The sequence below is a fragment of the Peribacillus saganii genome, from assembly GCF_003429095.1.
Classification (GTDB): domain Bacteria; phylum Bacillota; class Bacilli; order Bacillales; family DSM-1321; genus Peribacillus; species Peribacillus saganii.
On the sequence record NZ_QVTE01000046.1, the window covers coordinates 1 to 57,671 of the forward strand.

Here is a 57,671-nt window from a genome sequence, read left to right on the forward strand (position 1 = left end):
TGTCGAGAAGTCGATAAATACTCTAAGTCGCCGATAAAAATCGAAACTCGCCGATATATTTTCGAAGGTGCTGATAAAATTCCGTACTCGCCGATAAAATGGGCAAAGTCGCCGATATAGTCGAGTGCCTAATTTTCAGGACACTATGAGTGTATTCAAGTTGATGATTTAACTCAAAAAGTTGATGATAAGGCTGCCCAAAGTTGTCTGTATTGTATTAAATGTTAATAACAAAGGCCACCAAAATGCCGATATTTTTACAGGCGACGAAGCTTTTCTCAAAGTAACGAATATTCGAGGAAAAATAGCTTGAAAAGCAGAAAAATCATATCTTTTTCGAAAATTCCTTCACCAACCAGAAGGAACATGGTTCACTTCGTCGAATCAATAACAACAAAAGACGATTGGAGTGATTGAATGATAGTAAAAGGCAGAGAAATCCCTCTATATACGAAAAAGCTGGAAGCCTTGCTTCGCCGGACACCTCAGAATCATCATAAATTACCTCTCATTAAAGAATCACTTGCTAAAAGTGTGGCTGGCAATAAAGGAGAGCATTCAATTGATTATCCTTTAACCTTCCTCCCTGAAGAAAAATTCATCATATTCCACGATCTTCGCCTTCTTCATAAAAAGTACTATTTCCAAATGGATACCTTGATATTGTGCAAGAATTTTATGCTGATTCTTGAAGTGAAAAACTATGCGGGAACCTTGTTTTTCGATCAAAACTTCCATCAATTAATAAGAACATATGATGGTCGAGAAGAAGCCTTTCCTAGTCCGCTTATTCAGATAGAACGCCATGAGCACCAATTAAAATATTGGATGTCTGTATACAAGCTGCCAGAGCTGCCCGTTCTATCACTTGTAGTCTTAAGCAGCCCCTACACCCGTATCACAAACTCTCCTGTAAACAAACAACTCTATGAAAAGCTGATTCATAGTGATTATCTCCCACAAAGAATTTCTCAATTTACAACAGACCACCCAAATGAAGTTCTCTCTGACAAGGATATAAAAAAGATCATCCGCCAACTGAATAAGGAGCATACACCCGCGGACAGGCCAATCCTAGAGCGGTTTAACATGTCAGGAGACGACCTCCTAAAAGGCGTTCACTGCCTCCAATGTGGACACTTACCGGTAACAAGGGTGTTCGGCAATTGGTTCTGTCCGCAATGCAGCAAAAAATGTAAAAATGCCCACCTTTCTTCATTAAGAGATTATTCACTGTTGATAAGTTCGACGATTACAAACAGACAGGCATGTGAATTTCTGCAAATTTCTTCCCCCTCCGTAACCAAACGAATCCTTAGTTCAATGGATGGAATACTGACAGGAAGCAAGAAAGGCAGATCTTACTTCTTACCATATTCAGAGTGAAAATTAATAAAATAACAGCACATCATCTTCCATTTCTTACTCATATTCTGTATAAAAGAGAGATTAATCCATCCTTTTTGAAGAGGCTTAGGTAAGTAAGGGAATGTGAGAAGGATGCTTTTTAGATCCGTATTTTCCTATTTCTCCTAACTTATGAGAGAAACTATCAGTCATAACTGCTCGTCCACCCTCATACATTTAAGTGTGGCAAAAAGCCAACTTGTATAGGGAGGACCCAGACATTGAAAACAATTAAGCCTATCTTCTCACTCATTTTAGTAATTGTGGTCGTGACGATTATAATTCCCACGCTTCTTGTGCTCCCATTTTCAACAGAGAAGGCTGTTGGTAAACTAGCAGAAAACACTGAAACAGCAAAGAAGAAAGCTGAGCCCGTTGTTGCATTGCCTGATTCGGCAGTTGAGGTAGCGGTTTACCGGGCTGCTGAGAAGCAAATTCAGAAATTGCCGCTTGAAACATATGTGGCAGGGGTAGTGGCTGCAGAAATGCCGGCCGATTTTGAGATTGAAGCATTAAAAGCCCAGGCTTTGACAGCCCGAACTTATATAGTAAATCAGCTGGCGCACAAAGATGGTGTTGCATTGCCGGAAGGTGCTGATGTGACAGATACAGAAATGCACCAGGTATTTAACAGTGAAAAAGAATTAAAGAAATTCTGGGGCTCTGATTATAGCTGGAAAATAAAAAAGATTCATCAGGCAGTGGCGGAGACAGCGGGGCAAATTATTACCTATGGCGGGAATCCGATTACTGCTACTTTTTTCTCAACAAGCAATGGCTACACGGAAAATTCAGAGGCATATTGGGAGCAGCCTTATCCATATTTAACTAGTGTGTCGAGTCCTTGGGATAAGAATTCCCCTAAGTTTTATGATAAAAAAATCATACCAATCCGAGAATTCGAAGCAAAGCTTGGTGTAAAGCTTTCAGATAGCAAGACAGTTGGCACCGTTACTGAACGGACGCCGGGAAAGCGGGTAGGGACTGTCAAGATAAACGGTAAGAAGTGGACAGGAAAAGAAATCAGGGAGGCACTGGATTTAAAATCCTCGGATTTCAATTGGGAACGTAAGGGAGACCAAATCGTCATCTCTACAAAAGGATTCGGCCATGGAGTTGGCATGAGCCAGTATGGAGCAAATGGCATGGCGAAGGAAGGAAAAACCTATCAGGAGATTGTGAAACACTATTATAAAGGCGTAGAGGTTGCTTCCTCGAATAGTTTACTAAGCAAACTGACTGCAGGAAAATAGAATGAGATGGGCGAATAAACAACGCCCATCTCTTTTTAATGAAAGTACGTTCTGATATATGTAAGGAATCCCCGATTCTTAGTGAAATAGTGATACCTTACATGAAAGTAGGCAGCTAGAACACCGGTCCAGTCCTTTGCCGCGTCGATCATCGTTGCAGAACGGTAAGGAACAAAAGATTGATGTATTTCATCTGCAATCCCGTAGAAACCGGCTGCCAGGGCGGCCAGCAAGCTCAACTTTGGCGACAAGACACCATTGGCGGCAAGTGCTATTACAAAAAATATATAAAGAATGGCAAACTCTACTAAGTGGAGTCCCTCTTTAATAAAGCGGTCAACCGAATCATCAGGCAGTTCCATTACAACATTGTCGGGCAGGCTGGACATAATCCAAATGGCACCCATATAAACAAAAGGCAAAATCGTCAAAATAACACGCAGCAAAAGTTTCATTAAAAAAAACATCCTTTAATCATTAAGATATGGTCATTGTAACAGGAAATGAAGAAAACATGAATATTTCCGGAATAATAGCAGAAAATAAGCAGAAAAAAATTTTTTATAGTAAATGTATATAAACCTCAGAATCTGTTCAGAATGATTGCTGAGGTGATTAATATGAGAGAGGAAGAAAACAAAACTTCTCAAAAATCAAAATCGAAATTCCAGCGTACTATGAAAAAGCGTTGGGCATTGCCGGCTATCTATATCGCAAGTGCGGCAATCATTTTATCAGGAACACTTTGGTACCAAAATGGAAGTAAGGATTCCACGGACTCTGGCAAAAATGGGTACGAAGAAGCTGGCAAAGAGAAGAATCAGCCTGCTGTTGAAGTAAATAGTAAAGTAGAAAACATCTCAATGCCTGTAGTTAATGGTGAGGAAGCAGTAATTAAGAAAGATTTCTACGATGTAAATGCTAAAAAAGAAGAACAGGAAGCAGCACTTCTATCCTACAACAATAGATTTGAACCCAATAAAGGTATCGATGTTGCAATGCCGGATGGAAAAACATTTGATGTAGTTGCATCTTTAAGCGGTACAGTCACTAATGTCAAAGAAGATTCATTGCTTGGTAACGTCATTGAAATAGAACATGAAGATGGTGTTGTTACCCGTTATCAATCTGTACAGGATTTTGCGGTTGAAATCGGCCAAAATGTTAAACAGGGTGATGTCCTTGCTAAAGCTGGACAAAGCTTGATCAATGAAGAAGCAGGCATTCATGTTCACTTTGAAATTCGAAAAGACAATGTTGCGGTAAATCCATTAAACATAATGGAAAAGCCAGTGACAGCACTTTTTGAGCTTGAAGCTCAACCAGCTTCAGAGGAAAAAGCCACTGAAGAACAAACTGGTGAAGAGCCGGCACAACAAGGAACTGTAACGGAAGAGGAATCAGCTGAACAAGGCACTGTCACTGAAGAAGAGCCTGCTGAGGAAGACGCAGCAACTGAAGAAGAAGCTGAACAAACAGAAGAAGGCAGCACTGAAGAAAAAGGTTCTGAAGAAAACAAAGATGCCAGCACTGATACAACTGACGATGCTGATAAAAATGCAGACTCTGCAGAAAAAGATGGATCTAAGGAAACAGAAAATAATCAAAACTAAGCATGTATATGTACCCATGCAAACAACTGAAAATTTGGTGTAAAAGTCCGCAGCAATGCGGGCTTTTATTTTGCTTAAGTGGAATATTGATAAAAAATGAAGGGGGCAATAGCTAATTGCCGGTTAAATAAAAAGCTGGCTGAAATGGAGATTTAGCTCTCCATGAAGAAGAGCTATGTATCATCAGGCGATACACGGTATGGAAGATATATATCATTAGTCAATACACAGTAAGGAGATATATATCATTGGGCAATACACGGCAAGGATATATATATCATTAGGCGATACATCATAAGGAAGAGGGTATACATCGAAAAGCGATACACACATTAACAGCTGCAATTGAAGGTGTTGATTACTATTTAATACTGCGGTGCAAGTTCAGCTTATGGGAGCACAAATCGACAAATTTCTCGGGAAATAATCGAGTTCCTTGAGGAAAAAACAAATCAAGGGAGAACCCCGCAGACGCAAGCGTCAGGGTGGGTCCCGAACCGCTGCGAGAGCGGGAAACCAACAGCTAGCTTTAACAAAATCGTTAGGAAAGTTCGAACGCTGTTTTTTTCATATGCATAAGTAACGAAACACCGCATACATATTACTTTTAGGGTGATGTTTTTAAGGTTGTTCGAATGAAGCATCGATATCTATATGGCAGTTGTCATTTACTGCTTTGCCGATAAACTTAGTTAATTTTCAGAAAAATTACGAAAAGGACTTGTCCCAGTTGAGTAAATCGTGCATATATCCTAATCCAAGCTAATACACTGTTAAAAACCAAGCAAAGAGAGTGTCTGAGGTGAGTCCTCGTTTATAACTATTTGTATACATAGTTGAGAATATATTACTTCAATGTGTTTGGGATAGCAGTATTTGATAAGGCGGAAGCGAATCTCATTTCACACTTCTCACACCAATTTGGGGAGGGCGAGTGTGTGCACGATTACATCAAAGAAAGAACTATCAAGATAGGGAAGTATATCGTGGAAACAAAGAAAACGGTTCGCGTAATTGCGAAAGAGTTTGGTGTCTCCAAAAGTACTGTCCATAAGGATTTGACAGAAAGGCTGCCAGAAATCAATCCAGATCTGGCAAATGAAGTGAAGGATATCCTTGATTACCATAAATCTATTCGTCACCTGCGCGGTGGAGAAGCTACGAAAATGAAATATAAACGTTCAGAAAGGGAGGAGGAAACAGTTAAATAGGCCATCAATAACGCTCTATTTAAAATAATTAACTATGCGGCTATTGCACATAACTCCTAAAACCTTGTCCATCTAAACTGATGACAGGGTTTTTGTTATAAAAAAGTAAGGATACATGCAAGTGACCATATCATGAAGAATGTGAACAAGATTTTACAAAATTCCCCTTAATTTTCAAATCCTCTTACTAACACTAATGGATTATGGTAAAATAAACTATTAGGACAGAAGTTCATTTCTAATTATTGTCAAGTGCATAGAAGCCGGGTCGAAGTTGCACAGGGAGCGGTGGAAGTTGCCATTTTTCCTAAGGCTGGGCATTGCACTTTTCTTAAAATTAAGAAAGCATAACTTCGTTAACTTATATTCAGTTCTAGCTCCAGCGCCTAGAAACTTTTCTTATGGTTAAGAAACAACTTTTTCATAGAAAAATTATGCTGCCCATCGATTGTTGTAACCAAACCAGTCACACCCCTTTGTTGCCTCCTCCATGGCAACCCTGTTATAAGCCGACCGCTTTTGAAGGAGAAAATACCTTCATTCAGCCCTTGTCTTATGCTGAATTGTGACCAAGTGAGTTACAACTTTTTGTTGCCAATTAAAGTTTGGCAACTCAAGCTGCGGCTGAACCAGGACGCTTGCGCTTTTCTAATTGCAAGGAGGATAAAGGGAAAATGTTAGCAAGAGATATTGGAATTGATCTCGGAACAGCGAATGTTCTGATTCATGTTAAAGGAAAAGGAATAGTGTTAAACGAGCCATCTGTGGTTGCGATTGATAAAAATACAAACCGTGTATTGGCAGTTGGTGAGGAAGCAAGGAAAATGGTTGGCCGTACACCGGGGAACATCGTAGCGATCCGGCCTTTAAAGGATGGTGTTATTGCCGACTTTGATATTACAGAGGCCATGCTTAAACATTTTATCAATAAATTGAATGTGAAAGGATTCCTTTCAAAACCGCGTATATTGATTTGCTGTCCGACAAATATAACAAGTGTTGAGCAAAAGGCAATCAAGGAAGCGGCGGAAAAAAGCGGAGGCAAAAAAATTTATCTGGAAGAAGAGCCGAAGGTAGCCGCAATTGGTGCAGGAATGGATATATTTCAGCCGAGCGGGAACATGGTAGTCGACATCGGCGGCGGTACGACCGATGTGGCGGTACTTTCAATGGGTGATATTGTTACTTCAACATCCATCAAGATGGCTGGGGATAAGTTTGATGCAGAAATCCTTAATTACATTAAGCGCAAATATAAACTGTTAATTGGCGAGCGTACTTCTGAAGATATTAAGATTAAAATTGCAACGGTTTTCCCAGGCTCCCGAGATGAGGAAATTGAAATTCGCGGCCGCGATATGGTATCAGGTTTACCGAGAACGATTACAGTAAGGTCGGAAGAAATCGGTGATGCGCTTAAGGAATCTGTAGCTGTCATTGTACAGGCGGCTAAGAGCGTGCTAGAACGTACTCCGCCAGAGCTTTCTGCCGATATTATCGATCGCGGAGTTATTTTGACAGGCGGCGGTGCGCTGCTTCATGGAATAGACATGCTGTTAGCGGAGGAATTAAAAGTACCAGTATTGGTAGCAGAAAATCCAATGGACTGTGTGGCCATCGGGACAGGCATTATGCTTGATAATATGGACAAACTGTCAAGACGTAAGCTTGTCTGATTACAGACAGGGCCTTCGAGTCAAAGTTATCGGGAATAACAGATAGACTCGAGGCCCTGATTTTTTTAAAAGATGGTGCAAGCGCCGAGGAGGCTTCACCGCCCGCAAAAAAGAGAGTACCTGGAACGGAAATCAACAGGGCAGCCTAAAAGATAAAGTAAAAAATATAATGAAAACTGTGTGGCAAGTGTTTATTTCAGCCGGCACCTTCCGATATAATAAGATGACAGTTTGAATAAGATATGAAACTGTCATAAATCAATTAGAAAACCATCTCCACTTGGGGTGAAAATATGTTAAGAGGATTTTATACGGCAGCCTCAGGTATGCTTTCGCAGCAGCGGCGTACTGAGATGCTTACAAATAATATGGCGAATGCTAATACTCCCGGCTTTAAGGCTGACCAGTCAAGCATGCGGGCATTTCCTGAAATGCTGATCCGGAAGTTGGGACAGACAGATATTCCGGTTGAAAACGGTTATAAGCTTCCGGGCAGTTCTTTAGTGGGCGCCCTTAATACGGGTGTTTATATGCAGGAGGCTATGCCTAAATTTTTACAGGGCGATATGCAGCAAACAGAGCGGAGCACTGACATCGCTTTATTGAACGGCAATATGCCTGTTAACCCGGAAACCGGTATAAGCGGAACAGTATTATTTTCAGTGGCAAACGGAAATGGTGAGCCGCGTTATACAAGAAACGGGAATTTTACCCTGGATGGACAGGGCTTTCTGACAACTCCAGCTGGCCATTATGTTCTGGATGATCAAAATACCCGGATTCAATTAAACAGCGAGGACTTCACGGTAAATGAAGATGGGACAATCCTGGAAAATAACCGGGTTGTAGCCAGGATCGGTATTGGATACACCGACAATCCATACCGGCTTACCAAGGAAGGGGATGGCCTGTTCCGGACTGAAGATGGTGCAGCATTGGCAAATGCTTATACTGCCGGAAATGCAGGTTTTACATTGAAACAGGAGAATATTGAAGCTTCAAATGTAGATACGTCCCGTACCATGACTGACATGATGACAGCATACCGTGCCTTTGAAGCTAATCAAAAGGTCTTGCAGGCTTATGACCGCAGCATGGAAAAAGCAGTAAACGAAATCGGGCGGCTCGGATAACAACAGCATCAAGCTCTTGTAGATAAATCTGCGAGACACCTGTAAAAGGGGGAAGACGATGAATCGGACAATGATTACGGCTACGAATACAATGAGCCAGATTCAGCATAAAATGGACATCATCGGCCACAATATCTCTAATGTCCAAACAAACGGCTTTAAGAGGAAAGAATCATACTTTAATGATTTGCTTGTTCAGCAGTTTGAAACCATGGGCCGGGCAGACAGGGAAAATGGTCGTTTAACTGCAAATGGAGTACGTCAGGGAACAGGAGCAAAAATCAGCCAAGCTAAAATCTTGCTGACCCAGGGCAGCTTGAAGACAACAGACAGGGATCTTGACGTTGCATTGAAAAAGAAAGATCTCTTCTTCAAGGTTCTTGTCCAGGGAGAACAGGAACAATCGGTTAATTTTACGAGAGACGGCGCGTTTTATTTAAGCCCGGATTCACAAAACCCTAATAACATGATGGTAGTGACGGGAAATGGATATCCGGTTCTTGATGAATTTGATGATCCTATCGTGGTTAACGGAAATATAAAGGAAATTGCATTTTCCGAGAATGGGCAGTTAAGGGTAACAAGCCATGATGGTGGGGCGGAAACCTTTAATTTAGGAATTGTTTCGGTCAAGAAACCTCAATTTCTGGAGCAAATCGGCGGAAACCTTTTAGGTTTCCCGGCAAACATGGATGAACTTGCTGTTGCTGAGGGGAATATCGTAACCGCTTTAACCGGTGCAGCCAGGGGAGAAATCTCACTTCAGCAGCGGTCTCTTGAAGCATCGAACGTTGACTTATCAAAAGAAATGACAGACCTTATGAATATGCAGCGACATTACCAATTCCAGGCGAGATCTATCACATTGGCAGATCAAATGCAGAGTTTAGTAAATGGAATCCGATAAGGAGCTTAGCAGACAAGCATGATTGAGAAGAATTTGACAAGAGATGAATATAAGCTAGCAAAACAAAATGAAGAAGAGCAGCCAGTGGCCAAACCGGCGGAAAAGCGCTGGGTCAGAGTCCGGCTAATTCCAATATGGCTTCGTCTGATTATCTTAGTATTTCTGATCGTTATTGCGCTAGCTGCGGGGGCGGTTGTCGGCTACAGTGTCTTTGGCGATGGCAAGCCGTCTGATGTATTTAAGAGGGGTACATGGGAACATATCGTAGACCTTGTTAATAAAGAAACATAATGTACACCCCTGCCTTTAAACTGGCAGGGGTTTTAACATTGCCAGTGTACGGCTATATACTTACGATCTATCTTGCGGATGAAAGAAGTCCTTTCGATTTTAATTGGAAAAGCATGGACAGTCCATGATATGATGGGGAAAAAGTGCTCTGCTAGAATGGGAAAAACACAGTAAGTAAGCAGCTTGTCCATAAGATACGGCACATAAAGGAGATTTGACATGGAACTTAATATTACTCAAATTAAAGAAATTATACCGCATCGCTACCCATTTTTACTAGTGGATAAAATTATTGAGATTGAAGAGGGAGTCAGGGCGGTTGGCATTAAGAATGTTACAGCCAATGAAGAGTTCTTTAACGGCCATTTTCCAGACTTTCCAGTAATGCCAGGTGTATTAATCCTTGAAGCGCTTGCTCAGGTTGGAGCAACAGCGGTGTTAGTGAAAGAAGAAAACCGCGGCAAGATTGGATTATTTGCCGGAGTGGACAAATGCAGATGGAAGAAGCAGGTTTTCCCGGGAGATCAGCTTCGCCTAGAGGTAGAATTGGTACGCTTTAAAGGACAGATAGGCAAGGGGAAAGCGGTTGCCACGGTCGATGGTGAGGTTGCCTGCGAAGCCGAAGTTATGTTTGCCCTGATGGATAAAGCCTAAAAAGTATTTCGGTTATAGGACCTACATAATATAGATTTTACCATTTGTAGGTAAATGTTAAGTCCAAAGTCTGTTTTTTCTGCAAGTCAGTTTCAAAGAGATAAAATGTGGGTAAAAACCTTAACCATAAGCAGAGATTTTACATGAATCCTGTGATTAATGGGTTGGTAAGCCATTAACGATTATAATTCCCTTTTGAAGACCAGGCTAAGGCGCTTGGTCTTTTTGGTTTTAAAAATAATTATCAAAAACCTACAAAGATTCGAGTCACTTGGGCACAATACAAACGACCGCTATCACGGTCAAATACATAGAGAAGGGAGGTTAAACTGTAATGAAGAGAAAACTTCTAGCTTTAATCGGAGGTTCTGTACTTTCAGTAATGCTTTTGGCTGGCTGTGGCAACGACAATGACCCGGCTCCAGAAGACGATAACAATATTGAAAACAATGAGATTGAAGATAATAATAACCAGGACAATGGTGTGCTGGACGATAACAACGGGAACGGCAATAACGGCAATAACGATGATATGCTTGATGACAATAACGGAAATAACGGAAATAACGGAAATAACGATAACATGCTTGATGGCAATAACGGAAACAACGGCAATAACAATGACGGACTAGACGGTGATAATCCAGGTGTAACAGATCCAATTGATGACGATATAGTACCTGGAGAAGGTATCCTTGAGGATGACGATAACGATAAAAATAACAATAAATGATAAGAATGGGCTATAACATGAATGGGGCTGAGTACATAATCAGTCCCATTTTCAAATATGGAATCATCTAAAAAAGGGAAGAGTATTATTTCAAGAAATTGTTTGATGCGCTAATATTATGCTTAAACCATGAATTACCACCGTTACCTTAAATAAGATAGTTATTATTATTCTATTTTTACATATGGATTTATGTTACTATTTTATAAGGAGTTTATAAGGAGCAAAGACCTATTTATTCAGGAGGTACAATCTAAACATGTTTAAGGATCTTTCATCAGGAGTTAAAATAAGTATCACTCGTTCCATTTCGACAGTTTTTGAACATTATATGGCTAAAATAGATTGGGAAGAAAGCCGTTTTAGCATGGAAGCTTTTGTTGTTGAATGGCAGGAATATATTACAAAACATGCTTCTTGGTATAATAAAGTAGATAATGATATCAAGGGCAATCCACTATTTCATGAAGAAATGGCATCAAAGATAAATGAAACAATAAATAAAATTCTAAGTGAAGAGCCAACACAAGAACAAATGGATGACATTAAGGCGCTTGAGGCAAAGCTGGGTAAGGAGATCCCGTTTTCATGCAGGGCAGAAGCCCGGTATGTCATAGAAAAAGCGAATCAATCATAATTTAATCTGCGATCATTTTTAAGAAACATGGCAACCTGAGTTAGCCAACCTATACTTTTCTTAAACCCTAATACCTTTGGTTTGATATAGATCCTGGAAAATTCAATCTACAATTATTCATTTTAATTAATATTTCATATAAAAAAACCTTGTCGACAAAATGACAAGGTTTTCGTTTACATTTCTCGCTATTTTTTTCCTTGCACGGAAATCCGGGGGCGTGTGCGGATTTTTTCTTTAAATTCGGTGACCAAATCGCTGCCGCTTTTCCCTTTATGAATAAGGTCCTGCAGTAATAGTTCGGCATAGTCCTGCTTGGTGCGTTTTAAATGCCCTTCAAAAAGGACGCTGTAGAGATCCTCAACGTTCTTTACGGAATGTAGAGCAGTCTGGAAGGCGGCTGGATCGTTTTCTTTTTTTGTAATGACCACACGAAGTTCTACATCTTGTTTGTCTGATATCGCGTTCTCGAGAATTTTGTAATCCTTTTCTTGCAAGAGCGCCTCCACCAGCCAGGTATTATCATCATCTTCTTTATTTATAATTAATCCGTCCGTTAATTCCACATCCACTGCTTCCTGTTTGTCATTAAACAGCTGAAGCGATACAAGTTTAAACGTTTTCACCAAATCCCTCCATTCCATTGCCGAATTATAGGCTGAGCCAAATCCCAGTATTCCGAACTTTACCATTCTTTTGCCATTATAACATACATGATATCTGACTAAAAATTTATGGTTCCTGCCGAATCAGATGTCGAAAAAAATCTGTTAATTTTTTTAAATATATACAAAATTTCGATACAGTAACTCGAGGCAGTCGAAATTTGAAGTTTTAGTGCATCAAACGTTAAATTTAAACCTGCGTTTACCCCTCAAAACCTGATTTTGTCGATTTTACTAACCCGCAGCTAAGTATGTATGATGATAACAAGAAAACGAAAAGGAGATGAAAGCTTGATAAACCAGGTTACATTAGTTGGCCGTCTGACGAAAGATCCCGAAATCCGATATACTCCGGAGGGCAAAGCAGTATCTAACGTTACACTCGCAGTAAACCGCAATTTCCGAAATGCAGGTGGAGATTTTGAGGCTGATTTCGTTCAATGCACTCTTTGGAAAAAAACAGCTGAGAATACGACACAGTATTGCCAAAAAGGCTCCATTGTTGGCATAACTGGCCGGATTCAAACAAGGAATTATGAAAATCAGGAGGGAAAAAGAGTATACGTTACAGAAGTTGTCGCAGAGAGTGTACGGTTTCTTGACAGCAAGCATAAGGAACGAAGCACTGCGATAGAAGTATAAGGATGTGGTGTCAGGATGTCAGAAACGATTGAAAAACATTGCTGTAAATGCTCTTGCTCGTGTAACCGGCAGTTTCAGGAGGAGCAAGTCGATTTTTCAAGAATTGAACTGATTGTTTCGGATATAATCCGTCTTTTAGCCAAAGCAATTATTAAATCCGAAAACAGCGAAAATTGCTTGTCAGAATTTGCTGCTTCTCTTTCAAGCCTGGAGGTACAGTTACACACGCTATATATGAAGCATCTTAACCTCGAAAGATATATCCAATCTCTATCAATCCAGCCAAAAACCGAAATTTCAAGAAAACAATTTATCGTCCACAAAAAAGCCCTGTCCAATTAACATCAGTAAAATTGGTATTAAATGGAATTTGAACCTATTGCGATATAGCATATTAAGTAAAAAAATTTGTCTTTTCAACCATCGCATTTAGTTAATTGATAACAAAGAATATTCATTCGCTCCTTAATCATTAAATCCCCGCAATACTTAAAGCCTCGTTTTATTCCCCTAAAGAGAATAGGTTTGTCCCCATACATTCCTCTAATTAGCTGCTTTTAAAGCGGCTTTTTTTATTTCTGGGAGAAATTCGCTATATAATCCATCCAAAAAACTACTATGTTTTCATTTTTTATGTAATACAAATTAGCTGCATTTTTCTTTAGTTCATTAACGCTTTAACTATTTAAATATAGTAAATAATTTAACAATTTTATTAATTTTGTATTGTAAAATTATTGCGCAAATGTCATAATTCAATAAGTTATACTAGAAATCACCATGAGAAAGGGGTGAGGATTGTGAGCCATCCGGTAATAGATGTTAAGGGACTGCGAACATCTTTCAAAACAGACGACGGTGAGATACCGGTTGTAAATTCAATTGATTTTCATATAAAACCCGGAGAAGTATTAGGAATTGTTGGTGAATCAGGCTGTGGAAAAAGTGTTACATCCCTATCACTGATGGGTCTTGTCCCTTCCCCAACCGGCAAGGTTGAAGGAGAAATTTTGTTTAATGGAGATAATCTCACAAGGGCCTCCGAATCCAAGATGAGAAAAATACGCGGCAATGAAATTGCTATGATTTTTCAAGAGCCGATGACAAGCCTAAATCCTGTTTTCACCATTGGAGAACAGCTGACGGAAGCTTTACGGATACATAGGAATTGGAATAAGAAGAAAGCACTTGCGCGAGCTGTTGAAATGCTGAAGCAGGTTGGGCTTCCAAGGGCAGAGGAGCTTGTAAGGGAATACCCGCATCAGCTTTCAGGAGGAATGCGTCAGCGGGTCATGATTGCCATGGCCATGATCTGTGAACCAAAGCTGCTGATAGCCGATGAACCGACAACTGCACTTGATGTAACGATACAGGCCCAAATTTTAGAGCTGATGAAGAAGCTTAATAAAGAGACAGATACCGCTATTATGCTGATCACTCACGATCTTGGAGTGGTGGCCGAAATGTGCCAGCGGGTTGTCGTCATGTATGCGGGAAGGATTGTCGAGGAAGGCGATGTGCACTCCATATTCCGGAATCCAAAGCATCCTTATACAGTGGGGCTGATCCAGTCAGTACCCGATATGAGAGTGAAAAAGGATCGTCTGTATTCCATACCGGGCAACGTGCCAAAGCCAGGCAGCATTCAGCTTGGCTGCCATTTTGCTCCTCGCTGCCCGCATGCCATGGACCGCTGTCTCACTGAAACTCCTTCGCTCAAACCTTTTGAAAATGGACAGCAGGTACGCTGCTGGCTGTATGAAGACGCGAAAGGAGCAGGGAAGCATGACTCAGCCATTAGTTAAAGTAGAAAACCTGAAAAAGCATTTTCCTATAAAAGGAGGAATGCTCGGGAAACAGGTTGGCGCAGTAAAAGCGGTCGACGGTATTTCTTTCCATATCAATAAAGGAGAAACATTGGGACTGGTTGGTGAGAGCGGCTGCGGCAAATCCACAACCGGCAGAATGCTTCTTCGTCTATTGGAGCCAAGTGAAGGAAAAGTCTATTTCGAAGGAAAAGACATTCTTGAGCTTCCATCCGGTGAGATGAGAAAGATGCGCCGCGAAATGCAAATGGTATTCCAGGATCCGTTCGCCTCGCTAAATCCAAGGCATACCGTTGAAAAAATCCTGGAGGAGCCTCTCATTGTCCACGGCATGAAGGATAAAGCAGAACGGAAAAAACGCGTCCAGGAACTGCTTGAAGTAGTTGGATTAAGCAGCTACCACGCGAAACGTTATCCGCACCAATTCAGCGGCGGCCAGAGACAGCGGGTTGGAATTGCCAGGGCACTCGCGGTGAATCCAAAGCTGATTATCGCGGATGAACCGGTTTCTGCACTGGATGTTTCCATTCAATCGCAGGTATTAAACCTGCTTCAGGATTTACAGAAGGAATTTAACTTAACTTATTTATTTATAGCCCATGACCTGGGTGTTGTCCGCCACATAAGCGACCGTGTAGGCGTCATGTATCTAGGCAATATAGTAGAACTCACAGACAGTGAAAAGCTTTACGACAGTCCAAAACACCCATACACCCAGGCCCTTTTATCAGCTGTGCCTGTTGCGGACGTTGAGCACAAAAAGGAAAGAATTGTCCTTCAGGGAGATGTACCGAGCCCGGCAAATCCGCCAAAGGGCTGCGCGTTCCATACCAGGTGTCCAAAAGCGATGGATGTTTGCAGCAGCACAAAGCCTGCATTGAAGGAAGTTGAACCTGGCCACTACGTTGCCTGTCATTTATATGAATAACAGGGCGTACATATAAAGGGGAGCTTGACCTAACGCATCGCGCGATTAGGAAGAAAGCTTTCCGGGATGAAGGCTGATTCCATAGGAATGCAGGAATGTTGGCAAATGGTGGCAAAATATTTAGAAAAATAGGGGGAATAAACATGAAGAAGAGTTTATGGTTAATTTTAGCCTGCGTTCTAGCTCTTTCTCTGGCTGTAAGCGGATGTTCAAATTCATCCTCATCAACAGGAAAAGAGAAAGATAGCGATGGCAGCAGTGCCGGTAAAGGTGAAGACTCAGATTATGTATTGATTTACGGACGCGGCGGAGATTCCGATTCGCTTGATCCGGCAATGACAACTGAAGGTGAATCCTATAATGTAACAGACTCAATCTATGAAACTCTCGTTCAGTTTGGAAAAGATAATACCGAAGTTGAAGCTGGATTAGCAGAAAAGTGGGATATTTCTCCAGATGCGACAAAGTTTACGTTTCATCTGAGAGAGGGAGTAAAGTTCCATGACGGCACAGATTTTAACGCTGAAGCTGTAGTAAAGAACTTCCAGCGCTGGTCACAAAGCAAGGATGAAGCAAAATTCGCTTATTATCCTTCCATGTTTGGCGGTTTTGAAGGTGATGAAAGCCATGTAATCAAGGAAGTAAAGGCTGTTGACGAGAAGACGGTTGAATTTACACTGAACCGCCCTCAAGCTCCATTCTTGAAGAACCTTGCCATGAGCCCATTCGCCATTGCAAGTCCAACTGCATTTGAAAAAGGTGAAGACAGTTTAGCAAAGAATCCTGTCGGAACAGGACCATTTAAATTCGTTTCCTGGAAGCCGAACGATATTATTGATTTAGAACGCAATGAAGATTACTGGCAAGAAGGCCTTCCAAAACTTGCCGGAGTAAAGTTTAAAGTAATCAAGGACAACTCAGCTCGCTTGAACGCTTTAATTAAAGGAGAGCTTGACATTATCGACGGCCTAAACCCTAGCGACATGGGTAAGGTAGAGGCTGACAAAAACCTAGCTTTATACGAGCGTCCTTCCCTAAACACAGGGTATCTTGGTTTTAACGTTGAAAAAGAACCATTTAACAAAAAAGAAGTCCGCCAGGCAATAAGCCATTTGGTTAATAAAGAAGAAATTATCAAGAATTTCTTTGAAGGCACAGCACAGCCTGCAACAAACCCAATTCCGCCATCTGTAAGCGGATATAACGATGCAATCCAGGACCGTGAATATGACGTTGAAAAAGCAAAGGAATTGCTAAAGAAAGCTGGACTGGAAAAAGGATTTAAAATGGATCTATGGGCAATGCCAATCGCACGTCCATATATGCCAAATGGACAGAAGGTTGCAGAAGCCCTGCAAGCCAGCTTCAAGGAAGCGAACATTGACGTGAATATTGTAACGTTTGAATGGGGTACTTATCTGGACAAACTCCGTGCAGGAGAAGCATCTGTGTTCATGGTTGGCTGGAACGGAGATAACGGGGATGCCGATAACTTCCTTTACACATTGCTTGATAAGGACACAATCGGATCAAACAACTATTCCCGCTACGCAAATGAAGAAGTCCATAAGCTGTTAATAGAAGCTCAATCGATTGCAGATGAAAATAAACGTAATGAGCTGTACAAAAAAGCACAGGAAATTATCTTTGATGACGCTCCATGGGTACCACTGGTGCACTCAACACCAATGCTTGCAGGTTCAAGCAAGGTTCAAGATTTCGTGCCGCACCCAACAGGATCTCAGTCATTCATCGACGTTTCTGTAAGCAAATAAACTTGCAAAAAGGGGAGTATGGAACTTTGCATGCTCCCTCTTTTTTTTCGAAATCATATTGTCTTATTTTAATGTTTACTAATACAATCATCCCTTGATCATAGAAAGAGGTGACAGACATGTTATCATACACCTTAAGGCGAATATCCTCATTGATTCCAGTGCTTCTTGGTATGGCATTTATCGTGTTCTTTATGATCCGGGCTATCCCAGGTGATCCGGCACAGCTTATTTTAGGCCAGCAGGCAACCAAAAGTTCGATAGAGGCATTGAATAAAGAGCTTGGGCTGGACAGGCCTTGGCATACTCAGTTTTTGGAGTACCTTGGAGGCATTTTTCAGGGCGATCTCGGCATGTCATTGAAAACCAAAACGCCAATTAGCGAAGAAATATGGCCGTACCTGGCCGCAACGATTGAATTATCTGTAGTAGCGATGATTATAGCTATCATAATTGGTGTGAATGCGGGTATCATTTCAGCGTGGTTCCAAAATTCCTGGTTTGATTATACGGCAATGGTACTGGCTCTGATTGGAGTATCCATGCCGATTTTTTGGCTTGGACTTATGGAACAGTACATCGTTTCACTTCAATGGGATCTGCTGCCAACAACTGGCCGCGACAATATCCGGGACCCAGTTGAGGCGATAACGCATCTTTATTTGATTGATACCCTCCTGAACGGAAGGGTTGACCAATTTATAGAAGTAATCCGTCATTTAATTCTGCCCGGCATCGCACTTGGTACGATTCCGATGGCAATCATTGCCCGAATGACCCGTTCATCCATGCTGGAAGTGATGCGCTCGGATTATATCCGGACTGCACGTGCAAAAGGAATGAAGATGTTCTGGGTGGTGTATAAGCACTCTTTAAAAAATGCAATGATTCCAGTGGTAACCGTCATCGGTCTCCAAACCGGCTTGCTTTTGGGAGGAGCCATTCTGACTGAAACTATTTTCGGGTGGCCAGGAATCGGAACTTATATTTATGAAGCCATCAGCTACCGTGATTATCCGGTTATCCAATCAGGCATCCTTGTGATTGCCACGATTTTTGTTCTTATTAACTTAGTGGTGGATTTACTGTACGCAGCAATCGACCCAAGAATTAAATATAAGTAGGAGGGAAAAGGCATGGCAGAACTAGCTAGTAAAACACCTCCAATGCTTCCTCCTCAAGCGGTGGAGGAAAAAGCAGTTTCTCCCTGGAAAGAAGCATGGAAAAGCTTCAAAAAAAATAAGCTCGCAATAGTGGGGCTTTCAATTGTTTCATTCTTTATTTTATTGGCCGTATTCGCAGATTTGGTTGCTCCATATGAATATGCTGACGTAAAGCTTGAAGATAAGCATCTCCCGCCATCAGGGGATCATTGGTTTGGAACCGATGAATTTGGCCGCGATATCTTTAGCCGGATCATCTATGGTTCACGCATCTCCCTGTGGGTTGGGTTTCTGTCTGTAGCGGGCTCTGTTGTGGTAGGATCCTTTTTGGGAATTGTTGCCGGCTACTATGGAAAATGGATTGATACAATCATATCGCGTATTTTTGACATTATCCTTGCGTTTCCAAGCATTCTTCTGGCCATCGCGGTTGTTTCCGTTCTTGGTCCATCCTTGCGTAATGCATTGATTGCTATCGCGATTATCAATGTGCCGACGTTTGGAAGACTGGTCCGTTCAAGAGTGCTCAGTGTTAAGGAAGAAGAGTATATAACCGCTGCCAAGGCAATCGGTATGACTGATTTCCGTATTTTGATCCATCATGTCTTGCCGAACAGTATGGCTCCGATCATCGTACAAGGTACATTGGCCATCGCCACAGCCATTATTGAATGTGCCGCACTTGGCTTCCTTGGACTTGGTGCCCAGCCGCCTACTCCAGAATGGGGTAAAATGCTTTCGGATTCCCGAATATTTATTTTAGAGGCCCCATGGACCGTTCTATTTCCTGGCCTCGCCATCATGCTTACTGTATTAGGTTTTAACCTGATGGGAGATGGGCTCCGGGATGCACTTGATCCGCGGATGAAGAATTAATAGGTTTTATGACAGGCTGCTGAGGCAGCCTTTTCTTTTTTAGGCGGACCCTATTTAAAATTTTGTGTAAAAAATGGGTGGGAGGCTTGTCAGTTTTTGTCGCGAAATCGATATTTTGCAAAAGTCGCCGATAAAATCCGAAAGTCGCCGATAAAATCCAAAAGTCGCCGATATATTCTCGAAGTCGCTGATAATATTTAAAAGATGACGATATATGGGGAGTGTAGCGTACGGGGTATAGGTATATTACCTCAAAAAGGGCGATATATGTGGAAAACCATTCTAGTATTTTTTGAAAACACCTTGTTTTTCCAAGTCAGATTTGCCAAATTGCGATATTTAGGGACAAATAAGTAATAAAAAAGGCCATTTTCACCTCAAAAACCATCATAATTTTAAGTGAGATTTAAATTCCGTCCTTATATACCCCCTGCAGGTGAAAAATTCTAAGCGAAGACTTAAAAACTTAATGAAAACAGTGCCGGATCCACATTCATTCCGGCACTGCTATGGATTATGAACCATCCCCACCTCCTGAAGAACCATCGGCTGCAGTGCTCGCCATAATTGCAACCATCGCAGCTTCTTGGGCCTGAATGATGGCTTCAATTATGGGATACATTCCGGTTTCAATAACAATAGTATCCGGCATTTTGCTGCTCATAAGGCAATTTACACTTATGATAAAATTCATATCCTTGTGCCATTTAAATAGCCGCTCCGAATTAAGCTGACCTGCCGCTATCTGGATTGTTTTTACTTCATTTTCCCCGTCTTCAAGCATTGCCAGCATCCCTATCTGAGGGTAATACATCGGTTTTGTTTTTATACCAATTTCTCTGAATGCATCTGCCAATCTAATACAGCGTTCTATTAAAACCTTTGGGTCTGTACCCTTTTCAAGAGAAAGGATATGGCTTAAAAATTGCAGATGGTTCCCTTTTCGAAACCCATTGGCACTTAGCTCTTGGTAGAACTCTTCAATACTTTGAATCAGCTGCTCTGACTGTTCACCCCTATTAGCCAAAAGGACAGCGAGGGGATAGTCACTGGCTGATGTAAGAAAGAAATGCTTTTCCTTCATTCCTTTGTAAATTCTTAAGCTTCTCTCGATATTGTTCCCGTAGTCAGCCCCCGGCTGACCGCCTGACAGCATTGCAAGTGCAGCAATATAAGTGAATGGACCTCTGCTGAAACCGCGGGCCACCATATTTTCATAGATGGATATTAATTCCTGGAATTTCTCATGCGGCTGTTCAAAACGAATATCGAGTGTAGCAGCAGTGGTGAAGCGCTGATACGACTTCAAAGTGGAGAAAAAGCCGACATTGTCTTTAATATAATCGCTTAAGTTCAGAAGTCTGTTGTAATCAAAGGAACGATTGTTTACTACATACATGGAAGCTATCATCATCAGAGTCCGAGGATCAGACACCTTCCATTTCAGTTTCTCCTTTAGATAAGCATAAATACTTTTATAGTCTGCTAGTTTCTGTTGCATAGTTTCCGATAACATACAATCACTTCCTTCATTATCGAGTTATTACATATACGGTATAGCTAAGGAAAAGGTTTCAAGCTCATATTAAAAAAGTGCCAGACGCAGAAGGCCTGGCACTTCCGAAAAGCACTCGTGATAAAGCCTTTAATTAATAATTACATAGCCCTTTGGCAAGTAAAACACTGATTTTGGCAGGTAAATTTGCTAATTAAACAGGGAGTATGGTCTTCATCATGCCTGTAAATTCCCCAATTCGATTAAAAAATAGCAACAAATTTAATAAAAAACTAAAAATACTTAAGTCAATTTCAAACCATAACTCAATCGATGACTTTTCCCCGCTTTTTCATATTCTTATTATCAAGTTACATCTATTGATTGAAACAGAGCTTATTGGCTTAATATTGAACAAATTACGACATTCCAAATAACAACCAAAAGACCGCTAAAGCTTGCCCTTTCAATTTCTTACCTTTTGCAATTTGGATATAGTACTTCATAATTCGCCAAATTTTTTAAAAATAAAGAAGGAATTTGTAAAAACAAGTAAAAATATACTGAGAAAGCAAATAATGTAACGAAACTTCAAGGAGGAATTTATGGGTTCAACTTATGCAACAGAAACACGTTTTATAATCGTACACGAGGCGGTTCCGGCAAACAGCGGTACAACATTTATGCCAACTACATTCTTTGACGCCCTTCAGCAAGTCAAACCTCAATGCGCCAAGAAGAATAATGTCGAACATTACCGCACTTACCCCATGAAAGATATTTCAACAATCAGCATTGATCATTCCGGAAACGATAACATGCGGATTAAATTTGAATCTGAAAAAGATAAGATCATGATTTCAGAAGAAAGAACGGAATATGGCCATAACAATCCAGCGAAATTGGTCCGAGCCCTGGAATATATCATGATTAAACATCATGGTACATTATCCTTTTTCACTAGTGCTCCTGCTGGGACTAGCGTAAAAGCCAAAGCCAAAAGACCGCTTCAGAAAAGCGGCCTCTAGTTTCGAAAACTGTAAAGGTAAAAAGGACTGTGTTTTTGCTAATGCAGTGCGACCAAATCCTTCAACTCTTCTGTAGACAATTCGGTAATCCAGTTTTCGCTGGAGATGATTTCGTCATTTAAGGATTGTTTTTTGTCGAGCATTGCATCGATTTTTTCTTCAAGAGTGCCGGTGCAGATCAGTTTATGCACGTGGACAAAGCGTTTTTGGCCGATGCGGTAGGCTCTGTCAGTAGCCTGATTTTCAACTGCCGGATTCCACCAGCGGTCATAATGGATTACATGGTTGGCAGCGGTCAGGTTTAATCCAGTGCCGCCGGCTTTAAGCGAAAGAATGAAGAATGGGAATTCTCCGTTTTGGAAGCGTTCGATCAGGTCATCACGCTGCTTTTTACCCATGCTGCCGTTTAGGAATGGTGCTTCAATTCCATATCGATTCTCGAGCAATTCCTTAATCATTTCACCCATTCCAATATACTGGGTGAAAATCAGGCAGCTTTCCTTCTGTTCATGAACAGCGTCCACAAGCTCGGTCAGCTTCTCAAGCTTTCCAGACCGTTTGGCTGCTGCGTTTTTTTGCTCTTCTTCTTTTAAATACAGGGCTGGATGATTGCACAGCTGCTTCAGTTTATTGAGCATGGTCAAAATCTGGCCCTTCCGTTCAAAGGCAGACAGCTGTTCCAATTCAGCAAAGGTATCGCGGATAAGCTGTTCATAAAGGGAGGCCTGCTCCGTTGTGAGCGGCACAAATTCCTTTTGTTCCTGCTTATCGGGCAGATTTAAAGCCACCTCTTTGTCTTTTTTCGTCCGGCGAAGCAGGAATGGCTGGATCAGGCGCTGCAGTTCTTTAATTTTCCCGGTCTGCTGTTCTCGTTCAATCGTTGCCACATACTTTTCCTGGAATTGTCCAAGTGTGCCAAGGTACCCTTTGTTTATAAAGTCGAAAATCGCCCATAATTCGTTTAGCCGGTTTTCCATAGGGGTACCTGTAAGAGCAATTTGATGCTTGCCTTCAAGCTTTCTTACTGCACGGGACTGTTTCGTTCCAGCATTTTTAATGTTCTGGGCCTCATCAAGGATAATGCTGTTCCACTTAATAGAAGAAAGCTCATCATTGTCCATATGAGACAGGCCATAGGAAGTAAGAATCACATCATAACCAGCCACACTTGCTGCAAACGCGTCTCCCTTTGGCCGGTTGGAGCCATAGTGCAGGACAACCTTTAAATTAGGAGCAAACCGCTCAAGCTCCTTCTGCCAGTTTCCAAGCACTGAAGTTGGACAGATAATAAGGGAGGCGTCAGTTTCAATTTTGATATCTTCTCCGGAAAGGATAGCCTCCTCCGAAATTTCCTCCGTATCCTCGAGATCATCACTGCTGTCATCCTCGATGATTGCGCGTGAGCCCGACAGCTTCTTGGATTCCGCACTGTTATCTGAGTCCATTTCCAAAGTTTCCTGATCCTTCAAATGAAGCAGATACGCAATCATTTGCACGGTTTTGCCAAGGCCCATATCATCAGCAAGGCAAGCACCAAAACCATGCTCCCGAAGGAACAGCAGCCAGCTCATGCCCAGCTTCTGATAGGGGCGCAGATCTCCCTGCAAATCAGCAGGAGGCTCCACAAGCGGAATGTTTCGGGTCTCGCGAAGGCTGTTCACCAGCTTTTTCAAATCCTGGTTCAGTTCAAATTGGATACGCAGCATATCCCCGTCGTCGTCCTCTTCCTCCATATCCTCCGGAAGATTGAGCAGCTCCTGCTGAAGGAGATCGTTTAGGTGGATTCCCTTCAGGTTCGCCGTTTTAACCATATCCTGAATTTGCCGGATAAAAGCGGGATCCAGTTTCACCCACTGGCCGCGGATATAGATCAATCGTCTTTTTTCATTTACGAGTGCCTGGAATTCCTGTTCAGTGAGATCCTTGCCATTTAATGAAAAACGCCAGTCAAAATCCATAATCGCCTGGAGTCCGACATAGGAAGGACCACGCGATGACTGGTTTTTCACTTTTGCCTTAACTTTCAGGGAGGATTCCTTCAATGTCATCCACCAGGAAGGCAGCAGAATATCAGCGCCAAGGAAAATCAGCTTTTCACTGGCATCGGTTAAAAACTCCCACGCCTCGAATTCGGTAAGCTCCTGCTTTAATGAACCTCTGTCGCCAAGCCACGGAATGACGCTGATCCATCGTTTTGTTTCTTCTTCAATATCAGGGATATACTTTTTCCACCCGCGCGGCCATTTGGCAGGGGGATAGGTTTCAAGAAGCAGCTCATCCTTTTTCGAGCGGAGAGTAACTTCCAGCTTCCAGGGACCTTCTCCGTCAAAGGGCTCAGTCAAACGCAGTCCAGCTGTAAACGGCTTTGTATCCTCCTCAAGGCCGAGCCAATGTTTCCAGCGTTCCTCATTAAAAAAGGATTGTAAATCGTTTGCAGACAGACGGGTTTCCTTCAAGGCTTGAACAGCCTGCTGCCAGCGTTCCTTGATCGGTGAGTGCTTTTCAAGATAAAGGGAGACAGCGTCGTTATACCATTCCTCAACAAATGATTTAATCGTTGCCGGCTGATCACCGTTTGCCGCGCTATCCGGATAGATGGTTTCTTGCCAGAACGTATCGTCGAATTCCTCTTCGACCTCTTGCGGCAGCCTCCAGCCGATTCGGTCCTGTTCAAGTGAATGGAAATCCGGTACCGGTATCCCTGTCTCGATTGCTTCAGCTAAAGCAGGGGCTGCTGAGAGACAAAGGGAAGAGAGCTCGCACCAATCCCATTCAATAAATGAATTAAACCCTTCCTTTGCAAACAGGTTTAGGAGCCCCCAGCCATCGACAACAATCATCTCATTATTTCCGAAAGTACCTATTTCCACCTTTGTACCGAAATGGCTTACGCTATCCCATGTAAAAAGAAGGCGCTGGATCTGGGAAGGATTCAAATATTGATTATCTTCATCAACCGCAGCAAGGGCATATTTCCCATTGCCAAGCGGTGCCGTTTGAATGTGTATTTTTCCTGTGTTAAGCATGAATCAGCTTACCCCTTTGCAATTCTTCTTGGAATGCGCGCAGTCTTTTCGTTGACTCGGCAATATGGCCAACATAATCAGTAAATACATCTTCCTGCTTGAGCTTTTTATATACCGTACGCATTTTTTTCAAATACCGGACAGCCTGCCTATAAGCGGAGCGGTTTTTTAAGCCAATTTGCTGCTCAACCGCATGGTAATACAGCGGAAGCACGAGTGACGGGTCCGCCGCCGTAATCACTTTTACAGCCTCTGTTCCTATGGAATCAAGGCTAATGCCGGCATACACATGCAGATCAACCCACTTTTTGTATTGCTCTTCTTCAAAAAGGTATGTGGCATAGCTCCAGTAGCTATAAGGAAGGGACTGCCGATAAAATTTCTCCAGCAGGTCGGTACGGTTATTTTTCACGCAAAAGGCATTTACCGGACCGGAAAAAGTCCGCACGAAATCGGTGCACTCATAATAATTGCCAAGCTGCTGCAAAAATGGCCGGATATTTTGGACCAAAAATTCGATAAATGGAGTGGCTCGCAGATCGGATTCTGCTTCCAGCTTGATCCAGTAAAAAAGGTATGGGCAAGCCTCGACATCCAGTTTCCGCAGCAATCCGGGCAATTCGCTGTTCCGATTATTTAATAAAAGTAAATGGATATAAGCGATCTGTTTTGGCAGTTCGTTTGGAGCTTCGAAATTCTCCAGGCGTCCGAGCTCTTCCTTGCGCCATTTAGGATTCTTTAATAGGAAACCCCAGATAGCCCGATACAGATCCGTACTTTCATATTCCAGGATAGAACTGACAGTCATTAAACGATGGGTATCTCCCTTAATGGCTTCAAAGAAATGATCAAAGGCAAAGGGGCGAGCCTGTCTGCTTAATTGCTGGATGATACTGTGCAGATCATCGGTGATATCAGAGATAAGAGAATGAAAATAGCGGAAGGCAGCCGGGCTTTTTCGAAATTGTTCTAATAAGTCAGCCAAAAGAAGAAAAGTACGAAAGCTGGTAATAAAGTCGTACAATACCTTCCATTCACGTTCAATCGGTGTTTCTGCCCGCAGCCGCTGTGTGTAATTGCGCCATTTTTCCGGCAAGACATAGGAGGGCACATCTTTATTGGCTATAATAAATTCTGCGAAGGCCTCGTCAACAAAGTGAATCCAAGCTTGGTAGCTTTTCACTAAAGGCTGTTTTTTTGTCCGGTTCAGCAGGTCGCGTGCCCGCTGAAGCTGCAATGGGTTCCGGTCGGATATTCCTTGAGACTGTTCTTTCCAGCTTTGAACCCATTCGCTCACGCTTCCGACCGCAGCATAGGCAGCAAAGAAAACAGCAAGCTGATGGCGGCAAAAACCAATGCGCTTACAGGTGCAGCTGCTGTTTAAAGGAAACGTTAAATCCAGCTCCACCTTTACTGGGGTCACATCCTGGACTGTAGCTCTAACAAAATCCGGAGTTACAGTCTGGTCAAATACAAGCTCCTGCCGATAAAGCATCACTCCGCGCTGGACAGCAGCTACCTGCTCCCCGGCCTTTGGATTCAGCTCTTTTGCAAGCTGCTCTCCAAAAAACGTCAATTCACTCACAATCATACCTCCCCGGTCAATTATGCTAAAAGTATTATTATATAATTCCAGGAAGAGATCTCCTGCCAAAGTGTCATTAAATATTTAGGCTATCTTATTATTATACCGCATTTTCTGGGTAATTTTGAATGGGAGGCTTGGTTTTGTTTTAAAGGAGAAAATAAATAGGCCACACTTATAAAAGAGCATGGCCTGTTAACTTGATATTTTATTTTCAGACTTCCATTGATTTAATTTTTTTTCAATAAAGGGAACAAACCGGTCATCACGCTGCAGCTCGAACACTTGAAGTGATTTCGTTAAATAGAAGCTTGCGGATTTGTAGTCGCCCTTTAACTCGTAATTATAGCCCGTATGATAATGAAGCTCACCAAGAGAGAACAAAAGATCATGTTCAATGCACCACTTAATCGCTTCATTACAGTAGGAGATTGATTCATCGTACTGGTGTAATCTTGTCAGCAGCCTGGCAAAATTATATATTAACCGCAGTTTTATTGTGTTATCTGTCAGGTATGGGAAGTTCTCCAGATACTTTAGGGCACCCTGATAAGTAGAATATGCTTCTTCGTAAAGCTTCTCTTCTACATAAAATACCGCTTTGCTGACCATTACATCGAGTTCCCTTTCAGAATATATCTTTTCAGATTGCCTTGTTAAGGAGAGGGCCTCTTCAATTAGTGTAAGGGCTGTTTGCAAGTCTTTATTTTTAAAATACTCGTAAATACCTTTATGCCAGAGCAATAATTGATAGTTTTTCTTGTTTTGCGTAAAGAGCGGATTCTTTTCCTCCGCCTTGATGATTTGCCGAATGGTATCAAAGTCCAACTTGTGTCTTGCTAATCTAAGCTGATTTTCCACCTCTTGAATGTAGTCCAGCCTTGGAGTCATACCTATATCAAAGAAGTAGTTCACGTCAACACCAAGCCGCTGTGAAATTAAATAAAGTGTCGTAGCGTAAGGGAAGACATCGCCTTTTTCAATTTTGCTGATCTGTGCCTGGGTACAGATTCCGTCAGCGAGCTCACCCTGTGAAAGACCCATTTGTTTACGGAGCTCTTTTATCTTTTGTCCGATTACGGAAAAATCCATTTATCTGTTCCCTTCATAATATTCCTAAAGTTATAATTTTTTTAAATTACGGAGAAATATGGAATAAACATGTGATTCTATATGTAAAAACGGTTAAAAACAGCAATATGATATTTTCTAATATGTGGTTAAATATAACTATAGTTTTTATTTCTATTATAGCAATGTTTCTTCAACCAAAAAAGGAGGAATTACCTATGAAAAAGAAGCTTGTAGGTGTATTGTTTGCTCTTGTGCTAGTAGCAGGAATGGTTGCAGTTGGATCAAATCCGGCAGATGCAGCAGCAGAATTACCGCCCATGTTGACAGAACTTCCGCCAATGCTGTAATAAATGACAATTTCTATACCCAATTCACACCTCTTACATAGGGGTGTTTTTTAGTTTTCGTTACACCGGATTAATGTTTCTGTTAAATTTTTAAAATAAATGTTTACCCGCCAATAAAGCGGGTAATAGTAAATAGTCATTATAATCAGTCGTTATGTTTTGGAGCAGATTCATCATCCATGAAGCACATAATGCACTGCAAAGGAGCGACAGCAGCTTTGAAATTAGAGACATTAAAACTAAATCGGGTTCACCAACAGAAACAGATAAAAAAACCAATCACTGAACACAAGAGTACAGAAGCCACCCAGAGGCAAATGTATAATGAGATTTTAAACAAACTTAAAAAAAATAGTATTCGGTAACATTACCTGCGGAAAAAAGTTGTATCCGTGGGTTTTTTGTTTTTAAATAAAGTGTAGTGTACAAACATCCCCAAACAGGTTGGCGAGACAAAGTGTATAGTGAAATTCATGTTGCACCACAGAGTTCTTGTCCAAAGTTACCATAGCTCATTAGGCAACAATCCAGTATGTATCCGACAATAATCATTCCTCTGAAGTAAAGTTTTCCAAAGAAAATATTCCTATAGTTATATTTTTATAGAAGCGCTTGCGGTTTTGCTGGTAAAATCACCTATTTTGCCTAATTTTCAGGAATAACGGGCGATTTTAGGGTTTTTATCAAAATAGGAAAAATGATTTAATATAGGTAACAACCTATTACCTTGCAGCAAGGGTTCAGATTTTTAAATCGAACGTTCTGCAAGTGTTAATATGTGTGTCCATTTTGTTATGTTACCTCAGATTATATTCTGCGAAAGAATATACATCTGAACTTCTGGAAACCCTCTGTTTCTAGTACCCGATTAGTGGGGGAACCGAAAAGGTATCCCGATTGCCCTCAGGCTGTATTTGCCTGGGGGATTTTTTTGTGCCTAAACACCACCCTTGTTTTACATTCCCGCCAGCTGGGTATATTAATATAATCGGATTTTCTACAAGGTGGGACAGCGTTATGGTAGATTTTACTGAAAAGGAATCAGAAAATGAGGATAATTTGAAAACAAACAGGGCAAATTTGCAGTTTGTGTTTCCGTTTATGCTGGATAAAGACAAGATTGATAATTTTATCCGGAAGCTGCAGGAAGAGAATTTTTCTTTTTTCTCATTAAAAGACTTAAGTCTGGAGAACAGGTTTTATGGAGGAAATAAGGTAAGCCACCGCTCGCTGGAACAGTTTTTCCTTCCCAATATCGAGCCGATATTATTTCCTGAAGATGTTAAAAAAATTGAGGGCTTTCGACGCTTTACAAAGAATCTGGATTTGCCTTGTACATTTGATTCCAACCATTTGCATACCGGGTTCGAAATTCTTTCTATAGACATATTTGTATGTCCATTTCATATAGGTATAATGAACATCCGTGTTGAGCTTCCGAAAGATCTGGGCTACTCGGATGTACTTCACTTTGGAGACGTTTTTCGTGTAATGGAGCCAATTGATGAGGATCAGGATGATTCCAAAATCATTCATGAAACGGGCGAGTACACCAAAATAAAAGATTTCATCTTTAAAGCGCTTTGCCCGTTTATGTCAGATTATATGGACCATCAGCCTAATTCTTCCTATTTCGGAAGCCTTCCGTTCTTTATTGATGAAAGGATGTATGTCATTGGATACATTGAAGTTCCGGAAAATAGTCAAATATCGGATACTGACCTTTATCGGGCTGGCCAGCTGAATGGATATAATGTAAATGGGAAACCAGCTGTTGGAGCGCTGAATCCGGATTACATCAAGCGTTATTATAAGAACAGAGTATATGATCGCTGGGCAGACCAAACCTACTATGCCACAAGTGATTATAGTTTCATGTGCGTGACAAAAGCAACGGGTAGCCTGGCAGCACACCTGGCCAGTGAAATGTATGGATATCATTACTATTCACTGCTGCTTTATTACTATTATAAAATAGTGCTGATGAAGCTTACCCACGATCACTCAGCCATTGATGTGGAAAAAGACCACTCAAAAACGGAACTGCTTATCTTAATGATTACCGAGTTTTCAGCGAAATACTTCTTTCCAGAGGTGAATAGCCGCGCTTCCGGAAAAGAACTGTTTCATATCATTAAAGAAGCCTTCCAAATCGATTACCTGTTTGATCACATCAAAAAGACTCTTGATAGCCTATACCAAAACCAGGAAAATATGTCTTCCAGACGGAATAATTACCTGCTGCAAATCCTGACAACATATACGGTCATATCGGGAATATACGGAATGAACTTGGTCATCCATGACTGGGAAGGGAAAATTAAGTGGGCCAAAATTCCCGGCTACACGGTGTTTGAATGGATCTCGTTATTCACGGCAGTCAGCGGCATTATTGTTGCAGCTTTCCTTGGAATCCATGCGCTGCGCCATTGGCTCCGGGAAAAAAACAGTTTTAAGAAGAAAATTTTCTAAGCGACTGGTTGTCCTAAGAAATTTTCACTGCAGGCAGAACTTTTAATTGGATATACAGTACAACCTTTAAATATGATATAACAAAACAATAATTTTCATATGGAGGACATATGTCACGTTATAATAACAGGAAAAAAAGCGGACGGAAGAAAGCAATGAAGATTTTGTTAGGCTTTGTGATTGTCATTGCAGGATTAGGCTATGGTGTTTATTATTATGGAACAAAAATTGCCTCCGATAAGTTGGTGGATTCCGTTTCACAAGAGCTGGAAAGCAGCGGGGAAATGGAAAATATCAAGCAATCGGTTGAAAACGATCCCGAATTGAAGCAATTCGTGGAAGAAGGGAAAAATGTCGACGAAAGCAAGCTGCCATTCACAACAAAGGAAGAAGCAACCCGCGTATTGGTCAAAAAGTTTGGCGTTAACGAACTGCAGGACATCCAGCAGGGTGTACAAAGCGGAACCATGACAAAAGACGAAGTGATGCAGAAAGCCCAAAGCAAGCTGACCGAGGAAGAGATGCTGGCGCTGAAGGTTATCGTGTATAAGGAATTGAATAAGTAAGGTGCCTGTCACCCAACACTTTAACGTGGAGGGTTTCAGGCTTTTTTTGTTACAATATAGTAAAATCCTCCCGGAGGTGCCCAGATGAAGAGACTAATCCTGCTGTTTATTGCAACATTCCTAATGTTTGCCCTATCGGCCTGTAAGGAAGAGGAGCCGCAGCCAGAAGAAAGATTTGCGGCCTATACAAAACTATGGAACAGTCAGAAATTCGATGAAATGTATGATTATCTTTCAACAGATGCCAAAAAAGGTATCAGCAAGAAAGACTTTATTGACCGGTATGAAAAAATATACGACGGCATTGAAATAGAAAATTTAAAAATCACCTACAAAAAGCCAAAGGAAATAAAGGAGGACAGCAAGCGGAAAAACGCTTCCCTTCCGTATGATGCCTCAATGGAGACAATCGCCGGTCCGGTAAATTTCTCGCAAAAGGCAAAGTTCGTCAAGGAAGAACGCGATAAGGCAGTCAACTGGTATATCGACTGGAATCCAAAGCATATTTTCCCCGAGTTAAAGGAAGGGGAGAAGGTCAGTGTCGACTCTTATCCCGCTGTGAGGGGAGAAATCGTTGACCGAAACGAGCGGGGCCTAGCCTTGAACGGGTCAGTATATGAGGCTGGAATCGTCCCGGAAAAAATGACAGGAAATGAACAAAACAGTATCTCACAAACAGCAAAGCTATTAAACATGAGCGAAGAGGAAATTCAAAAACAGCTGGATCAGACTTGGGTACAGCCTGGCAGCTTCGTTCCTTTGAAGAAATTTTCGATGGAACAGACGGCGCTGCTTGAGCAGCTAATCAAAGTGCCGGGCGTAATGGTCAACGAGACGGAAGACCGAATCTATCCATATAAAGAAGCAACCGCCCATCTGATAGGATATATTGGCCCAATTTCTGCCGAGGAGCTGGAAAAAAGAAAAGGTGAGGGCTATTCAGCAAACGATGTAATCGGGAAGCGGGGACTCGAACAGGTATTTGAGGAGCGGCTGAAAGGGGAAGGCGGTGCAAGCATTTACATTAAAGCGGAAAACGGACAGGAGAAGGTGATTGCCACAAAACCGGCAGAAGAAGGGGAAACCATCTACCTAACCATTGATGCTGAACTGCAAAAAACCATTCTGGCTCAATACAAAGGAGCAAAGGGAACGGCAGCTGCCATCCATCCTGTTACAGGGGAAACATTGGCATTGGTAAGCAGCCCATCCTTTGATCCAAACAAATTTGTGCTTGGAATATCCCAATCTGAACGAACCGCACTCGAGAAAAATCCGGATAAACCGCTGTTAAACAGGTTTACGTCCCTTTACTCCCCAGGTTCCACCATTAAGCCGCTGGTTGCGGCAGCTGCGCTGGAAAATGGAGTAGATCCCAATAAGGCCATGAACATTAAAGGCTTGCAATGGCAAAAATCGAAAAGCTGGGGCAACTACCGAATCACCCGTGTCCATGATTATGGAAAGCCTGTTAACATGAAGGATGCACTGGTATATTCCGATAACATCTACTTTGCCCAAAAAGCACTCGAGCTTGGACAGGAAAAATTCACGGCAGGTCTAAAAAAATTCGGATTTGAAGAAAAGATGATATATGAGTATCCAATGTCTGCAGCCAAAATCGGCGACATCAGTACCGAAATTAAACTGGCCGACAGCGGCTATGGCCAGGGGCAGCTGCAGGCCACCTCGCTGCACATGGCAGCGGCCTACACTGCTTTTGTAAACAACGGCAGTATAATTGCGCCCACCCTTGAACTGGACAAAGAACAGCAAACCTGGAAACCCAACACAATCTCAGCCAACAGCAACGCTGCTGTCATGGCTGGTTTAAAGGAAATCGTTACAAATCCTAAAGGGACGGCGCACTCAGCGGCCGACCTTGGCATTCCGATAGCCGGCAAAACCGGAACGGCTGAACTAAAGCAAAAACAAGGTGAAACAGGAACCGAGAACGGCTGGTTTGTCGCCTTTAATACCGAGAATCCACGACTGCTTATCGCCCTTATGCAGGAAAACGTCCCAAAAGGCGGCAGTAAGCATGCGGTGGATAAAGTGGAAGCCATCATGACTAATTATTTTAGAATTAAACACTAAAATAAGTGTATATACGTGCAGCAGGTGGAGAGCCCTGCTGCTTTATTAATTTAACTTCTTTAAGAAATTGTTCGACACGTACATGATAGATAGGCACAACTTGACCAATCTTTTTTCTAGCATCGTATCTTTTTCCTTCAAAATAAGAGGCTATTTTAAGCTGTATGCTTACCTCTTAATTTCCAAATTTGATATAACATAGCCAAGGATGTATAAACGGTTAAGTAAGTGAGGATCTTCCAGCCTGTTTGTAAATAAGGCTTTACTGCTGTCTGTACGGTTTCACTTGTTAAAAAGGCTCTCTGATCAATACAAATGTAAGTTGCTAGTGTTATTAAAAGGACAATAGCAATGATACCCTCAGTAAGTTTGCTTCTTGTGTTGCCCCTCTCTGCATTATACTGATTTGCCCAACCGTCTTTTTTGTTAGCGGATAATTTTCCTAACCAAGCATTTATAAAAGTAACTAAATTGACCCACAAGTAAATTTCCGGGCTAATCAGCAATGCAGCTAGAATAACATCTATTGTCCTGTGCATAGGAGTCTTAATAGCAAGTATGGTATTTAATACAGATGCTATAACAACAGGTGTAATCCATACCCAGGACCAATAAAACTGATCTGTAGCAATAGCTAAAACTAATAGTAAAATGAATAATAAACGTATTATTAAATCAATCAATGATTTAATTTGAGATCTCCATATTTTCCCTTTGTGTTTTGATTTAACTCCGATATCAGAATTGGTAAGTAACTCCACAGTTCCTGATTGCCATTTGTTTCGTTGCTGTCGGAACGTATGATATGATCTCATAGCGTCAACAAAACAACGAGCTGTAGGACTGATTAGTGTTTTCCATTTCTTCTGGATTTGCCATGTTAACAGCATATCCTCTACGTCACTTTCATCCTGCCAAGGGCCATCTAACTTGTTTTCATCTATAACATATTGTAATGCTTCTGGCCGAAACAAAGTGGCTTGGCCGCCAAGAACATAGGTACTTCCGCCACTATATTGGAGATCCAGCAGCCAGCTTGCCATATCTTGTTTTTGCTGATGTGTCCACCAGCGTTCGATTGGTCCCCCATAGTCACCGCTTGCCATTTTTTCTTCGTAATACACATCATCTCCTGAAATTAGGCTTTTCTTTTTGGGCATTCTCATGGTGTACTTCGCCATTACTCCACCAATATTTCGCGCACTCATTAGCCCCTCCCACAATTGAAACAATGCGCCCGGTGCAAGTCGGCTATCAGCATCCATACCAAGTATTGCCTTAACAGAAAGTCTATAATAATCTTCGAATATCGTTGATTTTTTTTCATATAAGTCTAGGGGATCTCCATAAATACTTTTCCAAGCTGCGTTTAAAGCCCCCACTTTTCGTTGTTTATTATTCTTCGTGGTTAGAACTTTCAATCTTAGATTGAATTCTTGTCCTGCTTCTAATGCTACTTCTTCTGTTCGGTCTGTACAGTTATCAGCAATTACAATAACATCAAGCTCAATGTCTTTAGGCAAGGATTGATCCCCTAAACCGGCTAAACAGTCACGGATTGATTTCTCTTCATTATGTACCGGAATAAAAGCAACAATTCGCGGCTTCATATACGTTTTGCTAACTCTGGCTACTGTTGAGTCACTAGAAATATCTATAATATTAGATACCTCCATATAATACTCATCCTCCAAATAAAAGCTTACGTTCTTTTTTGGAGGCTAGTTTCTCCTCGAAAGAAACTCTTTTTGTAAAAAATAAGATAATACACCATCTATGCTAAATGTATTAATTCATTCTGAATATAGAACTAAATTAAAGGTAATTAGAACTATTATTTTTGTTGTCTGGAATTTTTTTACAGAAAGGAGTAGTTTAGTAGCATCTCTTTTAAGATTATTGCGGTAAACCCTGACATCAGGCCGCTAAAGTGGAGGTCAATAATATTCGAAAAAAGGCGAGGATCGATAGAGGTACTTATTGAGTAGTAGTGGTAAAGGGAGAGGGTCAATGTAATTTCAATTGGATTTAAATAGAATAGCCCTCATTTATAGGGCTTGCAAATCCCCCTCCTTTTCCACAAATACCCTCACTAAACATCATCTCCCTTTATACACATCATCTACCTGTAGAAAAATTTGTATAGATTGGTAGAATAGATAACGAGTTTAATAATCCATTTTTACCTTATTGTTAGTAATCTTCCAACGAATTACATAGGGGGTAAAAATTTGTTAAACGATCAATCTATTGTTTTCGGTGATTTTCACCGAGTCATATCATACTTTTTTATAAAACGGGGGATATAGTACATGTCATACCAACCAAAGTCTTTTAATAAGTTTTTAGCAACAGCTGCTACAGCAACATTGGTTGCAGGTGCAGTAGCGCCGGCGGCATTGGCAGCAGGCTTCACGGACGTAGCTCCAAGATACGCTGAAGCAGTTGATTTCGTAGCATCAAAAGGAATCAATGGCTTCACTGAAACTCAATTTGGAACTAGCGAAAATATTAAGCGCGTTGATGCGGCAGTTATGATCGCAAAGGTGCTTGAACTTGATATCGAAGCAGCTCCAGCATCTGGCTTCACAGATGTTCCTGCACGTGCAGTAAAATATATTAACGCTATCAAAGCAGCTGGAATCACAAACGGAAAAACAGCTACAAGCTTTGATGCAAACAGCCAAATTACACGCGGCGAATTAGCTATCTGGATCCAAAAAGGCTTCGAGCTAAAAGGTGAAGGCGAGCTTACATTCACAGACGTAAACGATCGCTACGCAGAAGCTGTTAAAGCTTTAGTATCAAACGAAATTACAAACGGTACATCTGCAACACAATTCGGTGTAAGCCAGCCGGCTAAGCGCGGAGATTATGCAATCTTCTTATATAGAGCGGCAAACGTTGAAGCTGCTCCAGAAGTAGTGGAAATTTCAAGTGTTAACCCAGTGAACGCTAAAACAATCACTGTACAGTTCAGCCAGGCGTTGGACGCAAAAGCTTTTTCTCAAAGCGCAGTTAGCCTTGTTGCTGGTACTGGTGCACTAAATCCAGGCTCTGTAGCACAAGAACTAAGTGCAGATGGAAAAACTCTTACACTTAAAGCTGCTGATTTTTTCAAGGGTGAATACACTTTAAGAGTACCCTTTGAAGGCTTGAAAACTGTAAGCGGGAAATACATTAAACCTGTTAACCAAAAATTCACTGTAAATGATACAGCTGCTCCAGTGGTTTTATCAGCAGATACAACGGTTAAAGCTGCAACGGAAAAAATTACTTCTCTTACATTAACATTTGACGAAGAAGTTTCAGCAATTGAGAATGTAAAAATAGATGGCAATAACCACACAGCTGTTCATTCAGGCAACACTGCAACTATTTCAAATCTTGATCTGGATGCTTCCAAGTCATACGAAGTGACAGTTATTAACGCAAAGGATGCTGCAGGAAACGTTAAAGAAGTACAATCTGCTCCAGTAACTGTTTCTGTTGATAATGAAGCACCTTCTATTACAAAAGTGGAAGCTGCTGGCGAAAACACTGTGAAAGTAACAGTAGATGAAGAATTGGCATCTGAACTAGCTATCTCAGGTAAAATTGGAACATTTACTGCTAACGTTGTATCAGACGTTGAAGTAAATCCAGAAAACAGCAAAGAATACATCGTTACATTGAATAGTGCATACCTATTCAAAAACGGCAGCTCAGATACAGTTACGTTCACAGTTGCAAAAGACGCTCTTGCAGATGCAATTGGCAACACAAACGCTGCTGAAATCACAAAAACAGTAAGAGTTTCTAAAGATGCAGAAGCTCCAGCTGTAGAGAAGGTTGAAACGATTGCAACAGCTGGAAAAGTAACTGGCTTCACTGTAACTTATAATGAAGAAGTAGCTTCATTACAAACTTCTAAGATTGCGGTTGTAAGTTCTAAAGGTGAAATTCTTCCTTTCGCTAGCATCGCAACAGCTGAAGTTTCAGGTAATCAAGTGGTATTCAAGTTAATCCCAGGTGTAACTGCCGATCAATATGGCTTTGACTTTGCAGAAGGATTTGTAACAGACAAAGCTCTTACTCCTAACAAAGCTGCTGCGAATGCATTCACAGTAGATGTAACAGATGCTGAAGCACCAGTTGAAACAGCATTTACAATTACAGGAGCAACTGCTGAAAATAACGTAATCACAGTTGATTTTGGTGCAAAAGTAAAAGCAACAGGCACTGGATCAGCACTTAAAGCTTCTGCATATCAGGTTAATGGAGCAACTCTTCCAGCTGACACTGAAATCGCATTTGTAAAAGACGAAAATGGAAACACTGTTCAATCTCAAGTTTCCATTAAGCTTCCAGCAGGCTTCATTAAAGCTACTGACGAAAAAGCTGTCTTCCGTGTATCAGGAGTTCAAACTCTAGATCATAAAGAAAACAACTCATTCATCGAAGCGGTAGAAGTTACAGACAACACTGCTCCAGAAGCAGAAGCATTTGTCGCTACTGAACTTAACGAACTTACTGTGACTTACTCAGAAGCACTTGCTGCACTTGGACAAACTGCTGATGTGAAAGATGAAGTAAAGCTTTACGACAGCAAGAATGCTGCTGTTGCGATCAAGTCAGCAAAAGTTGAAAACAGCAAGCTCGTTCTTACACTTGAAGAAAACGCTGCTGCTGCAGTAAGCACATTAACAACTGCTGCTGCAACTGCAGAATTGGCTGATTTGAAAGACGCTGCAGGCAATGCTCAGAAAGCAGCTGTAACTGTTGCGAAATAATCTAATTAAATTAGAATCTATAAAATAGAGTTCTAACTTAAACACCCACTAAGAAATTTGATTTCTTGGTGGGTTTTTTTCTGTTTATCTTACTTGGTAAAGGTCCTGCCATTTATTTAAGTCGGGAATCTTCTATAAACTTCTTTTCATTACCGTCATTTTGACAGATGAGGATCACCTTTTAGTGATCAAACTGAACTGCTTTAAGTCCCTTCGATTTATGGGATTAGAATTATCATTAAGAAAAATTGACGAAAAATGCTGTCGTAACTTGTTGTTAAAATTTAACAGGTCTTATTATCTATTTCATAGAATAAATATCCTAATAACGATATTGTGATAGGAGAAAATACATATGAAAAAAATATTTGGCTTAATTTGCTTCTTTCGTCGCAATCATAAGATTAATATGTATACTCACTCTTGTGTTAGATGCGGGTATGTAAGACGGCAGGATAATAGTAACAAACAGATTATTGGATGATGGAGAAGAGGAATTCGAGTTAGAAGAATAACTTAGATGTGAATAACTGAAAGGCAAACATATAGAAATATTTAGAATTAGGATTAAAGTGAAAAAACGCAGGAGATGAAAAATTTTTAGAAGATAACGGAACTATTGTCGTTTATCCCCTGAAACTCTTAAAGTAACCCCCCATATGCAGTCTCTGTTATTAATTACCAACAAAAACAAGAAATAACAACTGCTGATACTATATAACTAGAAAAAAATGTATGATATAATAATTTTTGTTTTTGTAGAAAAATATAAACGTTTTGGGGGATTTTATGGAAGAGACAATTAGCTTGCGGGAATTGTTTGATACTTTGAAGAAACGATTGTCGTTAATTATAGCGATTACTGTTCTTGCTACTGCAATAAGCGGTGCTGTCAGCTACTTTGTGTTGAAGCCAGTATATAATGCTTCCTCACAAATTTTGGTCAGCCAGGCAGCGGCTGGGGCATTATCTTCATTGGCAGGAGCAGCGTTTGATACGGATGCAAAATATATAGAAACGTATAATGTCATTTTAAAAAGTCCGTACATATTGGACCAGGTAATTGAGGAGCTAGATCTGAACACGACTGCTGAAGCGTTAAATAGCAGTGTAAATGTCGTTCAGGAGGGCCAATCACAGGTAGTAACCATTAATGTTCAAAACCTTGATCCTGCCCAGGCAGTTCTGATTGCAAATGAGATAGCAAAGGTATTTCAAAGGGAAATATCAGCCTTAATGCGCATAGATAATATTACCATCCTGACTCCTGCAGAATTACCGTCGAATCCAGTGCCAGTAAAGCCTCAGCCTGCGCTTAATATGGCAATCGCTCTAGTTGTAGGCTTAATGCTAAGCGTGGGATTGGCGTTCTTATTAGAGTATCTTGACAATACGGTAAAATCGGAACAGGATCTGGAAAAACTTTTGGGGCTTCCGGTTCTAGGGGCAGTAACGGAATTCGATTATGCACAGGACGCAGCTGAAATAAATAAACGAAGAAAGCAAGCACGAGGTGAGACGGTTGGCATTTAGAAGCAAGCAGCAGAGTAAAAAATCCAATAATCGGACTCTTATTACACATATCAATTCGAAATCACCTATTTCTGAGCAATATAAAACAATCAGAACGAATATTCAATTTTCATCCTTAGATGAAGACATTCGTTCACTAGTCGTTACGTCCTCTGGACCAGGAGAAGGAAAGTCAACAACCGTTGGAAACTTAGCGGTCGTGTTTGCCCAGCAAGGCAAAAGAGTTTTATTGATTGATGCGGACATGCGAAAACCGACTGCGCATTACACTTTCCGCAAAGATAATATCACTGGGCTGACAAATGTGCTGACAAGACAAGCTGCTTTAGATAAAGCTGTATCGGAAACAGATATTGAGAACTTGTATATATTAACGAGCGGCCCTATCCCTCCAAATCCAGCGGAGCTATTAAGCTCTCATGCCATGGATGAGTTATTAGAATCAGCTATGCACCATTTCGATATGGTGCTGTTTGATACCCCTCCGGTTCTGGCGGTAACAGATGCCCAAATCCTAGCAAGTAAATGCAATGGTACTATTTTGGTAGTAAAAAGCAACTACACCGCTACCGACGCTGCGGTGAAAGCGAAAGAGCTATTGTCTGCCGCACAAGCAAAACTGCTCGGTGTTGTGTTAAATGCAAAAAAGCTAAAAGAAAGCAATTATTACTATTATTATGGTAAATAATATAAATACTGGAAATTAAATTGAAATAGGACTATAATCATAGATATTGTAATATAGTGGTTTATAAGCAGAAGAGGTGCAAGCAATGATAGATATACACAATCATATTATTCCTGGTCTGGATGATGGCGCATCAGATATAACAGAAAGCATTGCAATGGCAAAACATGCGGTTTCCGAAGGAATCCATACAATCATTGCTACACCTCATCATAAAAATGGACGCTATGAGAATGATAAACAAACCATTCTCCAGCAGTGTGACCTGTTAAATAAAACGTTCGCAGAAGAGTCGATTTCGCTCACGATCCTTCCAGGGCAAGAAATCCGACTAAATGGGGATGTTTTGTCCGACTATGAAAAAGGTGAAATCCTCACCTTAAACCAAACCCAATATATCTTTATTGAATTGCCATCGAACCATGTACCACGGTACACGGAAAAAATGCTATTTGATATGCAAATGAATGGTCTTAGCCCAATTATTGTCCATCCAGAACGGAATCAAGAAATCATCGAAAACCCTGATATTCTATATAACTTTGTGAAAAACGGAACACTTTCACAAATCACCGCATCAAGCATAACAGGCCATTTTGGGAAAAAGATTAAGAAATTCACTTCACAATTAATAGACGCAAATTTAACCCATTTCGTTGCATCAGATGCACATAATCTATCAAGCCGTACTTTTAGAATGATGGAAGCGCTGGATGAAATTGAAAAGAACTATGGAGTAGACATGTTTTACCAATTCACAGAAAACGCTGAACTGCTTGTTAGAGGCGAGGCTATTTATAAAGAAGTCCCTGAAAAGGTTAAAACTAAGAAATTTTTAGGCATCTTTTAATAACATGCATTATATGCTGTTTCTATCAACTTGGACAATCAAATTATATTGGAAATGTCTCCTGTCCGTTATCAGTGGAGGCACTCGGTCATGCTGTGGGTAATAAGTTCTATTGCCTTAGACGCAAGTCGTCAAAAGTATGGTGTGAGGGCGGGTTGAATGCCCATTTTTTATACCCCATTTTTAATAAGAAGAAACCAATTGATAAATATCTAACGAAAAAACATGTGTAAAATGTGTTTTGCCGTTAGGTATTTATTTTTGTGTGTAACAAAACAAAAACAAAGGAGGGCTGTTCTTCATGAGTTATCGGAGACGTTTGACGGTATTAGCCATCTTAGATTCTTTCATCGTTTTATCGGCTATATATGCAGGTTATCTGACGCTTCATCCCTATTTGGCAATCTTTAAGCTTGAAACATTAATGCTTACGTCAGTGACATTATTAGTAAGTCACCATTTGTTCTCTTTTATCTATAAGCTATACAACAAGGTTTGGGAATATGCGAGCATTGGAGAGCTAGTGACAATTGTAAAAGCAGTGACCTTCTCGATCATGACAACGGCAGTTGTCCAGCAGATTGTGATTCATGACATTTATTTTCGTGCTTTAATGCTTGCATGGATGCTTCATGTTCTATTAATTGGAGGCTCTCGCTTTTCCTGGAGAATATATCGGGACCGGTATATTAAACCGAAAACGGCAGAAAAGCGTGCGTTGATTATTGGGGCAGGTGCAGCCGGTACGATGCTGGTACGTCAGCTGATGAATAAAAGAGATACAGGTATTAAGCCAGTTGCCTTCATTGATGATGATCGAAAAAAATATAAGCTGCAAATACTTGGTCTTCCGGTAGTTGGAAATTCCAGCCATATTGCGAAAACTGTAGAAACACTTCGAATAGATAAGATTATTATTGCGATTCCATCGCTAAATAAAAACGAGATGAAACGTATTTTTGAGGAGTGCGCAAAAACAACAGCCTCTACAAAGATTATGCCAATGATTGAAGACGTCATGCTGGGAAGAGTATCAGTCAATCAATTCCGTGATGTAGAAGTGGAGGATTTATTGGGGCGTGAGCCGGTAGAACTGGATATTGATAGTATTTCAGAATTCCTGACTGGTAAAACCGTTTTAGTAACGGGCGCTGGCGGTTCCATCGGCTCGGAAATTTGCCGACAGATAGGCAAGTTTAACCCAAGCAAACTTGTTTTGCTGGGACATGGAGAAAATTCCATTTACCAGATTGATATGGAGCTGCGCAGCAAATATAAAAGTGAATTTGAAATCATTCCGGTCATTGCGGATATACAGGATCGCTATCGAATGTTCGAAGTTATGGAACAGCATAAGCCAGATGTAGTCTATCACGCAGCCGCCCATAAGCATGTTCCGTTAATGGAGTACAATCCAAAAGAAGCGGTTAAAAATAATATCTTTGGAACAAAAAATGTGGCCGAAGCGGCAGATGCCTTTGGTGTGAAGAACTTTGTTCTGGTTTCATCGGATAAAGCAGTGAACCCAACGAATATCATGGGTGCGACCAAACGGGTAGCTGAAATGGTTATTCAGCAATTGGATAAGGAGAGCTCCACAAGCTTTGTTGCAGTCCGGTTCGGGAATGTATTGGGCAGCCGGGGATCGGTTATTCCTTTATTTAAAAAACAAATCCAGGCAGGCGGGCCGGTTACCGTCACCCATCCAGATATGACACGCTACTTTATGACAATTCCTGAAGCTTCGAGATTGGTCATTCAAGCGGGAGCATTGGCAAGAGGCGGGGAAATCTTCGTACTTGATATGGGAGAGCCAGTTAAAATCGTTGACCTTGCCAAAAACCTCATTACTTTGTCAGGCTATTCAATAGATGAAATCGGCATTAACTTCTCAGGTATCCGGCCAGGAGAGAAAATGTATGAAGAATTGCTTAACGAAAATGAAGTTCACTCCAAGCAGGTATTTCCCAAAATACGTATTGGAAAAGCAGCACTTGTCGACGGACCGATTCTTTATGAGTTTATTGCAAGCCTGCATGATAAGGACAGTGAAACTTTGAAAAAGCAGTTAGTGGAAATCGCTAATACAAAGGTTGGATTGAGAGAAGTTATGAAGGAAGCTGCTAGCTTTTAATTTATATTTTCTTATTAATTGTAAAAAGGGTGAGTAATTTTGCAGAAAGTTAGAAAAGCGATTATCCCAGCGGCCGGATTAGGGACAAGGTTCTTGCCGGCCACAAAAGCACAGCCGAAGGAAATGCTGCCGATCGTGGATAAACCAACGATTCAATATATCATCGAAGAAGCCGTCGCTTCCGGAATTGAAGATATTATTATCGTAACAGGCCGGGGAAAAAGGGCAATTGAAGACCACTTCGATAAGTCTTATGAATTGGAAGAAACATTGGCAAAGAAAGACAAATTTGACCTTTTAAAAGAAATCCAGGATATCTCAAAACTCGCCAATATCCATTATATTCGCCAAAAAGAACCGTTAGGACTGGGTCATGCAATTGCCTGCGCAAGCCGGTTTATTGGGAATGAACCATTCGCAGTGCTGTTGGGTGACGATATTGTAAAAACAACAGAAAAGCCATGTTTAAAACAATTAATGGATGTTTATGAGCGCTATAATTCATCTGTGATTGGTGTTCAACAGGTGCCGAACGAAGAGGTATCTAAGTACGGAATTATTTCGACTTCCAATGGAGAGATTGAAAAAGATGTTTTCCATATTGATAATCTAGTTGAAAAACCTGCGGTAAGTGAAGCTCCTTCCAATTATGCGATTATGGGGCGTTATATTTTAAGGCCAGAAATATTCGAAATATTGGAGAAACAAAATCCGGGAGCTGGAGGAGAAATCCAGCTTACAGATGCAATAAAACACCTGAACGAGAAACAGATGGTTGTGGCTTATCAATTTGAGGGTAAGAGGTATGATGTTGGAGATAAGCTTGGTTTTATAAAGGCTACGATTGAAATGGCGATGGATCGGGATGAATTGAGAGAGGATTTGGTAAATTATCTTTCTGAGGTTTTGGAGGGGGAGTTGGTTAAGTAGTTTTCAGTCTGTCTAGGATGGAAAATAAGTTCGGGTGGAAAATCAGAATTTTGTTTCTTATTATTGTTGGAGGTTCTTCCGAACCTCTTTATACTTGAATGGATTATTTTTTCTACTGTTGAATAAGAGTTGACGTCCTAAAATCGTTGATCAACATTTTCCGCACAACTTCTTTAAAATCTTTCAATTTAATTTTTCATAAAATAAATATGCCGATAATTTTAAGGGTCAGATTCTGCAAGCTGATTGCAAGATCTGACCCTTTGTTTTGGTATGGATGAAAAGATAGAGGGATGCTAAATGGATACCACTAATGGGAATTGCAAGGAATTTCGTAATGCAGGTTTTTCCATGATTGAGGTTTTATTAGTCATAACCATACTAGCTATAATTTCTTCCATAGCGGTTCTGTCTTTAATAAGTTCTATTGAGAAGGCTAAAACGGATGTATGCAACTTGAATACGAAGCAGGTTGAAAAGATGTATAACACATATTTACTGTTTGAAAATGATAGTAAGCATTCCGAAGCGTTGTTTGCCCAATATTTACAGGAATACGGAGAAGAGATTTGTCCAATTGACGGTGAGATTCTTTATATCGATGGGAAGGTACAATGTAGCCTACATTCGGGAAATGGGGATAATGGTGAAGATGATGATGATGAAGACAAGGGAGAAGGGGAATCGGTTCCTTACCTTTGAACGCTTATTATAGTTCTTTCATTATGCCTGAAATCAGGTATCTTGATTTTTAGAAAGGTTGATTTACCAAGCCCTTCGGCCTTGAGAGAAACGGGAAATGATTAAATGGTAAAGCGGAACTGAGTATCGTAGTTAGATTGAACGCTAGAAACCTTGCGGGATAAGGGTTTGAAGCGTTTTTAGTGAGATTTATAGATTGATTGAATGGTCTATATAATAGGAAGAAACTCGGTTTAGAGTGGATAAACAGTAAATATCTATTTCGTATTTGTTTGGTAGATTGAATAGATATAACGAGGTGGCTATCAGTAGTAGATAACAATTTTAGTGGTTTAGTAGTTGGTTGGAAGGAAAATCTTCTAAATAAGTCCTAATCTACTAAAATATTAACTTAACTAGGGAAGGAAGTCTAGAAAATGGAATCGACAAAAATGAAAGAAAGAATATTCCTCTCTTCACCACATATGAGTGATGAAGGTTATGAAATGCAATATGTTAAGGAAGCTTTTGATACAAACTGGATCGCTCCCCTTGGTGAAAACGTAAACGGATTTGAAAGAGAGCTTGCTGAGAAGGTTGGTTCTAAAGCTGCAGCAGCATTGTCTTCAGGAACAGCGGCTATTCATTTAGCTCTTAAAGCAGCAGGAGTCGGAGAAGGGGATATTGTATTTTGTCCAACACTTACTTTCTCTGCTACTGCAAATCCAATCATCTATCAAAATGCAGTTCCTGTATTCATAGATAGTGATTATGAAACTTGGAATATGAGTCTGAAAGCATTGGAAGAAGCATTTGAAAAATATCCTGAAGTTAAGGCGGTCCTTGTTGTTCATTTATATGGCTTATCTGCGGATATGGATAGGATTATGGATATTTGTAAAAAACATAATGTTGCGGTTATAGAAGATGCTGCAGAGTCATTAGGTACTTACTATAAAGGTAAGCATACTGGGTCTTTTGGTGATTACGGCATCTTCTCTTTTAATGGAAATAAGATTATCACTACTTCTGGTGGTGGGATGCTTGTTTCTAATAATGAAGAGAGAATTGCTAAAGTAAGATTTTGGGCAACTCAATCAAGGGATCAAGCAAGACACTATCAACATAGCGAATTGGGATTTAATTACCGAATGAGCAATGTTGTTGCAGGTATTGGAAGAGGCCAGCTTAAGGTGTTGGATCAGAGAGTTGAGAAGAAGAGTTATATTTTTGAGTTCTATAAAAGAGAGCTTGGTGGACTTGAAGGCATTGACTTCATGCCAAGTAATGAGTGGAATGAACCAAACTACTGGTTAAGTTCGATGATTTTGACAGGCAAAGTAAGGCCAATCGACTTAATGGAGGCTCTTGAAAAAGAAAATATTGAATCAAGGCCTGTTTGGAAACCGATGCATTTGCAGCCGTTCTTTGAGAAGTATGATTTTGTTGGCGAAAGTGTATCGGAGAAGTTGTTTGAGAATGGGGTTTGTTTGCCGTCTGATACGAAGATGACGGATGAGGATTTGGAGAGAGTTTGTAGGATTATTAAGGGGTTGTGGAGTTAAGCAATGAGAGTTTTAAACTTAACTATAAAGCGAATAATAGATTTATTAGGCAGTTTAATAGGAATGATAATCATCTCTCCAATCCTTATTTTAATTGCGATCTCTATAAAATTAACGTCTAAAGGACCAGTATTTTTTAAGCAAGAGCGGCTTGGTGAAAACGGAAAAGTGTTTAAGATATTAAAGTATAGAACTATGGTGGTAAATGCAGAAAAGATAGGCGACGGACTGAAAGTTAAGAGTGATAATGATTCTCGTATTACAAAAGTTGGGAAATTCCTTCGTGCAACTAGCCTTGATGAACTACCACAACTTTGTAATGTTATAATTGGTCAGATGAGTTTGGTAGGGCCTAGGCCACCTGTACCTTATCACCCCTATAAAGGGTTTCAAAATTATCCTGATTGGTCTAAAAAGAGATTTAATATGAAACCTGGGATTACAGGATTATCACAGGTTACAGTAAGGGCTTCTGTTAGTTGGGATGAAAGAATGGTCTATGATGTAAAGTATATTGATGATTTTAATATTTGGCTAGATATTAAGGTTTTGCTTAAGACTGTTTTGAAAGTATTTATGAGGGATAGTATATACCTTCAATCCCCTAATGAAACAGCCACTGCAAAACAGCAAGAGAACAATGAGGGGAAGAGATGATAAAATGAAGCGTATAAATGTTTTAGTGACTGCTGTTGGAGGACCGACAGCGTTAGGGATTTTAAAGTGCCTTCAGAATATAGACTATATTCGTTTGGTAGGGACAGATAGTCAACGTGATAATGCAGGTAATAAATTTTGTGATAAATTGTATTGTGTTCCCAGAATTACGAATGTTGAAGACTATAAGAAAGAAATCTCACAAATTGTAGAATCTGAGAAAATAGATGTCATTTTCCCTACTTTACAAGATGAAATTGTTATTTATCAAGAATTTAAAGAGCAAGTGCAAGCGGAAGTCGCCTTACCAAAAAGTGAGTATTTTGACATATTAGTTGATAAAGAGAAGTTATATATGTATTTAGAAAATACTAGTTTGAAGAAATTTATACCAGCATATCAGGTCTTTGAAAATAACCATGAACTCGAGGAGATTGTTAATAAACATTTTTCTAAAGATGAGTACGTTTGTGTCAAGGGGGTTCAAGGTCATGGTGGCCTAGGAGTTGCGATTTTAACTAACAGAGAGAATTATTTACAGGCAATGAAATCTGGTGAAAGTAAGATTTATAATATTACAGATTATTATGATCTAAATTCTAATGATAGAAGAATGGTAATGGAGTATCTGAATGGGCTTGAATACAGTGTAGATGTTTTATTACATCGTGGAGAAGTTTTAGTTGCGGTGCCCCGAAAGAGAAATCGAGTTTCTAATGGTGTAGTTATAGATGGAACTGTTGAATATAATCAAGAAATAATAGAAGCTGCAACCGCTGTTGCAAAAACTATTGCTAGTAATGGTTTTATTAATTTACAGTTTATTGAATCCGAAAAAGGATATAAGTTGACTGATGTAAATGCAAGATTCTGTGGTAGTCAAGTTATGAGCTTTGGTGCAGGGGTAAACTTTCCCCATTTATTTATACAATATAATATATTAAAGGAATATGTATCTGTTTCACCAAAGTGGAATACTAGAATGATAAGGTACTGGGAGAGTTGTTTTTTCAATGATTAAATGTATCTGTTTCGACATGGATAATACTCTCTATGCAGAATCGTCTTATTATATGGCTTGTTATAAAGAGATTGCAAGGATGATCTCCCGGGATGAGGAAGAAACTGTATTTGAAAGTATGCTTAATATTCGACGGGAGGAAGGAGACAAAAAGGTATTTCAAAAGATAATTGAAATATACAATCTGGATAAAGAGTACCTTAATAAATTTGTGAATATTTATAGGACGTATGATGCTAAGATTTTATTGTATCCTGATGTTGAGATATTTATAAAAAGTAAAAATCATGATACGAAATATGGAATATTAACTAATGGTGGAGAGTTTACACAAAAAAACAAAATAAAGTGCTTAGGTATTGAAAAGGAATTTGATTTTATTTATATAACAGGTGAATTCTTGGGCAGTAAAGAGTGGAAACCAAATAAGAGAGCATTTGAACTAATTAGGAATACTGGATTGAAATATAGCGAATGTATATATGTAGGCGATTCGTTTGAAAAGGACATTGTAGGCGCATTGAATGTTGGAATGAACGCTGTTTTGATAAATAGAGACGCAGTATATGAAAAGTGTAATTATAACAACACACCATACTGGATAATTAATTCTTTTGAGCAAATAAATAATGTTTTAAACGAGATAGAAGGTCTAACATATGAAAAAAAATTACGCTACACCTATTCAAAAGTTAAGTGAAAACTTAAATAACAACACTTTTTTTATAAAACGTGACGATCTTCTTCCTATTTCATTTGGAGGAAACAAGGCAAGAAAAGCAGCTCTATTCTTTGAAGATATTGAGAGAGTTTCTGCAGATTGCATAGTAACTTACGGTAGCAGCAGTTCCAATCATTGCCGAATTATAGCAAATATTGCAGCTGCTAAAGGTCTTCAATGTTATATTATCTCACCAACTGAATCTAGTCATCCCACCTCAAATAGTAAGATGGTCGATTTGTTTGGTGCAATAGTTGATTATTGCCCTGTTTCTGACGTAAGAACGACAATCGATCACAAGTTACGAGTATTAAAAGAACAAGGTTACAATCCGTATTTTATTCAAGGTGGAGGTCACGGTGATCTTGGAACGCAGGCGTATGTTAATGCCTATGAAGAAATATTGGATTATGAACGAACAACTGGAGTATTCTTTGATTACATTTTTCATACGAGCGGTACAGGTACAACGCAAGCAGGACTTATATGTGGAAAACTATTAAATGGTGATGTGAGAGAGATTGTTGGAATCAGCAATGCAAGAAAGAACCCTTATGGAGGTCAAGTAGTTCTTGATAGTGCGAATAGTTATTTAAAGAGTCTAAATAGGGAACCAGTATCATTCGGTGCAATAACTTTTGTTGATGATTATATACTCGAGGGGTATGGTTCATGCAATAGCCCAATATTGATGACCATTAAAGATGTCTTAAAGTTCGAAGGCATTCCGTTGGACACGACATATACCGGTAAAGCTTACTGGGGAATGAAAGAATTTATTAAAACAAATGGTATTACTGGTAAAAGGATATTGTTTATTCATACAGGTGGAACGCCACTTTTCTTTGATAAATTGGAGGAACTAGCGAATGAGTGAGGGTTTGAACATACTGTTATTGAGCTGTGGAACAAGAAATAAAATCGTGCAGTACTTTAAAAAAGAATTGTCTGGAATAGGGCAGGTAATTGCAACAGATTGTAGTGAATTGGCACCAGCATTATATGAGGCCGATAATCATTTCATCGTTCCAAGGATGGATGAAGAAGGGTACTTAGATGTAATTCTTTCTATATGTAAAGAAAATAATGTTAAAGCAATCTTATCTTTAATAGATCCGGAACTTAGCTTTCTTGCAGAACATAAGCAATCTTTCTTGAATATTGGAACTATACCAATTGTTTCTGACTATGATGTTGTTGAAATGTGTTTTGATAAATATAAGATGTACCAATTCTTAACTCGGAATGGATTTAAAACTGTAAAAAGTTATATAGATAAAGAACGTTTTTACAATGATATAGAAGTAGGTGTGATTAACTATCCTGTATTTGTAAAACCTGTTAAGGGCAGTGCAAGTATCAATATAAGCAAGGTTACATCAAAAGAAGAAATTGAACTTCTGTTTAGTAGGTTTGATAATCTAATGATTCAAGAGTTTATGGATGGAATTGAATATGGTGCTGATGTTTATATTGATTTGCTTTCTAATGAACCAGTTTCAATATTTATTAAGGAAAAAATTAAGATGAGAGCTGGTGAAACTGACAAGTCGGTATCGATTAAAGATAAAGAACTTTTTGAATTAATTTACAACTTCGTAAAAAAGGCTAAATTTAAAGGTATTATTGATATTGATATTTTTAAGGTTGATGGAGGATATTACATTTCAGAGGTAAACCCTAGATTTGGTGGTGGGTATCCGCATGCGTTTGAAAGTGGTGTAAATGTACCAGAGATGATTATTAATAATATAACTAAGAATGTAAATGAAGATATAATTGGCCGGTATGATGAGGGTGTTTATATGATGAAATATAATGAGTTAAAGATAACTAGAGGGTCCTGAAGTAAAAATGACATATAGGTTAAATTATGAAGCTAGAATACTCGTTGCTGATTGTGCGTCAATGGTTTCACAAAATGTCGAGGGATTGTTCCGTCGGGCAGTTGGAAAACGACCACTTGTAAGTATTGGAACAGTTGGAAAATTACTTGTGCAGTAGGCTTTGTAAATTTACGTCCGCCAGCGCCTTTAATCGGTTTTTCTGCTGTGATAAATTGACGGATCCGACGTTGAATCACACTATAAATGGCTAGGGATAACAGGAATAAATAGCTAATAACTGGGATACGCTCAGGATTTTTCAAGTAGATTTCATCCGTATAGAACGGGTCTTTTAAAAAGGTAAAGTACATTTCGACATGGATTTGTCCATTGTACATCGCTAACAACTTAAAACCATCCATCGTTTGTTCTTGCCATTCTACTGGGAGCGTGGAAGCTAAAACAAAACGGGAGGCACGGCATTTTTCTTGTTTCACTACTTGCTCGTTCACTTCATAATCAGGTCGGAAGACATAATGGGTTTCCATTTCAACGACTGTTTCATTTTTGGGACGTCCCCGTCCCTTTTACAGTTGTTCGACTGGCGTCACTTCTACCTTGAGCGTATGAAAGGTCGGGTCAAGAGCTTTCATGTAGGCTTCCATCGCTTGCCTAGCATCTTCCTCACAGCGAAAAGGCAATTTCGTAAAGTGTTTCTGTTCTTGTTCGATGGCTGCACGTTCTCTTTCTACTCTTTTGGCGAATGTGTTTTCTTTTCGTTTGTCTAATGCACTCGATTCTACAACAATCAAACGAATGTCATGTCCATAATAGGTCGCGCTCATTTCAAAACAGCGATACGCAGCTCCTGTTTTTTCACCCGTTTGAAAGGGTTCTGTCCACAGGGTTTCAGGTGCTTTGGCTAAGGATAACGCTAACGCTCCTTTCACGATCGTGAGGTGATTCGGCGCATGTCAATAAATAGGCATTCGCGTGGGTCACCTGTTGGAGCGTTTTTTACGTCATGGCAGCGGAATCCCCTCTTCATTGCCAATGAGACCGAATTGAAATTGTTTCGCTCCTGCTCGATCTCGACTGTAACCTTATGTAATGTTCAAAGCATCCGTGGGGCGATCGTAAGTGCCATTCAGTGACATGCCCGATGTGTCACCATGAAATACACCTAACGAAATCTTTTCGTAGGTATGAAGTAAAAAGGTCGAGACGAGTTCATGTATACCTGCCTCATACAGTCGATCTAAATGGCGATCAATGGCATCATCACTGAGTTGTTTGGGGGATAAACCTTCCCGAATGACCTTTCCTAAATCGGTTTGGGCTGCCCATTATTCTAAGTGAATAAGAGCTTGGCGTCCGCTTGGATATCAAGCGGGATGAGTTGACCACAACGCTGGGACGTGTTTGACATTGGGCATTCGTTGACACAAACCGGTGGACGAACCCATGAAGATTGAGTTCTTTCATAATTTTGCTTAGCAAATTTAAATATGTAGCCGGATAGATTGCTTGGATGTTTATTTGCATAAAAGTAGACTTCTCTATGCTACGGAAAACAATTCGAGAAGGAGCCTAAATTATCCTTTCATTTTTTATTCAAAGGGTGTGGAATGTAAGTTATAAACTTAATTATGAAAAACTTTACTCATTTCTAGGGCTTAATAAAATTAATGTATATAAGAAAATAGAACTCAACACAAAGTCAAAGTAAATGTAAAAAATTTATTTTAAAGAGGGCAGGACTCAGGACTTTGCTATTAAAGCTTCTTTGCTCGGAAGCATATATAAAAACATAAATAGTCGATGAAATTCGCATGATTATTTCTGAAAAAAGGGATAGCGTTATATAAATAGAACAAATTAAATTTTATAACTTGCATTGTTTAGTTGAACTGTACTTGCAAGTTAAAATGAGGTATTTTGATGAAGATTTTATACGTAACAACTATATCGGGGACTATTAATGCATTCTTAGTTCCTCATATTAAAATGTTGTTAAAACAAGGTCACAGTGTCGATATAGCTTGTAATATTATTAGTCCAATAAAAGAACAATTATTGGAGCCGGGGTGTAGAATATTTAATATTGAATTTCAGAGATCTCCTCTATCAAAGAAAAATTATCTAGCTTATAAAAGTATAAAAAAGCTAATACAAGAGGAGAAATATGATTTAATCCATACACATACTCCGGTAGCATCCTTTTTAACTAGACTATCTTGTAGAAATATGTCCAATATAAAAGTGTTATATACTGCTCATGGATTTCACTTTTATAAAGGTGCTCCGTTAAAGAATTTGTTAATTTACTATAATATTGAGAAAAATCTTGCGAAACATACAGATGCAATAATTACAATAAACCAAGAAGATTATATTTCAGCTAAAAAGTTCAAATTAAAAAAAGTAAATTCTGTTTATAAATCTCATGGTATTGGGATTGATTTGAATAAATTTTCACCAAGTAATATTAATGAAAAACTAAATTTACGAAAAGAGTATGGGTATAAAAGTGATGATTTTATACTATTTTTTGCTGCTGAATTAAATCATAATAAACACCAAGATTTACTTATAAATGCAGTTAGTATTCTTAAAGATAAAATACCTAATATTAATCTATTGCTTGCTGGAGAAGGTCCCCTTATGAACCAGTACGAAGAACTGGTTGAAATGTTGGAACTAAAGAATAATATTAGTTTTTTAGGTCGTAGAAACGATGTGCATAATCTTTTAAAGCTCTCAGATATAGGTGTTGCTTCATCGAGAAGAGAAGGTTTACCTGTCAATGTTATGGAGGCAATGGCAACTGGGTTACCTCTAGTGGTTACGGATTGTAGAGGTAATAGGGATTTAGTACGTGATGGAGAGAATGGTTATGTTGTTGAGATTGAAGATGAAGAGGGTTTTGCTAGGGCAGTAAAAAGCCTTTATGATTCATGGAATTTAAGGGAAGATTTTAGTAAAAGGAGTTTAGAATTTATTAAACAATTTGCACTTGAGAATGTTTTAGAGGAAATTAAAAGTATCTATACCTTAACTTGTCCTAACTTTTGCAAAGTAGAGAGTGAAAATGACAATAAGTAATTACTCAACTTTCGCAGAGTGAAATTGGCAAATAAGCAAGCCTTGATATTGCTAGGAAGGCCAGAGGTCCACTCTTTTTGAAGCTTTAAAAGAGATTTGGTCGTCTTTAAAGAACACCTCAATATCCCAACCCATCCCATAGATACGAACAATTTCTTGTTCTGAAAGGGTGCAATCGGTACTGAGGATTGCAAGCCATCCGCTTTTCTTGTTTCTATTTTGAACGAAGACAACTTTAATAGGTGTCCCATTAGCTATTACGGTATGAATGGAACGAAGAATTCCTTTCTTCGATTGTACAGGTTGTGCTAGACGATAAAGCTGTTATAAGGATAACTTTTGATCTTTCAATAGATAACGTTGTTTCGTTTCTTTAACCATGCAGATTACGTCTACTCTAATTCTTGAGGTATTGAGAAGTGACAATAAATTGGACTGACTCTTTAATAATTATAAAAAACTAAAGAGAAACTCTATAAAAAAGAGGAGAATAGATGATTAAGAGGAAAAAAGTAACACATATTATCACTGGATTAAATGGTGGCGGAGCTGAATCGATGCTTTTTAAAATATTGGAGAATACCAATAGAGAAAAATTTGATGTACAGGTAATTTCAATGTTACACAAAGGAGTCTATGGAGATAAAATCGAGAAGGATTTATCTATTCCAGTATATACTCTAAATATAAAAAAACAAAAAAATATATTATCGAAAATTTATCAGTGTATGAAAATGTGCTCAGATACTGATATTATTCAGGGATGGATGTATCATGCGAACTTACTTTCATTCTTGATTGGTAAACTATTAAAGAAGAAAATTATTTGGGGGTTGCACCATAGTAATTTATCTAGGGATAAAAATAAATTAACTACTATATTTATAGCAAAACAATGTGGAAATCTTTCTAAATTTGTGGATAGAGTAATTTCTTGTGGTGATATTGTAAAGGAGGTACATTTAAAAATTGGATACGCGAAATTTAATAATATAGTAATTCCAAATGGCTTTAATACAAGCCAGTTCTCGCCCGCTAATAAATCAGAAAAAGTAAAACGGGAATTTAGGATAGCAAATAATAAGAAGGTTATACTCCATGTTGCAAGATGGGATCCGCTAAAGGATTACGAGAATTTAATTAAATCAATTGGCATGTTAAAGGGAATGAGAAATGATTTTGAAGTTTTATTAGTAGGAATGGATATAAATTATAGGAATACTGAATTGGTTAATTTAATAAAGCAAAATGATGTAGAGGATATAGTTCATTTACTTGGAAGAAGAGATGACATTCCTATACTTATGGCCTCTGCTGACTTTTTTGTATTGTCGTCAGCGGGAGAAGGATTTCCAAATGTTATTGGTGAAGCAATGGCTAGTGGCACCTTTTGCTTAGTTACAGATACAGGTGATTGTGCAAGCATGGTAGGAAAGTATGGGAGAGTTGTTCCAACTCAAGACTCTGAAGCTTTTGCAAATGCTTTAAATCAATTACTTAGTATGGATGTTTATCAATACAATGTAGAGGTATTAGGAGCAAGGGATAGAGTAATAAAAAATTATGATATTCTAAATGTAGTGAAGAAATATGAGGAATTATATAATAATCTGGTAGACTAAAAATGTTTTTAGATTTTTTATCGTTATAAGATAATAATATCTTTAATTAATATATTAGATGCAGATATTAAATCGGTTGTTAAATAAAATAAGAAACTTTATATCCTAAAAGATGCATGATAATCTATTTGCTAAATTAATAGGTATTGAGGAGATAAAATGTTTAAAGAGCTTTTTGCAAAAAAACAGCATGACACTAATTTAAGGACCAAAAGAAATATATATTTACTGTTTTCTATTCTTATAGGATTATTGTTAATATTTCCAGAGGATATTACTTGGGCACGTGATAGACTGAGTTATTTAGAATATGCTAGCTCAAGTTGGACTATTATGCAAAGATATATAAATAGCGGGATATTTTCATTTTTTTCAAATGAACCACTATTTTTAACGATTAATATCATTTTGTCTTCTTTTTTAGTACCTGAAAATGTTGTTAAATGTATTATTTTCACTTCTACCATAGGTGTTTTATATTCATTAGGGAAAATTACTAAATATAACTTTTTAATATTACTTTTCTTTCTACTGGTACCTCAAGTAGTAAAAAACCATGTTATTCATTTAAGACAAGGATTAGCACTAAGTATTTATCTTCTAGGATTAGTAAGTAATAAAAAATATGGTGGATTGTTAAGGTGCTTATCAATTTTTATACACACTAGCTTTGTATTTCTAATTTTATTTGAGTTTCTAGAAATTATACTAAAAAGGGTAAAGTTTACTTTTACAGTAAGAATTCTTTTATCTTCTATTTTTCTAACAATATTTATTCAGGCTATCCCAGTTTTGGCATCGTTATTTGAGGATAGAAGGGCTCAAGCTTATGATTTTACCATGGCTGAAGGCTCAAGCGGGCTAGGGTTTTTGGCATGGTTATTTGTAGGAAGTTTATTTATACTTGTCACAAAAAAAGATTATATAAATACAATCACATGCTATGGGATATTATTTTACTTAATGTCGTACTTTCTACTAGATTTTAGTGCAAGAATATTTGAAAATATCATACCTTTAATTTTAATAGGGGTATTATCTATTCAAAGTAAATATACAAGGACATTGTTTATAATGTTTTTTATTTTATATAGTTCGTTAATCTGGTATTTAAGTGGGTTCAGTTTTCTAATTTAATATATATGATAAAAAATATTGTTAACACACATATAAGGAGTTATGGGACGTTGCAGAAACTAAAAGTACTACAAATCATACCAAGTTTTGGGGTCGGTGGAGCAGAAAAATTAGTATTGGATTATTTAACATACTTCGATAAAAATGAAGTTGAAATAAAGGCAATTTCAATGTACGGAAATGAAAATACAATATATGATAGTTTCATTAAAGAGAATAAGCTAGATGTAGTTTATTTGGACAAGAAACCAGGACTAGATTTATCCATGGTAATGAAAATAGGAAGAATTATTAAGGAATTTAAACCAAATATCATCCATACCCATTTATATACCGTTAAGTATACATTATTTCCTTTCATAATTAATAAAAGAGCAAGGAAATTTCATACAATTCATAATGAACCAGAAAAGGATGCAAGGGGAATAGATAAGTTCTTTAATAAAATTGCATTTAGGTATTTAAATTGTACTCCAATTGCTTTAAGTAATGAACTAGCTGAAAAGGTAAAAGGGTATTACGATATAAAAAATGCAGAAGTGGTAAATAACGGAATAAATCTAGATGAATTTAAAAATATAGAGGCTAGTAAGGAAGAGATACGAGATAAGTTTAATTTACCTCATGATTCCTTTGTTATAGGTCATGTAGGACGCTTTTCTCAGCAAAAAAATCATGAATTTATTATCGATATATATAAGCGATTCTTTGAACTTGAAAAAAACTCCTATTTAATTTTAGTGGGAGATGGGGAATTAATTGCGCATATTAAACAAAAAGTTGAAAAATTTGGGTTAAAAGAAAGAGTTAAGTTTTTAGGAGTAAGAAAGGATATTCCTGAAATAGTAAAATGTATTGACGTTTTTTTATTTCCGTCACTTCATGAAGGGTTTCCAATAACTCTAATAGAAGCACAGGCGACCGGTGTAAGATGTGTTATATCAAATAAAATTGATAAGAAGGCAATTTTGAGTGAAGATACAGTAAGTTTAGGTTTAGACTATCCTATTGAGAATTGGTGTACAGTAATAAAAGATGCTAATAAAAAAGGTTATCCTGTTGACTCACTTAATAGTTATGACATAAAAATAATAGTTAAAAAATTAGAGCGTTTATATAGAAAATCAAAATTTAACGCATATGAAATTCAAAAATAATTTTAAAAGAAGTTCTAAAAATAAAGTTATTTAATTCTAGCGGGTGAGACAAGAACTGAGTTGTATGTAATTACTAAAAGCGTATTAAAACTCCCTCCCCCTAATTATGCGATAGGTTAATAATTTTTAACCCATATTTATGTGTTTTGATGTTAGTAGGGATGCAAAGAGTCTCTCATTGTAGCTGATACA

The 57,671-nt window shown here is 39.3% G+C and carries 47 protein-coding genes and 2 pseudogenes; 40 read left to right on the forward strand and 9 right to left on the reverse strand.

Going from position 1 to position 57,671, the window contains the following annotated elements; all coding sequences use genetic code 11:
* The first annotated feature begins 417 nt into the window (after positions 1 to 417).
* Entirely contained in the window at positions 418 to 1,386 is a 969-nt protein-coding gene (locus D0469_RS15805; RefSeq protein WP_117327693.1) for an NERD domain-containing protein, read from the forward strand.
* Positions 1,387 to 1,628: 242 nt separating this feature from the next.
* On the forward strand, positions 1,629 to 2,660 hold the full coding sequence (gene spoIID / locus D0469_RS15810; RefSeq protein WP_117327694.1) for a stage II sporulation protein D: 1,032 nt from the start codon (positions 1,629 to 1,631) through the stop codon (positions 2,658 to 2,660).
* Positions 2,661 to 2,695: 35 nt separating this feature from the next.
* Here the strand turns inward: spoIID and D0469_RS15815 are convergent, their stop codons facing one another.
* On the reverse strand, positions 2,696 to 3,115 hold the full coding sequence (locus D0469_RS15815) for a VanZ family protein (protein WP_117327695.1): 420 nt from the start codon (positions 3,113 to 3,115) through the stop codon (positions 2,696 to 2,698).
* Positions 3,116 to 3,280: 165 nt separating this feature from the next.
* Here D0469_RS15815 and D0469_RS15820 point away from each other — a divergent pair, with 165 nt between their 5' ends.
* The 9 genes from D0469_RS15820 to D0469_RS15860 all read left to right on the forward strand — a co-directional run bounded on the left by D0469_RS15820 (position 3,281) and on the right by D0469_RS15860 (position 11,515).
* Complete coding sequence (locus D0469_RS15820) at positions 3,281 to 4,273, forward strand: M23 family metallopeptidase (protein WP_117327696.1); 993 nt, start codon at positions 3,281 to 3,283, stop codon at positions 4,271 to 4,273.
* A 938-nt stretch (positions 4,274 to 5,211) separates the two neighbouring features.
* Complete coding sequence (spoIIID, locus tag D0469_RS15825; protein WP_117327697.1) at positions 5,212 to 5,484, forward strand: sporulation transcriptional regulator SpoIIID; 273 nt, start codon at positions 5,212 to 5,214, stop codon at positions 5,482 to 5,484.
* Between the two features lie 674 nt (positions 5,485 to 6,158).
* A complete protein-coding gene (mreB, locus tag D0469_RS15830; protein ID WP_117327698.1) occupies positions 6,159 to 7,160 on the forward strand; it encodes a rod shape-determining protein in 1,002 nt (333 codons plus the stop codon).
* A 293-nt stretch (positions 7,161 to 7,453) separates the two neighbouring features.
* Complete coding sequence (locus D0469_RS15835; protein ID WP_117327699.1) at positions 7,454 to 8,293, forward strand: flagellar hook-basal body protein; 840 nt, start codon at positions 7,454 to 7,456, stop codon at positions 8,291 to 8,293.
* Positions 8,294 to 8,351: 58 nt separating this feature from the next.
* Complete coding sequence (locus D0469_RS15840) at positions 8,352 to 9,200, forward strand: flagellar hook-basal body protein (protein WP_117327700.1); 849 nt, start codon at positions 8,352 to 8,354, stop codon at positions 9,198 to 9,200.
* 18 nt (positions 9,201 to 9,218) lie between these two features.
* A complete protein-coding gene (locus D0469_RS15845) occupies positions 9,219 to 9,491 on the forward strand; it encodes a DNA-directed RNA polymerase subunit beta (protein ID WP_117327701.1) in 273 nt (90 codons plus the stop codon).
* Positions 9,492 to 9,710: 219 nt separating this feature from the next.
* Positions 9,711 to 10,145 (forward strand): 3-hydroxyacyl-ACP dehydratase FabZ, encoded by a 435-nt coding sequence (gene fabZ / locus D0469_RS15850; protein WP_117327702.1) that lies wholly within the window; start codon positions 9,711 to 9,713, stop codon positions 10,143 to 10,145.
* 334 nt (positions 10,146 to 10,479) lie between these two features.
* Positions 10,480 to 10,878, forward strand: a complete 399-nt coding sequence (locus D0469_RS21410) for a hypothetical protein (RefSeq protein WP_199478549.1) — start codon at positions 10,480 to 10,482, stop codon at positions 10,876 to 10,878.
* Between the two features lie 259 nt (positions 10,879 to 11,137).
* Complete coding sequence (locus tag D0469_RS15860; protein WP_117327703.1) at positions 11,138 to 11,515, forward strand: hypothetical protein; 378 nt, start codon at positions 11,138 to 11,140, stop codon at positions 11,513 to 11,515.
* Between the two features lie 188 nt (positions 11,516 to 11,703).
* Here D0469_RS15860 and D0469_RS15865 read toward each other — a convergent pair whose 3' ends face one another.
* Positions 11,704 to 12,141 carry a YwpF family protein gene (locus tag D0469_RS15865; protein ID WP_117327704.1) on the reverse strand — a complete coding sequence of 146 codons (438 nt, stop codon included), beginning with the start codon at positions 12,139 to 12,141 and terminating at the stop codon, positions 11,704 to 11,706.
* Between the two features lie 330 nt (positions 12,142 to 12,471).
* Between D0469_RS15865 and ssb the strand changes: the two genes are divergently transcribed.
* From ssb to nikC, 7 genes are all read left to right on the forward strand, one after another.
* Complete coding sequence (gene ssb, locus D0469_RS15870) at positions 12,472 to 12,822, forward strand: single-stranded DNA-binding protein (RefSeq protein ID WP_117327705.1); 351 nt, start codon at positions 12,472 to 12,474, stop codon at positions 12,820 to 12,822.
* A 15-nt stretch (positions 12,823 to 12,837) separates the two neighbouring features.
* Positions 12,838 to 13,164 carry a hypothetical protein gene (locus tag D0469_RS15875; RefSeq protein ID WP_117327706.1) on the forward strand — a complete coding sequence of 109 codons (327 nt, stop codon included), beginning with the start codon at positions 12,838 to 12,840 and terminating at the stop codon, positions 13,162 to 13,164.
* Positions 13,165 to 13,622: 458 nt separating this feature from the next.
* The gene (locus D0469_RS15880) at positions 13,623 to 14,627 is read left to right on the forward strand and encodes an ABC transporter ATP-binding protein (RefSeq protein ID WP_117327707.1); all 1,005 of its coding nucleotides are present in this window, start codon (positions 13,623 to 13,625) and stop codon (positions 14,625 to 14,627) included.
* Positions 14,608 to 15,576 (forward strand): ABC transporter ATP-binding protein, encoded by a 969-nt coding sequence (locus D0469_RS15885; RefSeq protein ID WP_117327708.1) that lies wholly within the window; start codon positions 14,608 to 14,610, stop codon positions 15,574 to 15,576. The genes D0469_RS15880 and D0469_RS15885 overlap by 20 nt, the downstream gene beginning before the upstream one ends.
* A gap of 143 nt (positions 15,577 to 15,719) precedes the next feature.
* Entirely contained in the window at positions 15,720 to 17,351 is a 1,632-nt protein-coding gene (locus D0469_RS15890; protein WP_117327709.1) for an ABC transporter substrate-binding protein, read from the forward strand.
* Positions 17,352 to 17,470: 119 nt separating this feature from the next.
* Positions 17,471 to 18,475, forward strand: coding sequence for an ABC transporter permease (locus D0469_RS15895; RefSeq protein ID WP_117327710.1), 1,005 nt, complete (start codon positions 17,471 to 17,473; stop codon positions 18,473 to 18,475).
* Between the two features lie 12 nt (positions 18,476 to 18,487).
* Positions 18,488 to 19,390, forward strand: a complete 903-nt coding sequence (gene nikC, locus D0469_RS15900) for a nickel transporter permease (RefSeq protein WP_117327711.1) — start codon at positions 18,488 to 18,490, stop codon at positions 19,388 to 19,390.
* Between the two features lie 514 nt (positions 19,391 to 19,904).
* On the opposite strand, the gene D0469_RS15905 is transcribed toward nikC, so the two are convergent.
* Positions 19,905 to 20,906 (reverse strand): DUF4003 family protein, encoded by a 1,002-nt coding sequence (locus D0469_RS15905; protein WP_117327712.1) that lies wholly within the window; start codon positions 20,904 to 20,906, stop codon positions 19,905 to 19,907.
* A 584-nt stretch (positions 20,907 to 21,490) separates the two neighbouring features.
* Here D0469_RS15905 and D0469_RS15915 point away from each other — a divergent pair.
* Complete coding sequence (locus D0469_RS15915) at positions 21,491 to 21,913, forward strand: hypothetical protein (RefSeq protein ID WP_117327714.1); 423 nt, start codon at positions 21,491 to 21,493, stop codon at positions 21,911 to 21,913.
* Positions 21,914 to 21,951: 38 nt separating this feature from the next.
* Here the strand turns inward: D0469_RS15915 and D0469_RS15920 are convergent, their stop codons facing one another.
* From D0469_RS15920 to D0469_RS15930, 3 genes are all read right to left on the reverse strand, one after another.
* Positions 21,952 to 24,939 carry a DEAD/DEAH box helicase gene (locus D0469_RS15920; RefSeq protein WP_199478551.1) on the reverse strand — a complete coding sequence of 996 codons (2,988 nt, stop codon included), beginning with the start codon at positions 24,937 to 24,939 and terminating at the stop codon, positions 21,952 to 21,954.
* Positions 24,932 to 26,524: an SWIM zinc finger family protein gene (locus tag D0469_RS15925; protein ID WP_117327715.1), complete on the reverse strand. Its 1,593-nt coding sequence runs from the start codon at positions 26,522 to 26,524 to the stop codon at positions 24,932 to 24,934. Before D0469_RS15925 ends, D0469_RS15920 begins: the two co-directional genes overlap by 8 nt.
* A gap of 195 nt (positions 26,525 to 26,719) precedes the next feature.
* The gene (locus tag D0469_RS15930) at positions 26,720 to 27,616 is read right to left on the reverse strand and encodes a helix-turn-helix domain-containing protein (protein WP_117327716.1); all 897 of its coding nucleotides are present in this window, start codon (positions 27,614 to 27,616) and stop codon (positions 26,720 to 26,722) included.
* 197 nt (positions 27,617 to 27,813) lie between these two features.
* Between D0469_RS15930 and D0469_RS21920 the strand changes: the two genes are divergently transcribed.
* The 4 genes from D0469_RS21920 to D0469_RS15950 all read left to right on the forward strand — a co-directional run bounded on the left by D0469_RS21920 (position 27,814) and on the right by D0469_RS15950 (position 33,080).
* A complete protein-coding gene (locus D0469_RS21920) occupies positions 27,814 to 27,945 on the forward strand; it encodes a hypothetical protein (RefSeq protein WP_267897318.1) in 132 nt (43 codons plus the stop codon).
* A gap of 1,017 nt (positions 27,946 to 28,962) precedes the next feature.
* Positions 28,963 to 30,417: a magnesium transporter CorA family protein gene (locus tag D0469_RS15940; protein WP_117327718.1), complete on the forward strand. Its 1,455-nt coding sequence runs from the start codon at positions 28,963 to 28,965 to the stop codon at positions 30,415 to 30,417.
* A 110-nt stretch (positions 30,418 to 30,527) separates the two neighbouring features.
* Positions 30,528 to 30,983 (forward strand): hypothetical protein, encoded by a 456-nt coding sequence (locus D0469_RS15945; RefSeq protein ID WP_233523089.1) that lies wholly within the window; start codon positions 30,528 to 30,530, stop codon positions 30,981 to 30,983.
* Positions 30,984 to 31,067: 84 nt separating this feature from the next.
* Positions 31,068 to 33,080 (forward strand): penicillin-binding transpeptidase domain-containing protein, encoded by a 2,013-nt coding sequence (locus D0469_RS15950; RefSeq protein WP_117327719.1) that lies wholly within the window; start codon positions 31,068 to 31,070, stop codon positions 33,078 to 33,080.
* Between the two features lie 155 nt (positions 33,081 to 33,235).
* On the opposite strand, the gene D0469_RS15955 is transcribed toward D0469_RS15950, so the two are convergent.
* Positions 33,236 to 34,756 (reverse strand): glycosyltransferase family 2 protein, encoded by a 1,521-nt coding sequence (locus D0469_RS15955; protein WP_233523090.1) that lies wholly within the window; start codon positions 34,754 to 34,756, stop codon positions 33,236 to 33,238.
* Between the two features lie 636 nt (positions 34,757 to 35,392).
* Here D0469_RS15955 and D0469_RS15960 point away from each other — a divergent pair.
* The 13 genes from D0469_RS15960 (at position 35,393) to D0469_RS16020 (ending at position 50,479) form a co-directional block, all read left to right on the forward strand.
* Positions 35,393 to 37,852: an S-layer homology domain-containing protein gene (locus D0469_RS15960; RefSeq protein WP_117327720.1), complete on the forward strand. Its 2,460-nt coding sequence runs from the start codon at positions 35,393 to 35,395 to the stop codon at positions 37,850 to 37,852.
* A 789-nt stretch (positions 37,853 to 38,641) separates the two neighbouring features.
* Positions 38,642 to 39,385 (forward strand): YveK family protein, encoded by a 744-nt coding sequence (locus D0469_RS15965; RefSeq protein WP_117327721.1) that lies wholly within the window; start codon positions 38,642 to 38,644, stop codon positions 39,383 to 39,385.
* Positions 39,375 to 40,073, forward strand: a complete 699-nt coding sequence (locus tag D0469_RS15970) for a CpsD/CapB family tyrosine-protein kinase (RefSeq protein ID WP_117327722.1) — start codon at positions 39,375 to 39,377, stop codon at positions 40,071 to 40,073. The genes D0469_RS15965 and D0469_RS15970 overlap by 11 nt, the downstream gene beginning before the upstream one ends.
* Positions 40,074 to 40,158: 85 nt before the next feature.
* Positions 40,159 to 40,923, forward strand: a complete 765-nt coding sequence (locus D0469_RS15975) for a tyrosine-protein phosphatase (RefSeq protein ID WP_117327723.1) — start codon at positions 40,159 to 40,161, stop codon at positions 40,921 to 40,923.
* Positions 40,924 to 41,224: 301 nt separating this feature from the next.
* Positions 41,225 to 43,057 (forward strand): polysaccharide biosynthesis protein, encoded by a 1,833-nt coding sequence (locus D0469_RS15980; RefSeq protein ID WP_117327724.1) that lies wholly within the window; start codon positions 41,225 to 41,227, stop codon positions 43,055 to 43,057.
* 39 nt (positions 43,058 to 43,096) lie between these two features.
* Positions 43,097 to 43,987: a UTP--glucose-1-phosphate uridylyltransferase GalU gene (galU, locus tag D0469_RS15985; RefSeq protein WP_117327725.1), complete on the forward strand. Its 891-nt coding sequence runs from the start codon at positions 43,097 to 43,099 to the stop codon at positions 43,985 to 43,987.
* Positions 43,988 to 44,287: 300 nt separating this feature from the next.
* Positions 44,288 to 44,689 (forward strand): type II secretion system protein, encoded by a 402-nt coding sequence (locus D0469_RS15990; protein ID WP_117327726.1) that lies wholly within the window; start codon positions 44,288 to 44,290, stop codon positions 44,687 to 44,689.
* Positions 44,690 to 45,120: 431 nt separating this feature from the next.
* Entirely contained in the window at positions 45,121 to 46,233 is a 1,113-nt protein-coding gene (locus D0469_RS15995) for a DegT/DnrJ/EryC1/StrS family aminotransferase (protein ID WP_117327750.1), read from the forward strand.
* Positions 46,234 to 46,236: 3 nt separating this feature from the next.
* Complete coding sequence (locus D0469_RS16000) at positions 46,237 to 46,890, forward strand: sugar transferase (protein WP_117327727.1); 654 nt, start codon at positions 46,237 to 46,239, stop codon at positions 46,888 to 46,890.
* Positions 46,891 to 46,894: 4 nt separating this feature from the next.
* Positions 46,895 to 47,911: an ATP-grasp domain-containing protein gene (locus D0469_RS16005; protein ID WP_117327728.1), complete on the forward strand. Its 1,017-nt coding sequence runs from the start codon at positions 46,895 to 46,897 to the stop codon at positions 47,909 to 47,911.
* A complete protein-coding gene (locus D0469_RS16010; protein ID WP_117327729.1) occupies positions 47,904 to 48,611 on the forward strand; it encodes an HAD family hydrolase in 708 nt (235 codons plus the stop codon). The genes D0469_RS16005 and D0469_RS16010 overlap by 8 nt, the downstream gene beginning before the upstream one ends.
* A complete protein-coding gene (locus D0469_RS16015) occupies positions 48,571 to 49,509 on the forward strand; it encodes a 1-aminocyclopropane-1-carboxylate deaminase/D-cysteine desulfhydrase (RefSeq protein WP_117327730.1) in 939 nt (312 codons plus the stop codon). Before D0469_RS16010 ends, D0469_RS16015 begins: the two co-directional genes overlap by 41 nt.
* Complete coding sequence (locus tag D0469_RS16020; RefSeq protein ID WP_117327731.1) at positions 49,502 to 50,479, forward strand: ATP-grasp domain-containing protein; 978 nt, start codon at positions 49,502 to 49,504, stop codon at positions 50,477 to 50,479. Before D0469_RS16015 ends, D0469_RS16020 begins: the two co-directional genes overlap by 8 nt.
* 32 nt (positions 50,480 to 50,511) lie before the next feature.
* Here the strand turns inward: D0469_RS16020 and D0469_RS22220 are convergent.
* A pseudogene (locus D0469_RS22220) lies at positions 50,512 to 52,003 on the reverse strand (IS1634 family transposase).
* Between the two features lie 396 nt (positions 52,004 to 52,399).
* Between D0469_RS22220 and D0469_RS16030 the strand changes: the two are divergent.
* The gene (locus tag D0469_RS16030) at positions 52,400 to 53,563 is read left to right on the forward strand and encodes a glycosyltransferase family 4 protein (RefSeq protein ID WP_117327732.1); all 1,164 of its coding nucleotides are present in this window, start codon (positions 52,400 to 52,402) and stop codon (positions 53,561 to 53,563) included.
* 62 nt (positions 53,564 to 53,625) lie between these two features.
* On the opposite strand, the pseudogene D0469_RS21745 reads toward D0469_RS16030, so the two are convergent.
* Positions 53,626 to 53,959 (reverse strand): annotated as a pseudogene (locus tag D0469_RS21745) (IS4 family transposase); the annotation flags it as partial.
* A gap of 98 nt (positions 53,960 to 54,057) precedes the next feature.
* Between D0469_RS21745 and D0469_RS16040 the strand changes: the two are divergent.
* From D0469_RS16040 to D0469_RS16050, 3 genes are all read left to right on the forward strand, one after another.
* Positions 54,058 to 55,185, forward strand: a complete 1,128-nt coding sequence (locus D0469_RS16040) for a glycosyltransferase (RefSeq protein ID WP_233523093.1) — start codon at positions 54,058 to 54,060, stop codon at positions 55,183 to 55,185.
* Between the two features lie 159 nt (positions 55,186 to 55,344).
* A complete protein-coding gene (locus D0469_RS16045) occupies positions 55,345 to 56,322 on the forward strand; it encodes an EpsG family protein (RefSeq protein WP_117327733.1) in 978 nt (325 codons plus the stop codon).
* 50 nt (positions 56,323 to 56,372) lie between these two features.
* Positions 56,373 to 57,479 (forward strand): glycosyltransferase, encoded by a 1,107-nt coding sequence (locus D0469_RS16050; protein WP_158553524.1) that lies wholly within the window; start codon positions 56,373 to 56,375, stop codon positions 57,477 to 57,479.
* Positions 57,480 to 57,671: the final 192 nt, after the last annotated feature.

What these genes read in the sequence shown, in the direction of transcription:
- D0469_RS15805 (WP_117327693.1), top strand. Translation starts at nt 418, where the DNA reads ATGATAGTAAAAGGCAGAGAAATCCCTCTATATACGAAAAAGCTGGAA.
- mreB (WP_117327698.1), top strand. Translation starts at nt 6,159, where the DNA reads ATGTTAGCAAGAGATATTGGAATTGATCTCGGAACAGCGAATGTTCTG.
- D0469_RS15975 (WP_117327723.1), top strand. Translation starts at nt 40,159, where the DNA reads ATGATAGATATACACAATCATATTATTCCTGGTCTGGATGATGGCGCA.
- D0469_RS15960 (WP_117327720.1), top strand. Translation starts at nt 35,393, where the DNA reads ATGTCATACCAACCAAAGTCTTTTAATAAGTTTTTAGCAACAGCTGCT.
- D0469_RS15920 (WP_199478551.1), bottom strand. Translation starts at nt 24,939, where the DNA reads ATGCTTAACACAGGAAAAATACACATTCAAACGGCACCGCTTGGCAAT.
- D0469_RS15835 (WP_117327699.1), top strand. Translation starts at nt 7,454, where the DNA reads ATGTTAAGAGGATTTTATACGGCAGCCTCAGGTATGCTTTCGCAGCAG.
- D0469_RS15860 (WP_117327703.1), top strand. Translation starts at nt 11,138, where the DNA reads ATGTTTAAGGATCTTTCATCAGGAGTTAAAATAAGTATCACTCGTTCC.
- D0469_RS15955 (WP_233523090.1), bottom strand. Translation starts at nt 34,756, where the DNA reads ATGGAGGTATCTAATATTATAGATATTTCTAGTGACTCAACAGTAGCC.
- D0469_RS15950 (WP_117327719.1), top strand. Translation starts at nt 31,068, where the DNA reads ATGAAGAGACTAATCCTGCTGTTTATTGCAACATTCCTAATGTTTGCC.
- D0469_RS16015 (WP_117327730.1), top strand. Translation starts at nt 48,571, where the DNA reads ATGAAAAAAAATTACGCTACACCTATTCAAAAGTTAAGTGAAAACTTA.
- D0469_RS15875 (WP_117327706.1), top strand. Translation starts at nt 12,838, where the DNA reads ATGTCAGAAACGATTGAAAAACATTGCTGTAAATGCTCTTGCTCGTGT.
- D0469_RS16005 (WP_117327728.1), top strand. Translation starts at nt 46,895, where the DNA reads ATGAAGCGTATAAATGTTTTAGTGACTGCTGTTGGAGGACCGACAGCG.
- D0469_RS16020 (WP_117327731.1), top strand. Translation starts at nt 49,502, where the DNA reads ATGAGTGAGGGTTTGAACATACTGTTATTGAGCTGTGGAACAAGAAAT.
- D0469_RS16000 (WP_117327727.1), top strand. Translation starts at nt 46,237, where the DNA reads ATGAGAGTTTTAAACTTAACTATAAAGCGAATAATAGATTTATTAGGC.
- D0469_RS16045 (WP_117327733.1), top strand. Translation starts at nt 55,345, where the DNA reads ATGTTTAAAGAGCTTTTTGCAAAAAAACAGCATGACACTAATTTAAGG.
- D0469_RS15905 (WP_117327712.1), bottom strand. Translation starts at nt 20,906, where the DNA reads ATGTTATCGGAAACTATGCAACAGAAACTAGCAGACTATAAAAGTATT.
- nikC (WP_117327711.1), top strand. Translation starts at nt 18,488, where the DNA reads ATGGCAGAACTAGCTAGTAAAACACCTCCAATGCTTCCTCCTCAAGCG.
- D0469_RS15915 (WP_117327714.1), top strand. Translation starts at nt 21,491, where the DNA reads ATGGGTTCAACTTATGCAACAGAAACACGTTTTATAATCGTACACGAG.
- D0469_RS15845 (WP_117327701.1), top strand. Translation starts at nt 9,219, where the DNA reads ATGATTGAGAAGAATTTGACAAGAGATGAATATAAGCTAGCAAAACAA.
- D0469_RS16010 (WP_117327729.1), top strand. Translation starts at nt 47,904, where the DNA reads ATGATTAAATGTATCTGTTTCGACATGGATAATACTCTCTATGCAGAA.
- D0469_RS15930 (WP_117327716.1), bottom strand. Translation starts at nt 27,616, where the DNA reads ATGGATTTTTCCGTAATCGGACAAAAGATAAAAGAGCTCCGTAAACAA.
- D0469_RS15990 (WP_117327726.1), top strand. Translation starts at nt 44,288, where the DNA reads ATGGATACCACTAATGGGAATTGCAAGGAATTTCGTAATGCAGGTTTT.
- D0469_RS15815 (WP_117327695.1), bottom strand. Translation starts at nt 3,115, where the DNA reads ATGAAACTTTTGCTGCGTGTTATTTTGACGATTTTGCCTTTTGTTTAT.
- D0469_RS16030 (WP_117327732.1), top strand. Translation starts at nt 52,400, where the DNA reads ATGAAGATTTTATACGTAACAACTATATCGGGGACTATTAATGCATTC.
- D0469_RS15890 (WP_117327709.1), top strand. Translation starts at nt 15,720, where the DNA reads ATGAAGAAGAGTTTATGGTTAATTTTAGCCTGCGTTCTAGCTCTTTCT.
- D0469_RS15820 (WP_117327696.1), top strand. Translation starts at nt 3,281, where the DNA reads ATGAGAGAGGAAGAAAACAAAACTTCTCAAAAATCAAAATCGAAATTC.
- D0469_RS15940 (WP_117327718.1), top strand. Translation starts at nt 28,963, where the DNA reads ATGGTAGATTTTACTGAAAAGGAATCAGAAAATGAGGATAATTTGAAA.
- D0469_RS15980 (WP_117327724.1), top strand. Translation starts at nt 41,225, where the DNA reads ATGAGTTATCGGAGACGTTTGACGGTATTAGCCATCTTAGATTCTTTC.
- D0469_RS15840 (WP_117327700.1), top strand. Translation starts at nt 8,352, where the DNA reads ATGAATCGGACAATGATTACGGCTACGAATACAATGAGCCAGATTCAG.
- D0469_RS15885 (WP_117327708.1), top strand. Translation starts at nt 14,608, where the DNA reads ATGACTCAGCCATTAGTTAAAGTAGAAAACCTGAAAAAGCATTTTCCT.
- D0469_RS21410 (WP_199478549.1), top strand. Translation starts at nt 10,480, where the DNA reads ATGAAGAGAAAACTTCTAGCTTTAATCGGAGGTTCTGTACTTTCAGTA.
- D0469_RS15965 (WP_117327721.1), top strand. Translation starts at nt 38,642, where the DNA reads ATGGAAGAGACAATTAGCTTGCGGGAATTGTTTGATACTTTGAAGAAA.
- D0469_RS21920 (WP_267897318.1), top strand. Translation starts at nt 27,814, where the DNA reads ATGAAAAAGAAGCTTGTAGGTGTATTGTTTGCTCTTGTGCTAGTAGCA.
- D0469_RS16040 (WP_233523093.1), top strand. Translation starts at nt 54,058, where the DNA reads ATGATTAAGAGGAAAAAAGTAACACATATTATCACTGGATTAAATGGT.
- D0469_RS15995 (WP_117327750.1), top strand. Translation starts at nt 45,121, where the DNA reads ATGAAAGAAAGAATATTCCTCTCTTCACCACATATGAGTGATGAAGGT.
- D0469_RS15945 (WP_233523089.1), top strand. Translation starts at nt 30,528, where the DNA reads ATGTCACGTTATAATAACAGGAAAAAAAGCGGACGGAAGAAAGCAATG.
- D0469_RS15895 (WP_117327710.1), top strand. Translation starts at nt 17,471, where the DNA reads ATGTTATCATACACCTTAAGGCGAATATCCTCATTGATTCCAGTGCTT.
- fabZ (WP_117327702.1), top strand. Translation starts at nt 9,711, where the DNA reads ATGGAACTTAATATTACTCAAATTAAAGAAATTATACCGCATCGCTAC.